The sequence below is a fragment of the Dyadobacter sp. CY347 genome (assembly GCF_021502655.1).
GTDB lineage: Bacteria > Bacteroidota > Bacteroidia > Cytophagales > Spirosomataceae > Dyadobacter.
The window spans coordinates 1,152,259-1,209,929 of sequence record NZ_JAKFFT010000004.1 but is presented as its reverse complement, the minus strand read 5'-3'; the positions used below and the strand labels follow the sequence as shown (position 1 = coordinate 1,209,929).

At 45.8% G+C, this 57,671-nt stretch carries 43 protein-coding genes (2 of these 43 only partly in view); 15 read left to right on the top strand and 28 right to left on the bottom strand.

The window, feature by feature from the left end; all coding sequences use genetic code 11:
- Window positions 1–375, top strand: the 3' portion of a protein-coding gene (locus L0659_RS13270) for a cupin domain-containing protein (RefSeq protein ID WP_235126563.1). Its footprint begins 192 nt before the window's first position; only the last 375 of its 567 coding nucleotides appear in the window; its start codon lies beyond the left edge, outside the window; it ends in the stop codon at window positions 373–375.
- 9 nt (window positions 376–384) lie between these two features.
- Here the strand turns inward: L0659_RS13270 and L0659_RS13265 are convergent, their stop codons facing one another.
- The 10 genes from L0659_RS13265 to L0659_RS13220 form a co-directional block, all read right to left on the bottom strand.
- Window positions 385–1,464, bottom strand: coding sequence for an esterase family protein (locus L0659_RS13265; RefSeq protein ID WP_235126562.1), 1,080 nt, complete (start codon window positions 1,462–1,464; stop codon window positions 385–387).
- A gap of 9 nt (window positions 1,465–1,473) precedes the next feature.
- Complete coding sequence (locus tag L0659_RS13260) at window positions 1,474–2,634, bottom strand: alpha/beta hydrolase-fold protein (RefSeq protein WP_409019027.1); 1,161 nt, start codon at window positions 2,632–2,634, stop codon at window positions 1,474–1,476.
- A gap of 91 nt (window positions 2,635–2,725) precedes the next feature.
- Window positions 2,726–4,924, bottom strand: a complete 2,199-nt coding sequence (locus L0659_RS13255; RefSeq protein ID WP_235126561.1) for an alpha-galactosidase — start codon at window positions 4,922–4,924, stop codon at window positions 2,726–2,728.
- Window positions 4,925–4,950: 26 nt separating this feature from the next.
- Window positions 4,951–7,656: a PQQ-dependent sugar dehydrogenase gene (locus tag L0659_RS13250; protein ID WP_235126560.1), complete on the bottom strand. Its 2,706-nt coding sequence runs from the start codon at window positions 7,654–7,656 to the stop codon at window positions 4,951–4,953.
- A 32-nt stretch (window positions 7,657–7,688) separates the two neighbouring features.
- Complete coding sequence (locus L0659_RS13245; protein ID WP_235126559.1) at window positions 7,689–8,999, bottom strand: serine hydrolase; 1,311 nt, start codon at window positions 8,997–8,999, stop codon at window positions 7,689–7,691.
- Window positions 9,000–9,028: 29 nt separating this feature from the next.
- Complete coding sequence (locus L0659_RS13240) at window positions 9,029–9,889, bottom strand: hypothetical protein (protein WP_235126557.1); 861 nt, start codon at window positions 9,887–9,889, stop codon at window positions 9,029–9,031.
- 18 nt (window positions 9,890–9,907) lie between these two features.
- On the bottom strand, window positions 9,908–11,068 hold the full coding sequence (locus L0659_RS13235) for a glycan-binding surface protein (protein ID WP_235126555.1): 1,161 nt from the start codon (window positions 11,066–11,068) through the stop codon (window positions 9,908–9,910).
- 29 nt (window positions 11,069–11,097) lie between these two features.
- A complete protein-coding gene (locus L0659_RS13230) occupies window positions 11,098–12,777 on the bottom strand; it encodes a RagB/SusD family nutrient uptake outer membrane protein (protein ID WP_235126554.1) in 1,680 nt (559 codons plus the stop codon).
- 11 nt (window positions 12,778–12,788) lie between these two features.
- Window positions 12,789–16,067, bottom strand: a complete 3,279-nt coding sequence (locus L0659_RS13225; protein WP_235126553.1) for a TonB-dependent receptor — start codon at window positions 16,065–16,067, stop codon at window positions 12,789–12,791.
- A 70-nt stretch (window positions 16,068–16,137) separates the two neighbouring features.
- The gene (locus L0659_RS13220; protein ID WP_235126552.1) at window positions 16,138–17,259 is read right to left on the bottom strand and encodes a glycoside hydrolase family 26 protein; all 1,122 of its coding nucleotides are present in this window, start codon (window positions 17,257–17,259) and stop codon (window positions 16,138–16,140) included.
- A 322-nt stretch (window positions 17,260–17,581) separates the two neighbouring features.
- Between L0659_RS13220 and L0659_RS13215 the strand changes: the two genes are divergently transcribed.
- The 3 genes from L0659_RS13215 (at window position 17,582) to L0659_RS13205 (ending at window position 18,681) form a co-directional block, all read left to right on the top strand.
- The gene (locus tag L0659_RS13215; RefSeq protein ID WP_235126551.1) at window positions 17,582–18,001 is read left to right on the top strand and encodes a helix-turn-helix transcriptional regulator; all 420 of its coding nucleotides are present in this window, start codon (window positions 17,582–17,584) and stop codon (window positions 17,999–18,001) included.
- Window positions 18,002–18,064: 63 nt separating this feature from the next.
- Window positions 18,065–18,343 (top strand): type II toxin-antitoxin system RelE/ParE family toxin, encoded by a 279-nt coding sequence (locus L0659_RS13210; protein WP_235126550.1) that lies wholly within the window; start codon window positions 18,065–18,067, stop codon window positions 18,341–18,343.
- Window positions 18,344–18,357: 14 nt separating this feature from the next.
- Window positions 18,358–18,681: a HigA family addiction module antitoxin gene (locus tag L0659_RS13205; RefSeq protein ID WP_235126549.1), complete on the top strand. Its 324-nt coding sequence runs from the start codon at window positions 18,358–18,360 to the stop codon at window positions 18,679–18,681.
- 614 nt (window positions 18,682–19,295) lie between these two features.
- On the opposite strand, the gene L0659_RS13200 is transcribed toward L0659_RS13205, so the two are convergent.
- Together L0659_RS13200 and L0659_RS13195 are read right to left on the bottom strand one after the other, a co-directional pair.
- Window positions 19,296–20,501 (bottom strand): SMODS domain-containing nucleotidyltransferase, encoded by a 1,206-nt coding sequence (locus L0659_RS13200; protein WP_235126548.1) that lies wholly within the window; start codon window positions 20,499–20,501, stop codon window positions 19,296–19,298.
- A gap of 10 nt (window positions 20,502–20,511) precedes the next feature.
- Window positions 20,512–21,285: an NARF domain-containing protein gene (locus tag L0659_RS13195; RefSeq protein WP_235126546.1), complete on the bottom strand. Its 774-nt coding sequence runs from the start codon at window positions 21,283–21,285 to the stop codon at window positions 20,512–20,514.
- Between the two features lie 332 nt (window positions 21,286–21,617).
- On the opposite strand from L0659_RS13195, the gene L0659_RS13190 reads away from it, so the two are divergent.
- Window positions 21,618–21,878, top strand: coding sequence for a prevent-host-death protein (locus L0659_RS13190; RefSeq protein ID WP_235126545.1), 261 nt, complete (start codon window positions 21,618–21,620; stop codon window positions 21,876–21,878).
- Complete coding sequence (locus tag L0659_RS13185; protein ID WP_235126544.1) at window positions 21,860–22,141, top strand: Txe/YoeB family addiction module toxin; 282 nt, start codon at window positions 21,860–21,862, stop codon at window positions 22,139–22,141. The genes L0659_RS13190 and L0659_RS13185 overlap by 19 nt, the downstream gene beginning before the upstream one ends.
- Before the next feature lie 11 nt (window positions 22,142–22,152).
- Here the strand turns inward: L0659_RS13185 and L0659_RS13180 are convergent, their stop codons facing one another.
- The 3 genes from L0659_RS13180 to L0659_RS13170 all read right to left on the bottom strand — a co-directional run bounded on the left by L0659_RS13180 (window position 22,153) and on the right by L0659_RS13170 (window position 25,135).
- Complete coding sequence (locus L0659_RS13180) at window positions 22,153–22,620, bottom strand: hypothetical protein (protein WP_235126543.1); 468 nt, start codon at window positions 22,618–22,620, stop codon at window positions 22,153–22,155.
- A gap of 69 nt (window positions 22,621–22,689) precedes the next feature.
- Window positions 22,690–24,327 (bottom strand): sensor histidine kinase, encoded by a 1,638-nt coding sequence (locus L0659_RS13175; RefSeq protein WP_235126542.1) that lies wholly within the window; start codon window positions 24,325–24,327, stop codon window positions 22,690–22,692.
- A 160-nt stretch (window positions 24,328–24,487) separates the two neighbouring features.
- A complete protein-coding gene (locus tag L0659_RS13170; RefSeq protein ID WP_235126541.1) occupies window positions 24,488–25,135 on the bottom strand; it encodes a response regulator transcription factor in 648 nt (215 codons plus the stop codon).
- Between the two features lie 254 nt (window positions 25,136–25,389).
- On the opposite strand from L0659_RS13170, the gene L0659_RS13165 reads away from it, so the two are divergent.
- Window positions 25,390–26,751, top strand: coding sequence for an MATE family efflux transporter (locus tag L0659_RS13165; RefSeq protein ID WP_235126540.1), 1,362 nt, complete (start codon window positions 25,390–25,392; stop codon window positions 26,749–26,751).
- Between the two features lie 108 nt (window positions 26,752–26,859).
- On the opposite strand, the gene L0659_RS13160 is transcribed toward L0659_RS13165, so the two are convergent.
- From L0659_RS13160 to L0659_RS13135, 6 genes are read right to left on the bottom strand one after another with little or no spacing between them, the layout of a single operon-like run.
- A complete protein-coding gene (locus L0659_RS13160) occupies window positions 26,860–27,480 on the bottom strand; it encodes a response regulator transcription factor (protein ID WP_235126538.1) in 621 nt (206 codons plus the stop codon).
- The gene (locus L0659_RS13155) at window positions 27,477–29,480 is read right to left on the bottom strand and encodes a sensor histidine kinase (RefSeq protein ID WP_235126536.1); all 2,004 of its coding nucleotides are present in this window, start codon (window positions 29,478–29,480) and stop codon (window positions 27,477–27,479) included. Before L0659_RS13155 ends, L0659_RS13160 begins: the two co-directional genes overlap by 4 nt.
- Before the next feature lie 42 nt (window positions 29,481–29,522).
- Window positions 29,523–30,959 (bottom strand): S41 family peptidase, encoded by a 1,437-nt coding sequence (locus tag L0659_RS13150; RefSeq protein ID WP_235126535.1) that lies wholly within the window; start codon window positions 30,957–30,959, stop codon window positions 29,523–29,525.
- Entirely contained in the window at window positions 30,956–31,714 is a 759-nt protein-coding gene (locus tag L0659_RS13145) for a MotA/TolQ/ExbB proton channel family protein (RefSeq protein WP_235126533.1), read from the bottom strand. Before L0659_RS13145 ends, L0659_RS13150 begins: the two co-directional genes overlap by 4 nt.
- A gap of 26 nt (window positions 31,715–31,740) precedes the next feature.
- Window positions 31,741–32,589, bottom strand: coding sequence for a hypothetical protein (locus tag L0659_RS13140; RefSeq protein WP_235126532.1), 849 nt, complete (start codon window positions 32,587–32,589; stop codon window positions 31,741–31,743).
- A gap of 33 nt (window positions 32,590–32,622) precedes the next feature.
- A complete protein-coding gene (locus tag L0659_RS13135) occupies window positions 32,623–33,354 on the bottom strand; it encodes an outer membrane beta-barrel protein (RefSeq protein WP_235126531.1) in 732 nt (243 codons plus the stop codon).
- Window positions 33,355–33,538: 184 nt separating this feature from the next.
- Here L0659_RS13135 and L0659_RS13130 point away from each other — a divergent pair, with 184 nt between their 5' ends.
- Window positions 33,539–33,955, top strand: coding sequence for a hypothetical protein (locus L0659_RS13130; protein ID WP_235126530.1), 417 nt, complete (start codon window positions 33,539–33,541; stop codon window positions 33,953–33,955).
- Window positions 33,956–34,062: 107 nt separating this feature from the next.
- Here L0659_RS13130 and L0659_RS13125 read toward each other — a convergent pair whose 3' ends face one another.
- From L0659_RS13125 to L0659_RS13115, 3 genes are all read right to left on the bottom strand, one after another.
- Window positions 34,063–38,532, bottom strand: a complete 4,470-nt coding sequence (locus L0659_RS13125) for a LamG-like jellyroll fold domain-containing protein (protein ID WP_235126529.1) — start codon at window positions 38,530–38,532, stop codon at window positions 34,063–34,065.
- A gap of 179 nt (window positions 38,533–38,711) precedes the next feature.
- Complete coding sequence (locus L0659_RS13120) at window positions 38,712–40,436, bottom strand: 7TM-DISM domain-containing protein (protein ID WP_235126528.1); 1,725 nt, start codon at window positions 40,434–40,436, stop codon at window positions 38,712–38,714.
- A gap of 165 nt (window positions 40,437–40,601) precedes the next feature.
- On the bottom strand, window positions 40,602–41,333 hold the full coding sequence (locus L0659_RS13115; protein ID WP_235126527.1) for an endo alpha-1,4 polygalactosaminidase: 732 nt from the start codon (window positions 41,331–41,333) through the stop codon (window positions 40,602–40,604).
- Between the two features lie 176 nt (window positions 41,334–41,509).
- Between L0659_RS13115 and L0659_RS13110 the strand changes: the two genes are divergently transcribed.
- Window positions 41,510–42,979, top strand: a complete 1,470-nt coding sequence (locus L0659_RS13110; protein WP_235126526.1) for a serine hydrolase — start codon at window positions 41,510–41,512, stop codon at window positions 42,977–42,979.
- A gap of 466 nt (window positions 42,980–43,445) precedes the next feature.
- On the opposite strand, the gene L0659_RS13105 is transcribed toward L0659_RS13110, so the two are convergent.
- On the bottom strand, window positions 43,446–44,126 hold the full coding sequence (locus L0659_RS13105) for a DUF1345 domain-containing protein (protein WP_235126525.1): 681 nt from the start codon (window positions 44,124–44,126) through the stop codon (window positions 43,446–43,448).
- Window positions 44,127–44,444: 318 nt separating this feature from the next.
- Here L0659_RS13105 and L0659_RS13100 point away from each other — a divergent pair, with 318 nt between their 5' ends.
- The 4 genes from L0659_RS13100 to L0659_RS13085 all read left to right on the top strand — a co-directional run bounded on the left by L0659_RS13100 (window position 44,445) and on the right by L0659_RS13085 (window position 52,644).
- A complete protein-coding gene (locus tag L0659_RS13100) occupies window positions 44,445–46,076 on the top strand; it encodes a murein L,D-transpeptidase (protein ID WP_235126524.1) in 1,632 nt (543 codons plus the stop codon).
- 106 nt (window positions 46,077–46,182) lie between these two features.
- Complete coding sequence (locus tag L0659_RS13095) at window positions 46,183–47,577, top strand: alkaline phosphatase (RefSeq protein WP_235126523.1); 1,395 nt, start codon at window positions 46,183–46,185, stop codon at window positions 47,575–47,577.
- 158 nt (window positions 47,578–47,735) lie between these two features.
- Window positions 47,736–51,095, top strand: coding sequence for a TonB-dependent receptor (locus L0659_RS13090; RefSeq protein ID WP_235126522.1), 3,360 nt, complete (start codon window positions 47,736–47,738; stop codon window positions 51,093–51,095).
- Between the two features lie 10 nt (window positions 51,096–51,105).
- A complete protein-coding gene (locus L0659_RS13085; RefSeq protein WP_235126521.1) occupies window positions 51,106–52,644 on the top strand; it encodes a RagB/SusD family nutrient uptake outer membrane protein in 1,539 nt (512 codons plus the stop codon).
- A gap of 147 nt (window positions 52,645–52,791) precedes the next feature.
- Here the strand turns inward: L0659_RS13085 and L0659_RS13080 are convergent, their stop codons facing one another.
- The 3 genes from L0659_RS13080 to L0659_RS13070 all read right to left on the bottom strand — a co-directional run bounded on the left by L0659_RS13080 (window position 52,792) and on the right by L0659_RS13070 (window position 56,412).
- Window positions 52,792–53,787, bottom strand: a complete 996-nt coding sequence (locus L0659_RS13080; RefSeq protein WP_235126519.1) for a hypothetical protein — start codon at window positions 53,785–53,787, stop codon at window positions 52,792–52,794.
- 37 nt (window positions 53,788–53,824) lie between these two features.
- Window positions 53,825–55,762 carry a KUP/HAK/KT family potassium transporter gene (locus L0659_RS13075; RefSeq protein ID WP_235126518.1) on the bottom strand — a complete coding sequence of 646 codons (1,938 nt, stop codon included), beginning with the start codon at window positions 55,760–55,762 and terminating at the stop codon, window positions 53,825–53,827.
- 368 nt (window positions 55,763–56,130) lie between these two features.
- Complete coding sequence (locus L0659_RS13070) at window positions 56,131–56,412, bottom strand: hypothetical protein (RefSeq protein ID WP_235126517.1); 282 nt, start codon at window positions 56,410–56,412, stop codon at window positions 56,131–56,133.
- 321 nt (window positions 56,413–56,733) lie between these two features.
- On the opposite strand from L0659_RS13070, the gene L0659_RS13065 reads away from it, so the two are divergent.
- Together L0659_RS13065 and L0659_RS13060 are read left to right on the top strand one after the other, a co-directional pair.
- A complete protein-coding gene (locus L0659_RS13065) occupies window positions 56,734–57,342 on the top strand; it encodes a dihydrofolate reductase family protein (RefSeq protein ID WP_235126516.1) in 609 nt (202 codons plus the stop codon).
- Window positions 57,343–57,383: 41 nt separating this feature from the next.
- Window positions 57,384–57,671: the 5' portion of a GNAT family N-acetyltransferase gene (locus L0659_RS13060; RefSeq protein WP_235126515.1), read on the top strand. 210 nt of this gene lie beyond the right edge of the window; only the first 288 of its 498 coding nucleotides appear in the window; it begins with the start codon at window positions 57,384–57,386; its stop codon lies beyond the right edge, outside the window.

The window sequence follows — 57,671 nt, the reverse complement described above, 5'->3', positions numbered from 1 at the left end:
AGTGATACCGATGGTGGTTTTGCGATTTTTGAGCAAACCTCACTCAGTCAGGGCCGCGGAACTCCGCTGCATGTGCACCCGGGCCAGGATGAAGTTTTTTATGTGCTCGAAGGCGCTTATGAATTCCTTGTCGATAAGGAAAGGTTTAGCCTTACGGCCGGCGAGAGTATCTTTTTGCCGCGGGCAGTCCCCCACGCCTGGACGCAGGCATCAGCCAAAGGCAAAATGCTGGTAACCTTGCAGCCGGCTGGAAAATTGGAAGAATTTTTCTTGCAAATGGCAGCGCTGACGCACGATCCATCGCCTCAGGAAATTGCCAAAATATTTGAACAGAACGGAATGAAGGTGGTAGGGCCACCCTTGAAACTGGATTAACAGTTGCAATCAATTTTTAAAGATTTCCTGCATGGTCGTAGTGAGGTATTGTTTGCAATTCATCCAGGTGTGCCCACCAGGTACGATATAACTTTTGACATGAATTTTCTTTTCCTCAAACATGGCAATGTTCTTTTTCACGCTTTCGTATAAGAAATCTTCTGTACCAACACTGATTGTGAACAACTTTAACTGGCTGTTGACTTTATTCGCATCAGGAGAATAATTCGAAAAGTTTTTCTGAAATTCTTCCGTAGCGGTATAGGGTGCGTATGAACATATGTACGCAAACTTGTCGGTGTTGGTTAAGCCAATATTAAGCGTTTGCCCACCTCCAACGGAAAACCCTGCAACGGCCCTGTGATGGCTGTCTGTAAGAACCGGGTAGTTCGATTCAACAAAAGGAATAATATCGTTGACTACATCTTTCGTAAAATCGGGCATCGGGGCAGGCCTGACATTACCATAAGGCATCACAATGATCATTGGAACTGCTTTCCCCTGCGAGATCAAATTATCCGCAATCAGATTAGCACGTCCTACTTTGGTCCAGGTTTCTTCTGTATCCGATCCTCCGTGAATTAAATAAAGTACCGGATACTTTTTTGTGCCGTTTGAGTTAAATCCGGGAGGTGTATAAACCAGCAATTGGCGGGTTGTTCCAAGTGTTTTTGATTTATAATAACGATAGCTGATTTTTCCATGCGGAACATTTTGTAAGGAGTGTTCCAATGTCGTTTTCCCAGGAATGTCGACGATACTGCGTTTAAAACGCTCGTTGGCAAAAATGTATTTGTTGTTTGGATCAGCTATTTGCACGCTATCGACTACAAAAGAATAGGGATAAATATCCGGCTCAACCGGTCCAACGGTAACGCTCCAGAGACCGGACGTATCCCTGGTCATCGCCTGTGGAGCAGTCAGGAACTCGCCGCTTACCATCACCTTTTTTGCAGTCTTGGAATAGTATTTAAATGTGACCCGGCTATCCGGATGTACGTCAGGCGAACTGATGAACGGTGGGCGTTGTGCAAAAGTGGTGATGGCGCCCAAAAAGGCGAAGACCATTGTAATAATGCTGTATTTCATCGCAGTTTGTTATTTAAAAAGCAGTTGAGCACTTTCAGTCAAATAGGTCCTTACATTGATCCAAGTATGCCCCCCTCCGGTTATCAGGCTTTTATAATGAATGTTTTTCGATGTGAGGTAATTCAAAAACGTAGCGACGTCATTGTACAGGAAATCTTCTGTCCCTACACTTACCCAAAGGAGTTTCAATTGCTTATTCGTGTTATCCGGATTGGAAACGATCGATGCATAGGTGCTTTCCAACTCTTTTGTGGGTAAGTTGGCACTATAAGCACAAATCCAGGAAAATTTGTCCATGTTCCAAAATGCAGTGCGTAAGGTTTGTCCGCCACCACGAGAAAAACCACCAATCGCACGATTGTCCCGGTTAGGAATCGTACGATATTGTTTATCGATATAGGGAATCAGATTCTTTGTCAGGTCCTGTTCAAACCGACGCATCCTGGCAATTGCGTCCGGACTGTCCCTTACCGGGTCTGCGGGCTTAGTGCCCCCTTGCTGTTCAGCTATCCTTGCTTCCATATTGCCATAAGGCATGACAACAATCATGGGCTTTGCTTTGCCTTCTGCAATCAGGTTATCGAGTATGAAGTTGGTACGGCCGACCTTGAAAAAAGTCTCTTCTGTATCTGTCGTCCCGCTTATCAAATAGAAAACCGGATATTTCTTAGACGCATCTTTGTCATAACCAGGAGGCGTGTAGACAACTACTGTACCGGTTGTGCCTTCCACAGATGAATAATATTCGTAATTCACAGAGCCATGCGGCACGTCGCGAACAGCATGTATCAATGGCGTAAAGCCAGGAACTTCAAACAGGCTTGATTTGAAACGTTCATTGGGAAAAAAATCTTCATTGGCCGGGTCCATTACACTTACACCATCTACTACAAAATTGTAAGAATAAATGTCAGGTCGTACCGGGCCAACAGTAACGCTCCATATGCCGATGCTATCCTTTACCATGGCCATGTTTGAAGCCCCCATAAGCCCACCAGCCAGCTTTACTTCTCGCGCTGACGGAGCCAGGTAGCGAAATGTAACTTTCTTATCAGCTAATACCTGAGGAGATACCACAAAAGGACCTCTGGGAGGCTGGGCCTTTCCCGCAAAGAAAAGGCAGAGCATCATCCAGGTAAACAATATTCGTGCAAGAGTTGTACGGCGCATTTTATGGAGATTATTTGAAAATTCTCTAAGTAAAAACTATAAAGCATGACGCCAGACATACATAACCGGCGAAAAACCTGCAATGCCAATTTTACATCGCCTCAATCTCCAACACCACGCTCGTTCTCCTCGCATTCACAACCGGATTAAAGCCAGCCGTCATCAGATATTCCCCTGAATAAACCTGATCTTGCTTAATCGCAGATTTCGTCCCAGGATAGAGATTCAACTCTCGTATTTTATAGTTTTTTGTTGCATCTAAATCTTCCAGGCGGATCGGTGTGTCGGAGCCGTCACCGTTTCTATTGCCGACTAAATAGGAGAATAGAATGGCTTTGGATTTGTTTTTCGCCGTGTACATCAGCGCGGCGTAATCATTCTTCTTAGGATCAACCAATCGGAAAAGATCGCCTTGGAAAATGACATCTTTCACCGCATTGTAATTGGCGACTGCCTGCTGGCTGAATTGCAGATCTTTTTCATTTAAATGACTGACCACAATGTCATAACCCAGCCGCCCCATCATCGCTACATCCGTACGGAACTTCAAAGGCTGTTTTCCCCAATCTGTTACGTGTGCGCTTTGCGCGATCGAGGGGAAAAAGTACGAATATTCCCATTGCATAAACACGCGTTCCAAAGGATCGGTGTTGTCGCTGGGCCAGAATTCTGTGAAATATTTCAGCGCTTCATAATCGACTCGGCCACCACCACCGGAGCAAAGCATCATGGGGACTTTCGGATATTTTGCTCGCAGCTTTTCCAAAACCTTGTACAATCCTTTTACGTAATCGACATAAAGCTTGCCCTGACTTTGCTTGCTTTTTTCGAGGTAAGCCGAGTAAGGGTTGAATGTGGTTGCGTTGCAGTCCCATTTAATATAAGCGATGTCTGGATTTTCAGTGAAAAGTTTATCCAGAATGCCATACACAAAGTCCTGAACTTCCGGGTTGGATAAATCCAGCGGAAGCTGGTTGCGCATATAATGTTCGGGGCGCTGCGGTTGTTTGATCACCCAGTCCGGATGTTTTTCATACAGCTCACTTTTCGGATTTACCATTTCCGGTTCAACCCAAATCCCGAATTTGATTCCCGTTTTCTGCGCTTCCTTCACCAGATAGCCAATTCCATTTGGCAATTTCTTTACATTTTCCTGCCAATCTCCTAAGCCCGCTCCGTCACTGTTTCTTGGATATTTATTAGCAAACCAACCGTCGTCCAACAAAAACAGATCAACGCCCAGCTTCTTGCCATCCTTAAAAAGCTCCGAAAGTTTGCTTTCGTTAAAATCAAAATAAGTGGCCTCCCAATTGTTCAGAAGCGTCATTCTGGTGCCTTCGCCATCGAGAATCCGATATTTACGGGCCCAGTTATGCAAGTTGCGGCTGGCTTCTCCTTTTCCGTTTTCAGAGAATGTGTAGATAAATGAAGGTGTTTTAAATTCCTGTTTTGAGGCGAGCGGATATTCTGAGGAATATGGATTTATACCCGCGATTAAGCGCAGATTATGATATGAATCAACTTCAAATTCCATTTTAAAATTGCCTGACCAGGCTAATGTTCCCAGTAAAACTTTCCCTTCCGTTTCTGTTGCCGGTTTATCAAAAGACAAGGAAAAAGTAGGTGGCTGGTAAAGATTGGCGCGTGTTCCCAGTTTGGAATCCAGCACCCGGATCCCGGCCGTCAATTGCTCTTCTTCCGGGTTCATTTCTTTGGCCCAGGTACCATTGTAATGGGTCAGGTAATAATCTTTTGCGATGAAATAAAGATTAGCGGAAGCGTATTTTTGAAGCGTTATGGGTTTCTTCTCATTGCTTTTAATCACACTCCATTGCTCCACCACATTTTCCTGAAAATAGGTTTTGTAAAAAAGTGTCACTTCCACTGCATAGACCGGATCTTTCAAAACAATGCTCGTTAGACTGACATTGTCATTTTCCTTTGCGGTGGTGTGGCTTACATAAACAAGATCCAATGATTTGTTTCCATCGCCATGCGTCAATTGCAGCGCCGGTTCGGAGACATTCCATGTTCCAGCGGGAGTATAAGCCGAGTTGTAAATCCCAGCGTTACCGTCGCGTTGCTGACTCTGCGATGGGATGAGTTTGTACTCTGCTGCCTGACTTAATTTCTTTCCGAAATAGGTTATTTCAAGATGATTGTCCTTGTCTGTTTGCAAGACCAGCACATTCTGTCTGGTTTCAATTGGGATGATGGTTGGCGCAGTCTGGGCAAAAGAGCTGGCTGCGGTTACCGCCAGAAAAACGCTGTTGAAAATATGCTTATACACAACTATGTTATTTGATATGGGCTGAATTATTCACCTGCGCCGAACCGAACTGCTTTTATTCTGATTGGAGCTCCGGTAAAGACAAAGTAAACATCTTTTACACCTGTTGATGCACCGGCAGCAATGTCAAAAATCATTTTATCACTGTATTCACCGGAAAATTTTCCCAAAAGAATGCCATCTGCACTGCCTGCATGTGCCTCGATCGTTCCCGAGGGAGGTGTCGGTGCATTCCGCCCGGACGCACGGATAATTTCAATTTGTTTAATGCCCGTCAGATCAGTCCCTTTAAGCCTGAAAGACCCACCGGGATTTTTGACAAATGCCATTGTACTGTCATTGTTGAAACTGATGTCTTTGACCTGATCAGCCAATGTTACCGGCACCACCGGATTGCGAAGGACAAGCGTTGCTTCCGACGATTGCGAGGAAGCTGTTTTGGTACCCCTATCGGCATATGCGGCGCGGAATATGAAGCTGCCTTCCGTATCGCCCTTGGGAACAACCGTTGTATAAGTGCCTTTCACAGGCAATGTTTTGGCCGGTTTCGGAGCATCCGATAAGCTCATAATGTAGCGGACGATTCCTTTCACATCGCTTTCCGCCATGGTCGGGTGCGCGGGCATGAATGCGTCTCCCCAAACGCCCGAGCCGCCATTTAATATTTTCTTGGACAAACCTGCTACCGCGGTTGGATCACCCTTGTATTTGGCAGATATAGCCGTAAAAGACGGACCTAGCACCTTTTCCTTAATGGCATGACAGGCTTTGCAATCGCCGTTATTGATCAGTGAAATCGCTGTTGCGTATTGCGCCAAAGCATCCACACTCATTTGCTTTTGCGCGATCCGGGTTAGATTAAAACCCTCTGAAAGATAGTTCGTACTGACAGAAACCTGAGAAGGCAATATTTTCTTATTTGCAAGACTGCCATCTTCCTTATCGCTTACACGCACTTCATAATCAATGCTTTTTCCTGGAAAATAGAAAGTGGAGTTTCCTTTAGTTATTTTAAATTCAACCACAGGAGGTTCATTACCAGCTTTAATTTCAACCGATTTAGTATTCTTTTCTCCGGCTTTATCTGTTACTGTCAGTGTTGCCTGATAAGTGCCTGGCGTGGTAAATGTAATGGACGGATTAGCCTCTTTCAGTGTCTTGAAAACGGCTTTGTTTTTGCTGACAACCCATTCGTATTGCAGGGCGTCGTCTTCATCAAAATCTTTGGTGCCTTCCGATGACAGCGTGACTTGCATGGGAAGTGCGCCTGCCGATTTGCTTGCTGATGCTTCCACCAATGGCTTTCTGTTTCCGCTGTTGTACTCGATCCGGATCAGTTCTGCCTCGGGGTTATCTTTGAAATAGCCATTTCCATATTCCAGCACATACAGGTCACCGTCAGGCCCGAATTTCATGTCGATCGGTCCCTTTAATTTCAAGTCAGGAAGAAAACGCCCCATGGATTTGTACTCGCCGTTTTCATCCATTTCCACTACATTGATCCAGCCCCGCACCCAGTCGGTGATAAACCACTTGCCTTCGTAATATTCAGGAAATAATCGTGATGCATTTTTGAAATCATCTTTCCTATAAACCGGGCCGCCTACTGCGCTGTTGCCGCCGCTTTCCATGAGCGGAAATTCCTGGCTTTGCGCTTTTGAGTACCAGATAAATGCAGGCTGTGCAGCCGGAAGCTCTTTTAAGCCGCTGCTGTTTGGAGAATTGTTAACCGGATGGGCAGCGTCAAAAGGTGCTCCGGAAACTTTGGTAGCGAAGTCATATTTCACGTAAGCCTTATTGTTGGCTACAAAATACGGCCATCCGTAAAATCCAGGTCCTTTGGCGCGGTTGAATTCGTCATAGGATTGCGGGCCGCGTTTTTCAAGGTCGTCGCGCGAACCATCCGGGCCTACTTCTCCCCAGTAAAGCCATCCCGTTTTCGAATCGATCGAAAGCCGCCACGGGTTTCTGTTGCCCATCGTGTAGATTTCAGGTTTGGTCTGCGGTGTTCCCACAGGAAAAAGGTTGCCTTTGGGAATGGTGTACGAGCCATCCGGTTCAGGATGGATACGCAAGATTTTTCCTCTCAAATCATTCGTATTCGGAGATGACTTCTGGGAGTCGCGGGGCGATTCTCCTGGCCTTTCATCCAGGGGCGCAAAACCGTCGGAAGCGCGGGAAAATGTATTATCACCCGTAGTCAGATACAGATTTTTATCTTTATCGAAAAGCATTCCCCCACCTACGTGACAGCATTCTTCACGCTGAACCGGCACTTCCATAACCACCTTTCGCGAGCTTTCCAGCAACTCCTTGCCATGCCACTCGTAGCGCACCAGCACGTTTTTTGCATCGTCGCCAGCCAGGGAATAGTAAATGTAAATCCAATGGTTTTTATAATAATCAGGATCCAGGATCACGCCCTGCATTCCATCTTCCCCTTCGGTGACTTCTCCCGCTTTATTTACATACTTTGTGCTGACGGCAAACTCAGCCACCATTTCCATAGTCTGCGACTTTGGATCATACACCTTCAACTTCCCTTTCCGCTCCGCATAAAGTACACGGCCGTCTTTCAGGATCTGAAACTGCATGGGCTCTTCAAGCCTTTGCGCAAGAACTACTTTGGTGAACCGGTTACTCTCGGGCTTTTTAGGTGTTTGCGCCAATGATGGGGAAATTGGCACAGAGGAGATGAACAACGAAAAAGCCACGAATAGAGGCTTTTTCAAACATTTTGTCAAGAAATCGTAAGTGTTAAACATTATTTAACCAGTTGGTAAGCTTTACTAAGAAATGGTTTATACATCGGCTCGTGCTTTGGCATGTTCAGGTAAAAAAGCACGATCATATTGTTCTCGGGATCGATAATGTAGTCTGTGCCGTACAATCCTCCCCACGCAAATGCGGTGTTGGAAACTTCTGGAACCGGCTTTTTTTCGGCATTGTATAACTCAAATCCGAGCCCAAATTGAAATCCTTTCCCGCCAGAATTCTCGGCAGGCAGGCGGTTAACCTTAGTCATTAGCTCAATTGTCTCCGGTTTGAGAATGCGTTTGCCATTGTATTCGCCTTTATTGAGCAGCATTTGACAAAATTTAGCATAATCGCCGATAGGTCCGTTTAATCCGATAGCCCCCTCCGCATAAGTTTGTACCGGACTGATTGTAGTCTCGCTATACTTGTTTGATTCGGCAACCAGCTTACCATCAATGTCGCTATAAGCCTTCACGAACCGGCTCATTTTCGAGGGCTCATAATACCAGTCTGTTTCAGTCATTCCCAATGGTTCCAAAACCGTTGATTTAACATATTCACGCAGACTTTTGCCAGAAATGAGCTCCACCATATACGCCAGCATATTGGTGCTGATGTGGTAACTCCACTCGCTGCCGGGATCAAAGCCAAGCGGATATTTGGCAAGCGCGATCATTTCGTCTTTGAGATATTTCGACGTGCCAGCTCCACCTGTCCGCTGTCCCGGGCCAGCCGCTGGCGCAGCTCCTGAGGTTACAGCGGCATTTTTCTTCTCCATTTCAGCGCGACGCGCCTTTCCTACCAGCCCGGCGCTGATTCCCGACGAATGCGACATCAGGTGTGCGAATGTCATCGGCGTTTTCACCGGCATTGTCTCAAATGTTCCATCCGCTTTGATGGCTGTCGCCACTTGATCGGAAATCTCGGGGAAATATTTAGAAACCGGATCATCAACCGAAACCAAACCCTTTTCTACCAAAGTCATAAAAGCTACGGTTGTCACCGCTTTGGTTTGAGAAAACAAGATATAATAATCATCCACAGCGGCCGGAACCTTGTTTTCAACATCTTTATAGCCGAATGCTTTGTTGTAAACGACATTCCCGCCTTTGGCAACAAAACCTACAATGCTGCTGGCTTTCTTTTGATCAATAAAACTTTGCAGCAGCGAGTCAATGCGTTTTGTTTTGTCCTCGCTTGTGCCGGTCGCTTTGAGATCAGTTTTGTAATCTAATACTTGTGGCGCAGGGGACTTTTGCTGCGCTATTGTGCTGTTGAATGCAGCTAAAAGCGCAATGCTTAAATAGATTTTTTTCATAATGATTAAAGGGTTAGGAATAGCAAAGCTTACTTCTCACCAACGAATTTTAGTGAATCAGCCGATTCCACCGGCAGGCCGGAATAGGCGATCAAACTAACTTTTCCCTTCATGGCTGCTTTGGGAATTTTCACAACCAGCTGTCCAGGGGCTTTGCTGACGAACGTGGTCACAGGCTCTGTCAAACCGGTAAAGAGCACGCCCATTGTCAAATCCAGATTGGTGCCCGTAATGGTCAGATTTTTCTCACGTTCGGCAACCGCCGGCGCGAAGCTTTTTATTGCTGGCAATGTGATGACCAGCTCCGTTTCGGATTCAATAGAAAGTGGTTCGGTGCCGCCGGCTGAAAAAATGACTGGGCCAGTTTGCGCGCCGAAAGGCACTGTTACGACCAGTTCCGTCATGGTTTGGCTTACAAATTCTGTTATCATCGTATCCTGTGCAAATGTTACCCCCTTTACCCAGTTCAGATATTTTCCTGAAATCGTGATCTTATCACCAGGTTTGGCCTGTGTTGGGATTTTGGTAATCTCTACGGGCACTTCCAGGCTGAGTATAGTTTTGGAAACAATGTCCCCTGCGGTGGTTTTCAGGGTTACAAGCCCTTCGGAAGTTTCGTTCGGCACGGTCATTACAATGCGGTCAGGTGTTTGTTTTACAAATGCAGACGCCGGAACGCTGGCGCCTGTCAGTTCAATGGAAGTTACTTTATCCAGATTCTTACCAATAAAGCTGATCGTATCACCCAGGGTCACGCCTGAAGGCCCGAAACTGAGCAATTGCACTTCGCTGCTTGTCGCCACTTCATCTTCGTTGCAGGCTATTAGTAGTCCTGCAAGCATTAGAAAAACCGCTGCGGTAAGAAACCGCAGATCATACATTTTTTTCATCCTGAATGTCTTTGAAGGTTACTTTTTGAGAATTTTTGGCACTACCCTGAAATTGTCCATTGAAATATCAGCGTCAAGATCTCCTCCGCCATGGAAAAGCAGCCGCGTGTAATAGCCATTTGGATTGACAGCCATTTTTACGCCCAGACTTTCATAACTGGCTGCTATTTCGTTAAACGGAATAACAACCGTCCTCCACTCACCCTTTGTATCGTAAGGAGGTGCCCATTGGTAGGCGTCCGTAAGGAAGTCATTTGCCAAACCGACATTGATTTTTAACAGGTTATTATTGTAAGGCTTCAAAGTATTAACCTCAAATTTCAAGTTGTAATCCGCTGGTCTCAGAATCGCATCATCAGGAATGTTTTTACTGATTGGCCCCATGTCTGCCGGCGGGCCTCCTGCAACTTCCTTCCACTGCCAGCCACTGACAACTTCTTTCACACGAATGTAATTTCCATTGATCGCCACCGGATCGCCTGCGCCTGGCTTGGTGACTACATAAGACTGGTTCCACCAGCCTGTAAAAGGATCATTACTTAAAAAAATGTTACGATTGTCGCGAAACCAGAAATCTGATTTTGTTTCGCCAAAAGCCGTTTTTACCGTCACCTGACCTGGCAGCGCGCCCTGAGGCACACGCACCTGGATGATCTGGTCGGTTACTGAAACCAACTCACCGGTTACGCCACCTGCAAAAGTGACCGTAAGTGGCGGGTAAAAATAATTTCCATTAATGGTCGCAACAGCACCTGTGGCTACGTATTCGGAGTTCATTCCGGTTAGCTCGGGTTCGCTGATCTGCACTTCGAAATCATGTTCGAGCGTCCGGCCGTTTGAAAAAATCATACGCATTTTGTTGTTGATCTCCTTCGGGACCATGGCGGGAACACTCACCAGAATGCTCTTACTGGTAATGTAAGTTGGTGTCAAAACCGCTTTCTGATCATTAAACCATATTTCGGTAACGTCCTGCAAATTTTCCCCTACTATGGCGATCAGATTACTTTGAAGGGCGCCTACCAGCAACGAATCCGAAGAGGCCGGGTTGGTTACACGAACGTAAGTAATGGAAGGTTCACCGTTGTTGTTCACGTCATCTTCCTTACAAGAAATCTGAAATGCAGCCATGAATGCCAGCAAGGCAAACAATAGGGCCGATCTATATCTGTTTTTCATTTGAATGTCAATTTTTTATAAATCCATAATTATTTGCTGTAATAATCAACAGCTGGCTTTTGCAGATTGGGCGCCTGGCTTAGTTCTGCGGACGGGATTGGCAGCAGGAAATTTCCGCTGTTCGCATTGATCGTGCGCTCGGTTGTTGACCAGGCCGTTTTGGTAAATGTCCACGATGTAGGGTTTGGAAAAACATCCGGCGCCGTGGCGAACAATCCCCTATCCTGGCTGTTCAGGATTGCATAGGCTTTCGTGGGATTGTAGTAATGCAGGCTAACCAGGTCATACCACGCCATTCCTTCCATGGCAAATTCCACCAGCCGTTCCTTGAAAATAACGTCCAAAGTCAAAGGCCCTGCGAAAACTGGTAAGCCCGCTCGCGTATGGATCGCATTGTAATATTTTAGCGCAACCGGATCGCTGGTTGAAGCATTGTTTCCCAGAACAGCCTCGGCATATATCAGATACATTTCAGCAAGCCGCATCATGTATGTATCGTGTCCGTAATTCTGCGAAGCCGACAAGCCGCCGACGTCTTTCGCCTTTCCAGTCACGTATTTTTTAATCGACACAAAGTTGTTGTCACCGCCCGGGTTGGGGACAATCAATTTCTGCTCGCCACCCGGGATCGTCTGTGTAATTTCAGAATAGGATGCGCCCGGCAGCATGAATGTCGCTTTCAGCCGCTGATCTGTGGTCCGACCCTGCATACCCGTGGCAGTTTGCTTTATACCCTCATATTGGCCCAGCATCCACCAAGTGGCACTTTTGTCTCCGCCCCAGCCGTCGCCATTTGCAATATCCGGACTAAATGCCAGGTAAGCCGGTGTCGAGTTTTGCGTACCATAAGCGCCGGGTGAATAGACCCATTGGAGCGAGAAAAGCGATTCGGAATTGTTATCATAAGGAAACAGGAACAGATCGCCATAGTTTTTGAGCAGCGATAGGCCGCTTTGCGTAATCACTCTATCAGAAAAGTATTTGGCACTATCCAAAAAAGCCTGGTTTCTGGTTCCCGATCCAGCGGACTCCACGCCTGCACGTGTCAGGTAAAAACGCGCCAACATTCCCTCTGCTGACCATCTTGTCACGCGGCCTGGACGGATGGGAGTCGCCGGCAGATCTTCCGCCACTTGACGCATTTCGCTTGTCAGAAACTTCCAGACACTTTCAGGCGTGTTTCTTGAAACAGTAGTATCGGAAAGCAGTTCCAGGTTATTTTCAATGATCGGCACAGCTCCCCAGTTCATTACAAGCGACCGGTAAGCAACGGCGCGCATAAATCTCGCCTCAGCAATCGCCATTTTCTTGATCGCCGGAGAAACCGCGTCTCCCGCGTACTGATTAATGTTACTGATCGCCAGATTGGACTGACCAACAACTATAAAAAATGAGCGCCACGCAGAACCATTCTCCGGTGTGTTTCCGGTGGTATTAAAAAGCACATTACCGCGATCGTTATAGGCAGAAAATGCCGTTCCCGCCCTGAAATCGCCCAGATTGTAGGATGCTTTGTCATTGTAGTCAAACCACACCTTGCTGTATAGCAATGCGGTCGAAGCCAAAACCTGGTCGTCAGTTTGGTAAAAACCCGCGTCTACAATTGCGTCCACCGGCGGTCTTTCCAGAAAATCTTCTGAGCAGGAAGTTACTGCAAGGAGCGAGACGAATAAGCTGCCGAGATAAAGGATATTATTTAAAATTTTCATCTGATTCGTTTTTAGAAGTCCAATCCAAGGCTAAATGTGTAAATAGGAGTCAGTGGATAACGGCCATAATCAAGTCCGATCGCCTGGTTGCCAGGACTTGAATCTCTTGATACATATGCCCCTACCTCAGGATCAAATCCGGTGTATTTGGTAAATGTGAGCACATTTTGCGCGCCAACTGAGATCCTTGCACCCCTAATTACTTTTTGTTTCAACAAGAATGCTGCCGGCACATTGTAGTTCAACGAAACGTTTTTGAGCCGGATAAATGAACCATCCTCTACCCATTTGTCTGTATGCCGGTTAAAGTTATTGTTAGGCCCATTAGATATGCGCGCCACGTCTGTTCCTGGATTGGACAGCACCACCTCGCCAGCCTCATTCGTAATTGGCTTGGCATAATCCATGGCGTGTACCAGAAGATTGCGGCTCAGGTTAATGTTACTCGCATTAGTGTTGAGCTTGCCGAGGTAATTATAAATGTCATTTCCGTAGGTGCTTGTGAAGAGCAAGCTTAGGTCGAATCCTTTGTAGGAGAATGTATTCGTGAAACCGGCAAACATTTTCGGCCAGGGATTACCAATGTTGGTCAGGTCCATTTCATTTATTTTTCCGTCGCCGTTGATGTCTTTGAATTTGACGTCGCCTACCCAGATGTTATCAATGTTAGTTGGCAGTCGGTCTCCATTGTTATCAACCGGAACCGCGCTACCGTCGATTTCAGCAACATTCTGGAATAGACCTTCTTCCATATAACCCCGAAACAACCACGGTGCTTCGCCCACTTCCGCACGTTGTGTCCAGTCCTGTAACCACCATGATGTACGGTCTACGAATGCGCTTTCAGAATAAAAGGATTTGATTTTAGTCTTAAAACTGGAAATATTCAGGTTGCTTTCCCATTTGAAACCACCCCGGTTGATGTTAATTGTATTGATCGTAAAGCCATAACCCTTATTTTGCAGCGCACCGATGTTCACCGTCGGTGAGCTCACAGCACCCGTACCATTGGTTCCCATATACCAGGGAAGTGGCTTCTCCATCAACAGATTATCGGTGTCTTTGATGTAATAATCCACCTCAAACTGGATTCTATTGTCAAACAATGCCACGTTGATACCGAAGTTGTTGGTTTTGGTTTCTTCCCATTTCAAACCGGGATTACTGTATTTGGTTGGCAAAAAACCTGTGGAAGTAGGCGTTGCCCCCGTTCCTAGCGGCGAGTAAATCCCTCCTCCACCTTGGTTCCCCGTCACACCTGTTTCAAAACGCAGTTTCAGGTCGCTGATTGCAGGTATATTAAAGAAAGACTCTTGCGAAACACGCCAGGCTGCGGACACCGATGGGAAAAAGCCCCATTTATTTTCTTTACCGAAATTGGCTGAACCATCGCGTCGCACGGTCGCCATCACAATGTAGCGATCGCCGTAATTGTAGTTCAACCTCCCCAGATACGACTCCATCGCCCATTCGCCCGAGCCGCCTGAGTTGCTGGATGTTAATGCGTCACCCGCTGCCAGATCGAGAATGTCATTGGTTAAAAATCCGGTTCTGGTTGCACCCACATTTTTATAGGTGGAAGCCTGCGCCTCATGGGTAACCATCACATTGATACTGTGCTTGCCGAGCTGCTTGTTATATTCCAGAAGCTGATTCCAGTTGTAGTAAGTGTTGGTGCCAGTTCCGTTTGTCAGCGAGGCAGTTACGTTTCTTGCCCAGCCAATGGAATAAGATGGAACATAATAAGTCGAGTTTGAAAAGCCCAGGTTTGTATTAAAAGATGAGCGGAAGTTCAGGCCCTTCATGATTTCAATGCCCAGGTTCAACCCGCCCAGAAACTGCCTTCTTGCCAGTTTGTTGGTGGTCAGATTGGCGATGGCGATTGGGTTAACGGGTGCAAATTGGTTGGCACCATTGTTCTCATCGCCCCCACCCCAGGAACCGTCCAGATTTCGAACCGGAACCTGAGGAGTAAGCTGCAAAGCACTCGCAATCACGTTTTCCTGACTTGTCGTGAGATTGTCATTGGTTTGGTTAAAACTGAGATTGGCACCGATGGTCGCCCATTTTCTTGGTTTATTATCCAGATTCAACCTGAAACCATATCTATTAAAACCCGATCCTAATGCAACTCCATCCTGTTTCAGATACTCGCCCGACAAATAGTAAGTTGTCTTGTCATTCCCGCCACTTAGGCTCAGCTGGTGCTTGTTCATGGGAGCGCTTTTGAAGAGCTCCTTTTGCCAGTCCGTTCCAGATCCAAGTAATGATGGATCCAAAAATTCACCGGGCGTATCACCGCCTGCAATGGCATGGTATTCACCCACCATCTGCGCGTATTGCTGCATGTTCATTACTTTCAGCGGCGACGGTGGCGTCTGCAAACTGTACTGGTATCCGTAAGAAATTTTAGTATCTCCCGATTTTCCTCTTTTTGTTGTCACAAGCAAAACACCATTTGTCGCTCTTGAACCGTAAATCGCCGTTGCCGAAGGACCTTGTAAAACTTCAATGGACTCAATGTCAGCCGGGTTCAGCCCCGCAAGTGGATTGGAAGAGCTCTGTGATCCGTATGAAGCCGACTGCCCCGGAATCTGCACGCCATCCACCACATATAAAGGCTCGTTGCTACCGCTGATCGAGTTAACGCCCCGGATATTTACCGAAATTCCTCCACCCGGCTGACCTGAGTTTTGCGTCACATACACACCCGCCGACCGCCCCTGAATGGCCTGTTCAATGGTCGTATTGACCGTTTTCTCAATGTCTTTGGCGGAAACCGAAGTCTGTGCGGTGGTCAGATCGGCGCGTTTCATTTCGCCATATCCTACTACCACCACTTCTTCCAGCGCCTTTGTATCGACAGCGAGGGTTACATTGATGGTGCTTTGCGTGCCTACAGTTATTTCTTTAGACAAATAACCTACAAATGAAAAGATCAGCACCGAGCTGTTTCCCGGAACTGCCAGCGCGTACTTCCCGTCTGCGCTCGTGGTTGTTCCCTGCGTTGAGCCTTTGATTACAATGCTGACACCCGGCAGCGGCTCGCCTTTGTCATCTACAACCTTGCCTGTCACCTCAATGATGGGCAGCTGATTTCCCGCGCTATTTCTGGTATTCACACCTCGAACGCTAAGGGCATATACGTCATTATTAGCCTGCATTACTGCCATCGTCAAAACACAAGCTGCCCACTTCTTCATTTCTCTGAGCTTAACGTAATTAAGCACTGGCACCAGGCGGGTGACAGCCGCGGCACAGGCGCGTCGATTTAGTAAAGCATGTTTCATACTTTCCAATTTTTGGTTTTAAGGTATAATTCGATTAATGTCAAATCCTTCGGCGGCAAATTAAAATGCGCTATTTGCCATAGATATTTTTGAGATCGTTTTCAAACAACGTGTACTTATCATTATAAAACTTTTCAAAATCCGGTACGGCTGCATGTCCGGGAAATGGGACATAATAATGGGTGGGGCTTTTGGTATCATTGCGCCAAACAAGCACATAAGCCAGATTCAACTTGTTCTTTTGAAGCACTTTAAGCAGCACATCCGTATACCAAACCGGATTCACAATGGATTCAAGACCTGTCTCAGTCATTGCGGCCAGCTTTGTGTTTTCCAGTGCAAAGTCATTCACGATTTTGAGTTTTTTAATGGCCTGTTCCAAGTTGTACTTGCCATCGCGACCCATATCTCCATAGTTGTCCATGCCCACAAGATCAACCCATTCATTTCCCGGATAGCGCTCACTGAACTCAGCGACAGTGTTGAATTTGTTATCCGGAGAAAATGCATAAATCAGATTATGAACATCCAGACTATCCCGCAGATACCCGGCAGTAAATTGCCACAATGACTTGAATTCATCCGGCGTGCAATGTGACTTGCCCCACCAAAACCAATCACCGTCAAATTCATGATAGGGTCTGAAGATAAGCGGAATTTGCTCTCCATCGGCACCTTTCAGACTTTTGAACCAGCCAGCCAAACCCTGTAAAATGAGTTTGTAATCCTCATGGTTTTTACCTCCCGGAACAATGTATTTTACTGCAGGCAATGAAATGGAATCTTTCCAGTAAAAACCACCGCCCGAAACCGGATTAGAAAAATGCCAGGAGATGGTTGTAATGCCACCACGTGCATAAGTATCGGTGACGAGTTGTCTTAAACGCTCTTCACTCTTTTTTATGGATTCTGCAGGCCTGCCTGTCAACGGCGCAATGTCCACACCAATAACTGCCGGATGCGCGCCGACGACCGATTTCACATCCGATCTTCCAGCTTCGTCTCGCCAGCCGTGCCCATAATCAGTCGCATCCTGATGTCCAAAAAGGATGTGCTTTTTGGCAAGCTTGTGCATATTCTGGTATAGTGCCGCCGTCTCTCTTGTTGCTTTCGGGTCTATCAGTTTTTGCGCCCGGGTCACAGCATTTGAGGTAAAAAAGAAAACGGTTAAAGCGATTAATATTCTAATCATTTTAAAAATTAATGTAACATGAAGATCCAACAGGATAAATAGAATTTTATCCAGCAAAAATAGGACGAATCAGCATGGACATAGAATAAGGAAAACCCTACTTTTTTAAAACTTAGGGTTTTCCCTTGGAGTCAGTTCAACTGTGCTGAGAGCAGCACAATGCTTAGCCAACCTTGTATCTACGTTTTCTGCAAAGCATGCGATCCTGAAAAACATACCCAACAATCTGCAACCGGTAACTTACATTCCCTGGCCTGTAAAATATACCTGAACTTCCCAAAGGATTTATATAAATTGCCTTTTTAACAAAAACCGTCTCTGTATGACACATGCTACCTCCAATCCAAAGATCCACGAAGGCCGCAACCTGAAAAGATTTCGAGAAATGCTCGGGATAAAACAAGATTTCCTTGCATTTGAGCTCGGCGAAGAATGGAACCAGCAAAAAATCTCATTGCTCGAACAGAAGGAAAAGATTGATGCCGATGTTTTGGAGCAGGTTTCGGCAATTCTGAAAATTCCGGCTGAGGCGATTCGGAATTTTGATGAAGAGAAGGCGGTGAACATTATATCAAATACCTTTCACGATTCGTCAGTAGCAAACGGTGTCTTTCATAATCCGATTTACCACCCAATTGACAAACTAATGCAGCTTCATGAAGAGAAGATTGCATTGTATGAGCGTATGTTGAAGGAGAAGGATGAGATGATGGCTAGGTTGGAGCGGTTGATTGGGAAATAGCAGAAAAATAGCACACTATAAAAAACCAGTGACACGTGACACGTTTCGTGTTGCATTCATGTTATGATTGTAAGTTACCGACATAAAGGCTTGGAGCTTTACGCAACCAGGGGCGACCGTTCAAAGTTACAGCAACCACATATTCCTAGAATAAAACTGAATTTGACCAGGTTAGATGCGGCCAATGCACCAGACAAAATGAACGAAGTAGGGTATCATTTTCACGCGTTGAGAGGTGATTTAAAAGGGTTTTATTCGGTCAGAGTATCAGGGAACTGGCGTATTATCTTTCGTTTTGTTGGAGAGAACGCCGCAGATGTTGATTATGTAGATTATCACTAAACAGAGGCACTATTATGGCTTTATTTGATCCGGCCCATGCAGGCGAAGTTATTCGAGAAACACTTGACGGGATTTATGAGGAAACAGGGCAAAAACTTACAGTTGAGCAGGTTGCCGCAGTATTAGGGACAACCCGCAAAACGCTGTCTGCAATTATCAATGGAAAATCTGCTGTGTCGCCAGAAATGGCAATTCGTTTAGGCGCGGCATTTCCTAACACTGACGCCGAGTTTTGGTTATCCGTACAGAAAAATTATGATCTTGCACAGGCTAGAAAGCGCGTGGATGCATCTAAAATTCGTGCAATATGGGAGCCGAAGGCGTTGCAGCCTGCGTAAACACTGCAGATATGATAACTTATAAACTAGGGAGATTGTTGATTTGACTATTTGAATGAGCGGAAGTTAAAGGATAAGGATATGATTATGGGGCGGTTTGAGCGGCTGGTTAGGAGGAGTTATGAGATTTGGTTACGCATAAATGATTCAGTTTAATGGTTTTCAAACCTTTAAATTATTCGACGTTCTATTTGTCCAGACCGGCCCTAATCATCAAAAATTGATGCATTGGAGACTCAGCCCCTTTCCACTTTTTCCCATTTATAAGCCATTGCTCATAATGACATATCCAAAGAGCAGTTAGAGGAATAAGGTCTCTGCTTACAAACAACCGTCTAAACGGTGAAATGTCTGGCGGATAATACAAACAAAGACTTGTATCAGGATACATGTGTATTGCAATACTCGGCTTAATTTTTGGATGTAAGATGAAGACCTTATGATATCCCTGAGAATAAAATTTCACCTCGACCTTATATTCATTCTTGTAATCTTCATCACGAACTTCAAAATTAGCCGTTAGCACGGTACCATCTAAACGTAACCGACACGCTGGAAAAAAGTGTTTGACTAACTCTTGCTGAACCAGTAAGTTTAACCTCGATGGCTCTTCGTCATAAATCGCTCGTAATTTCATAGTGATTTCTTTCTTTCGGAACTGACAGACCGTGAGATCCGGCCACGATTTGAATTTTGGAATTAACCGTTAATATTCCCGATTCAAGAAGTTTCGACTTTTCTTGGAGCCTTTCATTTCTAGCATCTTCCTCGGATAAGGGAGGGAATTCTTCACCAAAAAGCTCACGCCAATACTTTATTTGATCGCTCACATTTTCTGAATCAAATGCTAATCTTGCTGTCGCCGCCGCATCTTTAACATGATCATAAAAATTGATAAAGTCGGAATCCGAAACCCGCTTCCATACATTGTGAGACGTTACTCCTCGGTCAATAAGTTCTGGTGTCTTTTCCGTTAAACGGTTCCAGCGGTATGTTGCTAAAATTTTATCAAGCGTTTTGACTACTCCCTCAGCGACTGACTTTATATCATCTGGGCAACAATCTCCGATCATGTGCTCTATTGGATAGCCTTTTGGATATTTTCTATTTGTAAGCTTACCCATACGCCACCACTTTAAAGCTTTTACCACATTGACGTAATGAGAATTAGTAGCCTTGTTTTTATCCCTGGTCCAACGGATTTGCTCCAAAGGATTTGTCTCTTCCCAATCTTCTTTTTCCCGATCCGGAATGTATAAAGATTCTGCCTTCCATTCCTCAGATTTGCGCAAAGACTCAAACATCGATGAGGTCCACGCATCCCGCCTTTCCGGTGCAGTCCACTCGTAAGTCATACGCCAGTCGTTTCCCAGTTCTTCCAGGTTTCGGGTATCTGTAACGCTTTCCATTCCCAACACCTTTTGATTAACCTCGGAAGGTGCTGATGTTATCACTAAGTCCATGTCAACATCAGGAAGCGTTATACTAATCGATCTTCCTTGAAACTTATATGCACCAGGATAATGTATATCTAAAAAGGCGCGGAAATATTCTAAGGCTTGATTAGGGGTAACTTTATTTCTGTCAAAATTAGTTACCACAACAACATCCACATCAGCTCTTTTTGCATTTTTGTCCTTTAAGGCCGTTGCTCTACGATAGCTCCCTTGTAAGAATGTGGTGACAATCACATTCTTTAATTTGGGATCTTCGGCAAGACTTGACCTAAGCGTAGTATGCCCCTCAATCAGGTTCTTTTTCTGCTTCGGCGTCAGCCGAATGTTAGAAAGAAAAAGGTTAAAGTAAGATGATGTGTTCATTTGTTCATTGTTAGTGGTGAGAATACTTTAATATGTTGACCAAATTCCCAATAAACTGCGTCCGGAAATTTGCTGCTGCAAATCGATTAAGTCGTTCATTATCGAGATTTATTCTACCATTCCCGAAATAAAAGCAGTAATTGGAACATCCCATTACGAAGTTTTCTACTTCGCCGGGCTCCCAATGTCCACCGTCATTATTTATTACCAAAACATCATTCTCGTTAAATACAGCATTATTAAGCTGATTCACATTTGTCAATGCTTTTACTTGGAAACCATTTTTTTGCAACATTTCATAGTGGTAATTATCCTCGCAAGTTGGATGAGACATTAAAACTATTTGATGCTTTGACTTCATTACTTTTTCCAAATCGTAATCTTTGAGAAGGCTTAAGAAGTCGTCACGCCTATCTGTAAGTAGCTTTGCTATTTTTTCTTCAGCTTGTTCTTTAACTTTTCTCGGAACGTATTTTAAAATAAGCCAGGCCCAAACAGCCACGCTTCCGACGCCGAAACACATCAATACCCAAGCCCAATTTTCAAATGGCTTAATTTTATCCAAGTCTTCTCTAAACTCCTTATTTTCTTTTTGTAAATCTTGGATCTCACCTTTAATCTTCTGCAACTCCCCGTCATGCAATTGTACATCTTTTGCAGGTGAATTCTGCGAGATCTTACGAGTGCTATCTTGCGCGACGACATCATAACTAGTCAGCAGTATTATGGTAGAAAGCACTACCAAATGTGGCCAATCTAATATTGTCAACAGTTTTAATCTCATAGCGGTGTTAGAGTTGATAGACAAGTATACGGTATAACAATTAAACAACTTTAAATTGTTTAAAGTTTGGTTTGTTAAAATTCCTGTAAACATTTTCTATTTTTAAAAGTATTAAACTATTGATAAACAAATACATAGAGTCATAAAGTTGTAAACTTTCAAATTTTTTAATTAAATTAATTTGCCAAATGTTACAACTTGTGAAAATAAATTTTGTGAGAGCCACTAAAATTTGAGTCTATGCAATTACATAGTGGTAAGTCAGTTTCTTCAGTTGAGCTGAAAACGTAAAATAAATCTCCTTATCTTCGTGTACACAAATTCGTACACCCATGAGAATCATAACAGCCAGGGAATTTCGGGGGAAGCAGAAGGATTATCTCGATCTTGCCGAGAAGGAGCGGGTTATCATTCACCGGGGAAAGAATAAGAAGTCAGTTTTACTCACGCCAATTGATGAAAGAACTGAAACTGATGTCTTTTTTTCGGACCCGCAAGTATTAAATGCCATTAAAGAAGGTATTGAGGACGTGAAGGCTGGAAGAGTGACTTCCATTCGCGACCTTAAAAATATATGGGCAGATATTCTGTAACCTTCTCCGATAGAGCAAAAAAAGACCTTTCATTTTTACATAAATCCGGCGGCAAGTCACTCGTAAAACGTATCGAGCGCATTTTCGAAGAGCTTGGTGAAGATCCTTACAGCGGAATCGGCAAACCTGAGCAACTCAAAAATAATCTTTCCGGACTATGGTCGCGGCGCATTGATAAAAAGCATCGCCTTGTTTACCAAATCATTGAAAAAACTGTTACTGTCTTTGTAATTGCTGCGAAAGGGCATTATGACGATAAGTAGCTGGGATACGGTCAGCGTCCAGCCTGAACGATTTGAACATTCCTTACAATTGCTTCTTCTACTTTTTCCGGATTGTGGGAACAGATGTACAAACCCACAAAAAGAGGGTTCGGTAAGTCAGGCATTTTATGCGAACCAACAATCTGTAAGGCCTCCCCTTTTTTTGCAACCCGCATTGTGTACTCGTCGCCTTTTCGCTCTACCTGAATCGTCTGAATATTTTTTTCAGGACTAAAAATTTCGTCTTCGGGATCACGCATTGCCATGCCTTTCTTAACTCGCCATTGAAGCACGGTCAAGCCATCGCCGTGCGCTACGGCACTGATGTGCGCGGCATCGTCGGTCAGCGATTCGCGAACCATCCAGCCTACTTTTCGATGTGGATCAGTACCGGCTCCGACGCCAGTTGGCATGTCAGCGGTGAAGCTGATTGAAATAGCGATCGTTACCGCAAAGAGAAAAGAGCTTACTGGACGCATAGATTAAAAAGGTTTTTTTAAAACTTAGGGAAAACTCTAAATAAAGAACCAGAACTCAATTTTGGATTCTTAAGTCACAAGCACTTCTGCTTTTTGTAGCTTTTGCATGGGCAATGAAATCATAACAGATGTTCCTTTCCCGGTTTCGCCGTGCCACATGACGTGCCCGCCGAGGTAGGCAATGCGGGATTTAATGTTAGCCATGCCACTTCCGGTTGATAGCAGATTATCGAAATCAGCTCCCAGGCCATCGTCATCAACACTGATCAAGGTTGTTTCTTCATTGACCATAAGCTGAACCGTCACCACCTGGGCGTGTGCGTGTTTCAGCGCGTTGTTGAGCAACTCTTGAACTACCCGGTAAATCATCACGGCAGCTTCATCGCCCAAAGGTGGCATCTCGCCGTAGTGGTCTAATATAAGCTTTGTTTTATTTACCAGATTTAGTTTTTGAACCAGATCTTCCAGCGCCGGAACTAGGCCGAAGGTTGACAACGCATATGGTCTCAGATCATTGGAGATCAGCCGGGTTTCGGTACAGGCTTCATCCAGAAACTGGTTCAAGGGTTCCTTGACGGATACAGGCAATTCTTCCTGATGCGCTTCAATGAATAGTTTGATTCGTGAAAGTTGAATTCCCAGACCATCGTGCAAATCACGCGCAATCCGACTCCGTTCGCCTTCCTGACCTTCGATCATGGCACGTAGCGATTTAAGCTCCAATTGTCGAATCTGTTGCTGGGCGATGACCGTATGCTGATGATCGATTAGTTTCTGCTGACGCCTTAGATACGCAAGTGTAAACACGCCTATAATACTGATAAGAAAACCTATAAATAGCGCAGAATTCAATACGTTCTGATTGCGACTTTGTTCTTCAATCAGTTGCTTTTCAACCGCCAGGGTTTTGATTTGACTATCTAGTTCCTGCAAACGAATACTTTTTGTTTGTTCGGATGCGTAAAATTGGACCGTATAATCGAGCGTTTTTAATGACCAATCGTACGCTTTTTTATAGTCACCCATACGAGAATAGCTATCCGCCGTGTGCCGCGACAATTCCCGCATCATGCCCAAACTGCTTTCCGCCTTGGACAGGTTATAGCTTTTCTGGTAGGCTTCAATAGCAGCCAGACCATTATGTCTGAACTGCTCGACCAGGCCCAGGTAAAAGTGATTTAAGGCAATTAACCAGTTCACTTTTAATCGATCTGATATGATCAGACTTCGGCTTGCAAAATAGTATGCAGAATCGGGCTGCTTGGCTAGTAAGTATGTATTCGCCAGCAGACTAAGAGCATATGCCTGAGAACGAGGCTGGTTGTACTTTACGCTAAGCCGCTCGGTTTCGCGCAGGTGTGTTTTGAACCCGGCCGGCATAGGTTCTGCATGTTGAGCGATATTGTCCAAACCCAAACGAGATTCGATGACTTTGGGCATGTTATGGGTTCGCTCGAAATATTGCTGGGCCTTTTTCAGATATTTTTCAGCGTAAGTATGCATGAAATAGTCCTGCGAATAGTAGTCCCCGATCACCAGATACTGATTGAAATATCCCAGTGAGTCGCCCATCAGGCTGTAATATTTCAAGCTGCTTAAATAAGAATCCATCGTATACTTATTGTATCCGTACTGCCGATGGTATAGTTTACCCAAGGAATCGTAAGCCTTTGCAGCCTGACTGTAATGCTTATCCTGCACCAACATTTCAATCTGTCTTTTTAAGCTATCAACAGACGTCGTGTCGGTTACCGCCTTGACGGATTGAAACCCGCTTGTTAGTATAACTACGAAAAGAAAAATGATCCACCAACCAGATCGCAGAGAACAGCATTTCATGAGCATTACTTGTAATGACAAAATAAAACTAATCAATCATTTGCATCTCCATAGCCGTCTTTATCAGTAGGGCTGTGTTAGGAACACCGAACTTCATCAAGAGACTACTTCGATGAAATTCAATTGCTTTGGCGCTCACAAATAACTGGGTGGCCATCTGCTGCGTTGTTAGTCCCTGCGCAATGCGTATCAGCACTTCCGATTCGCGAGGGCTGAGGTGTGGTTTTGCCCCAGTGCCGGCCGTTGACCTTCTGGTCTTGGGACTATCGTTCAGCAGAATTTGCGTGATCGATTCATTAAAATATTGCTTCTCGTGGTGAACCGCCTGGATGGCCTGTAGCAACTCCGATTTAGTAGTATTCTTCAACAAATAGCCTTTCGCGCCTTTTTTCACGACCCGTTTAATGAGACTAGCGTCGTCGTGCATAGTCAGTGCTACCACTTTTGTTTCCGGGTATGTCCGGCCTATAAACTCACAGAGGCCGAGGCCGTCTTCAATATAGGGAAACGAAATATCAAGTAACACGACGTCAATCGCGGTCTGGCTTAATCGCTCAATAACTGACTGAACCGTGTAGCAGCGTTCAGTCACTTCAATATCAAGTGATCCCGAAATAAGCGACTCAATGCCTTCAACAAAGACATTATGGTCATCTGCGATGAGGACTCGTATCATGTATATGTATAAATTTATCCCTCGAAAGTACGATGAATCAGCCGGGAACATCAATCAAACAGTTCCCATCTTGTAAATTTTAGGGAAAACCCTAAGGACATTATTTAGAAATCAGACTTCATATATTAAGTTGCTGGTTCGGGTAAAGCAACTTACGAAAAGCAGCGGGTGACATGCCGGTTTTCTGTTCATCTGCTTCCAATCTTCCACATCAATGTCGTACTTTTGCGCGCCCAATCCCAAAACATCCCTTCATGAATGCTACTGATCAACTGGGACAAGCTCCGATTAAGACTCTATTTTTTCAAAATTACGGACCTGCTATTATTAGCTTGCTGTCCTCCATTCTGCATCAGGTGATTAATGGAATTATCCTCGGACAGCAAGTAGGAAAAGAAGGGCTGGCAGCGGTGGGGTTATACGGCCCTGTCGTGATAGTCCTGGTCGCATTGAGCTTGCCTGTTATGATTGGCGGAGGAGTGTTGATTGGCAAAAGTATAGGAGCCGGGGACTTTAAAAAAGTCCAGGAAGTCTTTCAGTTCGCAACCACCCTAGTCATTTTAATTGGTGGCTGCGTAGCCGTTAGTGCGCCGTTTCTGGCTGTTCCGCTAGGCCGGTTCCTGGCAGGCGCAGACCATGTAACCTTGGCCCAAAATACTGCTGATTATGCTTTTTGGCAACTAGTCAGCCTCCCTTTTTTCTTCCTTGGAATGATCTGGGGGAACTTTGTCAGGGCGAACAATGCGCCAAAGGTGTCACGGAATGCGTCGATTTGTGCGGCCGCAGTGAATATCGTTCTCGATTTAATATTGATCGTTGGCTTAGATCTTGGCGTAAAAGGTGCGTCCATAGCAACAGCAGTGGCCTTAGCCACCGGTGCCGCCTATCTTTTTGTATTTATTTCCAAGGGTAATACGCATCTTAGTTTTTCGGCATTTCGCTTTACTTTGATCTTTTCGCAGTGGAAAGAGTATCTAAAAATCGGGCTGCCCTCGTTCGCGTCTGAAATCGCATTTTCATCTGGCCTGCTGTTTATCAACCAGTCGTTGATCAGGCACGGTTCCACGGCTGTAGCTGCGTTTGGTTTAGTCAATTACCTTAGTTTTTTGCTCATCCGGCCGTTTACCGCTGCAATGATCGCCGCGCTTCCGATTATGTCGTTTAACATCGGCGCAAAACAACCGAAGCGGGTCTTGGAGACTTTACGTTTTTCCCTGGGCTTTACCGTTGTATTAGGGATTGTGGTGACCGCGATTGGTTTGTTCCTTTCCGACCAGCTCATTTCCTTATTTTCCGGGGATCAGAATATCGAGTACCGCGAAACTGCGAGCCAGGCAATGGGTTTATACTTTTTGTTATTTTTAGCGGCGGGGCCCAACTACTTGCTAGCAGCTTTTTTTCAAAGCACAGGCAAAACATTCCTGTCCCTCCTGGTCAACTTATTAAAAGGTTTTTTGCTCATTGTTCCAGCACTTATGATCCTTCCGGATTATTTCGGACTGCCGGGCATTTGGCTGTCCAGGTCTCTGGCCGAAATATTGACGCTTATCATCATTGCGGCATATACTATGTGGTACAAGAGTCGATATTATGCGGCCGGTGCCATTGTACGATAAAATTATAGATCTACAACACACGCAAATGCGATTTTGCAGTTGGGCGAGCCAATGCTTTTTGACTTGCCCAAATCGAACATCTGGTCTGTGCCAGTAGTTTGATATAAATCAGGTCAGACCCAGGTCTGCGGCGATCTTGATGACGGTGGCCGTATTAGGGGCACCGAATTTTTCGATCAGGTTTTTCCGGTGACTTTCGACTGTGTGGGTGCTGATAAAAAGTGCTGCTGCAATCTGCTGCGTAGTATGCCCGGTCCCGATCAGTTGCAGGATCTCTTTTTCCCGTCTGGTAAGACGGGGAATTTCCTTCTGATCGCTGGGTGGACTGCTGTTCAGAACGGCCTGCGTGCCCTGGCAAAGATAAACCTGTCCGTCCATGGCCGCGTGTAATGCAGTGATGATGTCGCTCCCGATCGCATTTTTGAGCACATAGCCGCTGGCCCCGCTTTGCAGCATGCCCATGATCACCGTCCGCTCATTGTGAACGCTTAATGCGATGATTTTAACAGCCGGAAATTTTTGCTTGATTTTCTGACATAAGCTGACCCCATTGATATCGGGCAGATTAATGTCCATCAGCATCGCATCCGGGACCGTAGTTTCCAGCGCATCCAGCACGGCTGAGCCGGTTTGGTACATGCCTGAGACCTCCATTTCTTCCCTGCTTTCGAGCAAATTTCGCAGGCCGTCGAGCACAATCGGATGATCGTCAATGATAAATACTTTCATAGCATGTCACATTCTACCGTTACAGTTGTTCCTTTTTGCGGTGCAGACTGGATTTCAAACCGCGCGTTCAGAAAATCGGCGCGTGCTTTGATGTTGGAAAGCCCCGCCCCTGCTTTCGTGTTGGTTTTATGCATGGCAAAACCCTTGCCATCGTCCTCCACAGTCACAAATAATGTATCGCCACTTTGCTGAATAATGACCAGGATCTGCGACGCCTCGGCATGTTTCAATGCATTGTTGACCAATTCCTGAATGATCCGGTAAAGTACAACTTGTTTTTCCCTGGGCATGGAATCTTTGTAATTAAAGACCTGGCAAACCAGATTAGCACCGGTTTCTTTCAGGTTTTTGCAAAATTCCTTAGTGGCTTCCGCAAGCCCGTATTTCATCAGGATCTCCGGCATGAGGCTGCGTGCAATCCTGCGGAGCTCATTAACCGCTTCATCCAGATGTGAAAGTGTGGTTTGTATCCCCGATTTCATCGGAAGAGCTGGCTTGTCAGACAACTGCGAAAGCTCTATCTTAATGCTGCTCAGCAAGCCGCCCAAGCCATCGTGCAAGTCCCGGGCCAGGCGCGTGCGCTCCTGTTCCTGCCCTTCGAGCATGGCAGAGAGCATGGAAATGCGGTGATCTTGTTTTATTTTTTGCAGTTCCAGCTCGTGCAGTTGCTGCTGCTGCGCCCACAGTCTTTTATTGTTTCGGTAAAATAATAAAACCAGCACCGTAACCACCAGCATAAACAAACAAACGATTGCCAAAAGCCAGCTTATCAGCCTGTTGTTCTTGATTGTCAATGCTGCCCGTTCATTTTTGGCCTGTAATTCATTGATCTTCTTTTCTTTCTCAACCGATTTATATTTGGCTTCCAGATCGGCAATATCAGCTTTCGTGCGTTCCTGATAGGAGCTGTCGGCGAGCTCGGTATATTTGTGAAGCCACTGGTAAGCGCCGGTCATATCGCCCACCTTCTCACTGGTCTGGGCAAGCTCGTAATAATACAGCATCCGGTCCTGGGAGCGCGTAATCGGCGGCTTACTTCGCATGATAGCCGTCATTGTCTGCAATGCTTTCTGATAATTTTCCTGCGCTTTGTAGGTAAAATAAATTTGGAGCATAATGCCGCGGCGGTCATAAGCTTTGCCAAGCTTATCTGCGAGCAAAATGCCCTTACCAAAACTTTCCATGGCATTCGCATACTGGCGCAACCGGGAGTAATACATGCCCTCCACCAGGTAAAAATCGATGAGATAAACCGAGTTTGGGTCTTCTGAAAGTATGCCGTAAGCACTGTCCAGCATTGGGCGAACCGGCGGATAATCTTTGAGGTAAATGTAATTTTTAGAGGCAAACATATATGCATCAGCCATTTCAAGAGACTCAGGCGCTATTTTCTCCAAAATGGAAATCGCCGAGCTGAGATAACTTTTGGCTTTGGTATAATCGAGCTGGTTGGAGAAAATCATACCGAGATTATGGTAATTCCGGGCCATCCGTGCGCTGTCGCCTGCCTGCTGGGAAAGCGGGATCACATGGTCCAGCAGGATGCTTGCATATTGCAGCTCGTCGTCCTGCCGCTGCTTCAAGGCGCCGTAATTGTTCCAGGCCCTGGCCCGGTAAACAAGCGCCGCCTTCCCGGCAAACCGCCTCAGCAGTTGTTCCGCGCGCAAGTAGCCTGCCTCACTCCTGGCAAAGTCCGTATCAAAATAAACGCCGGCCGTGTAGAATTGCACGAGCGCAGCTTGGAACGAGTTTTGTTTCGCATAACCAGCTGCCTTTTTCACATATTGCATCGCCACCGACGTATCCTTGTCGCTGTAATAGTCCGAGAGTAAAAACAATGTTTCAACGCGCAATGAATCACTCTGCTTGCGTTTCAGGGCATTTTGCAAACTATCGACATAACTAACACCTGTAACCGGGCTCTGCGCGTGAAGATGCACAGCTTGCAGGGCCATCAACGCCAAAAGCAAATAATTGATTATGAAGATTTTATTTCTCAAAACATTCCGGCTTCCCGGCGATAAATGATAACAATGCTGCGCTTAGCGAACGGGTAGCGGTAATGCTTCGCCATTGTCGCGGATCATGAGCCCATCCCATGCTGCGGGTGTGTCCCTGAGTGATTGGCGAACTGTTCGCTGCACCTGCCGCTTCCCAGCCATACGCGCAGGATTCCGGGTTGTGACGCCCATTTGTGTCAATGCTGCATGCAGTAATGTTTCGTTCTCATCCCCAAAAGGCAGAAAGGGCACATTGGAATCGTCAACAGCGTGTGTTGGCTTTATGCCCTCGACAGTACCGTAATCAGAGTCGCCATTGGCATTTACTGTTTGTCCCAGCATCACATAAAGTCCATATTTCCACCGCTTTTTCTCGTCCCCGATCAACGACCCGAAAAGATTTTTTCCCGCTGTGTTATCGCCAATGGTAATCACCGACATATGCGGTTTGAGTCCATTGATAATCAACTCGCTGGCAGATGCAGTTCCATTGGAAGTGAGCACGAATATTCGGTCGAGCCTGTTACCAATGTTGTTCGGTTCGTTAGCAAATTTATAGGTTAGTGCATCCGCACCGTTCTTTTCCTGCCAGTATTTAATGTATTTGTCGTTCCACTGCTCTTTATAAAAGACTTTGGAAGCACTGTAATTACTGACGATGAGCGAACCCAATGTAACCGCCGAGCTCAGATATCCTCCGCCATTCAGCCTCAGATCCAGCACCAGTTCTTGTATGCCGGCTTTACCAAAATCCGCAAAAATGTTCCGTAACTCGTTGTCATATTTAACCTTATCCGCATCCGTGCCGGGAACGAACTGCGTGTAAACCAGGTAACCGATCTTCCGGTTTTGCTTTGTAATGATTTTTGAAAAAGCAATCGGGCTTTCCGTAATCTGTCCCGTTGTCAAAGTCATTTCCTGGCCAGCACTTTCGATCACCTCACCATTCAATTTGCCCATAGTCACGCGAATTGATTCCGCACCGAGCAGGTCAGCATAGTTGGCATTGGTCAGCTGGGTTCCGTTCACTTTGACGATGATGTCGCCTCGTTGTAAACCCGCTTTCTGCGCTGGGCTTCCGTTGCTCACGTAAGAGAGAAATGCGGCAATGTTGGATTTTCCGCCATCAATAAAACCAAGCATATAATGTATCCCAAAAGCCTTGGTAACCCCATTAAACTGCTGCTGCGCGACTTCAAAATCCGGCGTGATCATGGAGAAACGGTCATGCGTTTTGCGGTTAAACACCAGGTTTTCAAAGTAGGCATCCGGCTCGGCCCGGGCATCCAGGTTGCTTTGGGCTGGCATTTCTTTATACCAGAAATAACCGTCCTGCATCGTCGCATACACCCATTCATTGACCGAGTTTTTGTCACCCAACAAATCGCCAAGTGAGTTAACATCCTTTTCACGGCAGCCGGCAATGCAAAACAATGTTAGGAAAGCCAGTTTAAAGCTGATTTTTTGAAATGTTTTCATGATTGTTGCTTATAAATTCTACTGATCAGATTATCAATGATATGCGACTTCATTTTGGAATAAAACGTGTCGATCTCTTCCAGGTAACGGTGGTAAAAGTAGCTCAGGATCAAACCCAGAAAAAGCGCAATAAATGTGGTGTCGAAGGCAATGTTCAGACTTTGGGTGATGAGCGGCATTCCTTCTTCCGTTTTGGCCAGATGGAAAAGTCCGATGGAACCGGCCAAATGTAAAATGGTGCCGATAAAACCGAGGGAAGCAATCGCGTTGATGAGGAAACGGGCGATTTCCAGCCGGCCTTCCAGCTCGGTTTTACTGTTGTCGATCTGCACATTCAGCACTTGAAGCGTTTCCGAAATGGATTGATTGTTCCGGTATTGCGTGCAGGCCCTTTTGATGAAATCGGTCAGCATGAAGCTGAATCCGTGTTTTTCAAGGTCCATGACACTTATTTTGATCCTGGCCACTTCGTCCGGTGAAAGCACAAGCTGATCCTCCACGGGAAGCACATTCAGGCCGAAGCCTTCGTTTTGCTTTCGGATAAACTTGCGGTAACTGACAATTTCGAGCACTCCGAAAATGAAAGCCGTGTAAATGATCGCATGCACGAAGCCGCCAAAAGACCCGCCAAATGCCTGAAGGAAACGGTTGATTCCGGGACTCAACGACAGGGAAGACAGCAAGATCAATGCAAACCAGATCGAAACGGCGACTATCAGACTGACAGACAAGTGATATAATCTTTTACTGTTCATGATTTAAGATAATTTTTGAAAAGATTTTAGTTTTTGATCAGTTTGAATTCCCCGTTTTCTGCCAGCGTCACCGTCGCAAGCAGCAATCGCTCCGCATTCAGCTGCAATGTCGAAGTGAATGACTCGCCCTGCTCCTGCCCGTTTTCATTTTTAGAATAAACAAGCCCCCGCAAGGCTACGGAAGCACTGCTTTTGGCACTTGCTTTGAAAACCGCGTACACTTTATATTCGCCTGGAATCACCTTATCAAACTGCCGGACGGCCTCCTGCGTAGTCCGTAGATCGCTTCCAAAGAACTTGGTTTTGGCTTTCCCGCTGTCCCATTGCCCGATATCCCGGATTTCACGTGCCCCGCCGGAGACGCATTTGGCGCCTTTGCAAACAAACAGATCCACATTGTCGCCAATATCCGCCCAACTGATCTCGAAAGAAACCTTGCAGGGCACGCCCGGCGGATCGCCCAGGTATTTGGTATTTTTAAGCTCTTCCGGTTTCGGTGGCTCCGGCTCTTTTTTTTCCGGAATGATATCGGCCTGATCTTCATTGGGCGCGACGCTTACCCGGCGGGTTTCAGCCGGAACGGGCGTTTCACATTCAGGACATTCGGGGCAATCTTTTGCGGAAGGAAGCTCCTTATAATCAGCTAGTATAACAAGTAATGTATCTCCGGGACGCTTGTGCCGCAGGCTATCGTCCACAGTGGCAAACATTTGCCTGTGCAGGGTGTCATAGGAAACAGCCAGCTGCTGCTTGTAAGATGGCGGCGAACCGCCTTTTGGCACAGCGATGAAGAGAAATATTACCGCTCCCAGCGCTCCGCAGATCACGTCCAGAAATGAGATATTGAAGATTTGAGGTTCTCTGTTCCTTGCCATAACTGTTGATTTGGCCGTGCTTGATGATACAGGTCAGTATTTATCGCCAAAAACAAAATGGTGTGTATAGGTGACATTCAGGATCGCGGAGACATTCATGACCTTTCCGCTGATGCCGCGCGCTGTTGCGTTGCGCTTGTTGACCGCATCAAATCCAAGATCAAACAACATGTTAACTGCCAGCTTTCCTTTTTCGCCGACCGGCATCAGCATGCCGGGGCCAAGCATAAAACCTGGCTGGAAGCGCTTATAGGTGTCATTAATGCCGCTGCCAAAGTTGATATCACCCGACTGACTACGTGAGCCCACGCCCGCCACTTCGAGTTCAAGCCGCGAGTTGCCGCCCACTGCGACATTGAATGAAGGCCCGGCAGATGCGATCAGTCCGATCTTTTCACCCAAAATACGGTAACGAAAAAGCAGCGGAATGCTAATGAATGAGGTGTTTTCCCTTGCTTTTACAAAACCCACATAATCATTTTCGATCTTGTAATTGTCCGTCTCGGCCTTGGATCCTTTCTGAATGAAGTTAACACCGGACACGATGGCCATTTTCCCGAACTCCACACCGAATACGAAGCCACCGTTCAGTCCAGGTTTGGCGCTTGCAGAGGTCCAGGTGTTCGCGTAATCGGCTGTGAAAGAATAGGTAGACAGGTTGCCGCCACCGCCACCGCCGATGAAGATTGACATGTCATTCTGAGCACTTGCAGCAAGTTGAAAAAATGCAAAGAATAAGGCTGTTAAAATGAGTTGTTTTTTCATGTTTGAAAAGGTCTAATGTTGAAGATGAATGGTTCGCAGGAGGTTTTGCAAAGTTGAAAGGAAGATTTTTCGCAAACCATCCCTGAAAACAGCCATTTTCAACAACCATAATTATGGCTGATTTCAGGGATGGTTTTTGGTTTGAGAACTGCGGAGATTTGCAGCGGATCAAATTTTAAACACGATGAAATCAATCATTTTAACATTACTAATGCTGCCTGCCACCCTCGCATTCGCTCAGGAGGAGGTTTTAAAAAAAGGCAACACCGTATATGTGGAAGCCAATAAAACGGATGTGGGAAAAAGTGCTGCGCAGGAGCTTAAAGTGGCCCTGCAAGATTGGGACTACTGGAAAGTAGCATCCTCCAAAGCCGAAGCTGACTTTGTGCTTAAACTTGAAACCAAAATTTCTGGCGGTGTCACCTGGACATCTTGGGGCGGAAAAGGCGTGGCGCTGAGTGCTTCGCTGCAATCAAAGAATAATGATGAAATATGGCAGTCAGAGTTTTATAAGGCCAGTCCCAACGGCATGAATGGCTTCGACTCCCAATCAGCTGCGGTAAAAAAGCTGGTTAAAGGGCTCAGAAAGAAGTTTGATTGAGGCAATAAAATCGAAACTCAATAAATGAAAAGACATTCAATAGTATACAAATACCAATGAATGTCTTAATCATAGATTGAACAGGCCAATCAATTTCTTCAGGTTCGTTACGGTCTGATCAGCTTTCTTACAAATTCCCTGTTATCCTGTTTGAATCTGACAATGTTAACACCATTGCGAAGATCAGAAGTATTGATTTGAACTTTGGTTTGGCCGGAAAGCACTTTCACATCCATGATCGCTCGCTCAATTCCCAGCATGTCGATGACCGACACCCGATATGTTCCGGCGGCGGCGGCAAGCACATCTACTGACACTTTTTCTGCAACCACAGGATTAGGATAAAATTCGCCTACAAAATCCGCTTCGTTGTCACCCGTCAGCGATATGATTTTGGAATAACTGAATTTCCCATCGTTATCCATCAATTTAAGTCTGTAATATCCCACAGATTCAGCAGCATATTTATCAACAAAGCTGTAACTGGTCAGATAACTGTCTTTCAGGCTTTTACTTGCTACATTCCCGATCCTTTCGAAGGATTTTGCATCAACACTTTTTTGTATTTCAAAACCGGCAAAGTCTTGCTCATCAGCGGTGGTCCAGGTAAGCAATGCTTTTTTAGTATCCGTTTTCTTGCCTGAAAATGAAACCAGTTTGACAGGCAAAGAGGTACTTTGTGATTTGAGGAAAAATCCGCTGAATCCATTTACATTAAAATTCACTTCCCAAAGCGCCGTTTCCTGGTTCCACCGCACAAAAAGCTCGCTGCGATCTATCGTCATACTGGTTCCCAAGTATGACGACGGCCGACCGGTTCCATCGCTGGAAACACCACTGATCTTGTCAACAAAAATGTTGGCATAATTCATTTCATCGCCATACCAGGTAGGGAATTTTACACTGTTTACGGCATTGTAATCGTCAAAGTCCTGCTGGGTGTAGTACAAAGTAAGCCGACCGGTGGCATTGGAAGCGTTTGTACCCGGCGTGATCTCGTAGTGACGTTTGAGATAATTTGCAGGCTGCACGCTTTCAATCCAAACCTTGCCTTGTACTGTTCCTGCCACTGGCGACTCTTCACCAACCGATTCCAGCCTTGCGATCAGTTCGCAGTCGGCAGTTACAATGTATTCGCTTTCATTTCTTGCAATTTCCGAGGATACCGAAGTAAGACCGCTTGTAGGAACTGAGCCGGAAAACGAAATACTGACCGGATCGGAATAATTGGAACAACCTTGTGCATCAGTTACATACACTACATATTCTCCTTCGCCAGCAACAATGTCAGAGGTGGTTTGACCGGAATTCCATGAATACGTATTGTTGCCGTCAGCAGGTTTAGGTGAAGTTCTTGTCGTCCAGTCAATGCTTTTAGAAAACCGGGCTTCCTGATTTTGGTCCGCTTGATTTACGGTCCAGTCACCTTGTCCTTCTTCGAATCGGAAATAGTTTACCAGAGAAGGAGTGCCCTCAGGAAGTACTTTATCCATATCATCCAGGATTTCCATTCCGGTTCTCTCGCGGTTCCAGACTCTCAATTCATCAATGCTAGCCCGTAAGCCGCCACCTCCGGAGGCCAAGCCTGCGACCCGGAGAAAAGTCGGGGTACCCAGTGCATAGGGATTGTTCCCGATAGCGGCAGCTTCTTCAACTCCATTGATGAAAATTCTGACAATCTTGGTCGACATGGAACGGGTAACAGCAATGTGGTTCCATACGCCGGTATTGATATCACTCGTCGATTGAATGGTATGATCTGCTTGGGTATACCCACCGCCTATTCCAAAGGCTAGTTTTGATCCAAGAAGGCTGGTGCCAAAATCCATGTTGACGCCGCCCACATCTCCATCTACGATGCCTTTTCCATTAAACCATTGTGATCCTTCATTACCTCTGTCGGTCGTTTTCAACCAATATTCGATCGTGAAATCCTCGGATATTTGTCGGTTAAAATCCATCTGAGCATCATTTCCATCGAAATACACCGCCGGATTACTCAGCAGACCATTGGCGGTAAGCAATACAGTACTTCCAAAGCAAAGTTCGGTTGGGCCATTTGCGGTAATCTGGGGTTTAGGCGTTTGTGTTACATTCACCGTAATGGTTTTCGTGTTCGTGCAGCCATTGCCGTCGTAAGTTGTGACGCTGTAAGTAGTGGTCTGGCCTGGACTTGCGATTACATCCTGTCCCGAATTGGTATTTAATCCGTCACTCGGGGACCAGTCGTAAAATGTAGTTCCGCGGGCAGAGAGCGTTGTGCTGCCTCCTGCGCAGATCATATCGTTGTTTGTACTGACAGTAAAAAAAGGAGGAAGGTTTACGGTAATTTCTATGTTATTGCTGGCTACGCACCCGTTTGCATCTGTTCCCACTACCCGGTAAACGGCAGATGTAACCGGCGTTGCCACCACGCTTGATCCGCTGGTCGAGCTCAGTTCACTGGATGCATCCCATTTGTAGCTGCTCGCACCGGTTGCACTAATGGTCGTAAAGCTTCCTGCGCAAACCTGTTCAGGTGTAGCGCTCAGCCCGATCTCAGGCAAGGCATTTACAACTACGGAAAAAGATTTTTCGGCAATGCATCCATTTACATCCGTCCCGGTGACAGAATAAACGGTGTTAGTCAAAGGCGTTGCCGTGACCGTAGCACCTGTCAGTTGATCAAGAGTTGAATTGGACTCCCACACATAACTGTCGGCACCACTTGCTGTGATACTGGTATTGTTACCGATACAAATACTATTGGAACCGGCCAGTATGACAGTCGGGCTGTGCGCATTCACAGTTACCGATTGGCTTTGCGTACATCCGTTGGCATCGGTACCAGTTACACGATAGGTGGTTGTACTTAACGGCGTGGCAATGACAACTTCGCCATTGTCCGCACTAAGCGTTTGATTCGAATCCCAAATGTAACTGGTACCTCCGCCTGCCGTAAGCGTAGCACTTTCGCCGGCGCAAACGTCCGGATCAGAGGTATTCACGGTAATGGCCGGATGGTTAACGTTGAGAATAATACTAGATGTGCCGGTACAACCCCGCTCATTTCGTCCTGAAACGGTGTATTCGGCTGTTTCAGAAGGACTGGCTGTTATGCTGCTGCCATTCCGCGAACTGATTGACGGGCCGCTCCAAGTAAATTGTACCGCACCCTCAGCGGTCAGTGTTGACGTTACGCCCGCGCAAAATTCAGTATCGGATGCAGATAAGGTAATAACCGGCGTGTCGACGACAATGGTTTGGGAACCGCGGCCGACACAGCCAAGTTCCGAAGTGTTGGTAACCGTATACGTAGTTGTAACCAAAGGAGATACGCGCGCCAGGCTAGTCGTTTCGGTGATGCCGTTATCCCATATGTAAGGCGTTGTTCCTGAACCTTGCAAAGCCTGTATGGAAATACTTTGACCCGCGCAAGTTTCCGGTGAACTCGCCCAAACGACCATTCTCAGTTCATGTCGCTGGATCCCCACCCACTCCGATGCTGTGTTGGTGCACCCGTAAGCATCAGTACCCGTAACGTTATAGACCGCTTCGCGATCACCTTCCGGGTCTGTGGGCGTTGCAGTAACCAGGGAGCCCGTGGTTTCACCCAAACCGTCACCTGCCTCCCACGTATAACTCACTGCGCCTTCCGCGGAAAGTTCAAATGGTACATCAGCACAAGCCTCGTCCGGAGCGTTGATCGTGACTTCAGGAAGCTCCTTCACGGTAATAGGCACATCTATGGTACTTCTGCACCCAAATTCACTTATACCGGTCAGCCGATAAGTTACTGCTCCGATGGGCTTCACACGTACGGTCTCATTGTTGATGAACTCATGAGGCAGGCCATATGGATCGTACCATGAATATGCCACAGCGCCATTGATACCAATGTCAATGGATTCGCCTCTGCATGAGAATGTCGGACTGTTGGCAGTTACTGCGATAACCGGTTTGGGTTTCACATCAATCGTGACGGAAACTGCGGCAGTACAGCCGAGATATTCGGTTGCGGTTATCTGGTAGGTCGTTGTAGTTTCCGGTTTGACCGGTAAGGACTGATTAAAAAACTCAACACCATTGCAATAGTAATTCCGAAAACCACCCGCAACTCTGATGTAATTCTGCGAACCTGCGCATTCATCATTAAAACTTGTGGTAACATTCAAAACCCTCTTTTCGGCTACAACAACGCTGATTTGCTGCGTGGTAACCTCACAACCATCCGCATCAAATCCTTTCACATAATGCTCCCAGCGTCCGACGGGCGGGGTAACCGTGACAGATTGCGTGGTTGGAGTGCCGAAATTGGGGTCGGTGCTGGTCCAACTGAAGGAGACGGCGCCGCTTTGACTTGACGCCTCAAGGGTTTTTGAAAGCCCGTTACAAAGTTCGAAATAGCCTGACCCTATCTGGATTCTTCTGGGACATACGAATTCGGCAGTTTTATCTGCGAGACTGTCGGTGGACAATGCAATGGTAGCAAGTGAATCTGTATCTGCCGCGAGCGCACCGACGTGAAACAGGAGCGCTGAGATAAAGGTGAACAGGATTTTAATACACTTGGAATCTGGTGCGTAGAGTTGGGGCATATAGGGTTGGTTAAGGGTATTAAGAGGTAGAAATACTTTGCAGTAGCGAAGCCGGTTCAAATCAGTAAATTTTATTTCCCCTCACCAAAAACAGAGCGTGGACAAAGCGTAGACAGCTTGTATAATATGCTGAAATACAGTGAGATAAATTTTAGTAAAAAGTGAATTTTTCGTCTCGGCTACCGGGTCTGGTCCACCTGATCCGTTTCGGGGATTGCCATTTTCTTGAACAGCCTGGTCTTGGACCGGCGGACACTGGCCGGGTCGATGTTGAGTAGGGTAGCTATTTCCTTGTGCGATAGCTTCATGTGCAGGTAAGCGTACAGTCTGGTTTCCTTCGTGGTAAGCTGCGGATGGTTGGTTTTCAATTCTTCAAAAAAATGAGGATGGATCTGGTCAAAATGCAACTTGAATTTTTGCCAGTCCGTGTCGAGGTGCGTACTTCTGTCGATGAGCGAGCTCATTGCGCGCATGCCCTGCGCTGTGCCGGGGTTAGGCTTGCTGAGCAGTTGCATCTGGGATTTTAGGTAATTCAGCAGTTCGTTCTTCTGGACCATATGCAAGGTAGAAGTCGCCAGTTCGCGCTGGTTTGTTTCCAACCGTTCCTTCAAAAACTCATTTTTGATCTTTTCAGAATCAATATCAGCATTCACTTTGGCGATTTCCAGCTGGTTGACCTGAACCAGGTAATCTGCCTCTTTAAGGCTGAACTCCAATTTCTGGTTGTTCATTTCAGCAGCCGACAAAGCGCCTTGTACCGCCCTGGTCCGGGCTACCAGCGCGATGGACAACGCCAGTGTCTGGGTTAGCACCACCAGTTCGGGAATCCAGAGATTTTCTTCATTCGTCAAAGAAATGACCAGGTGGGAAAGTGGAATGGCCAGCATGAACAGAAGCGGAATTCCATTGGCAAGCATAAATGGTCTCGCATAGGGTAGTTTTCGGCGATAGGCTTCGGTACCGGTCAGCAAAATGAGCAGGATGATAATGATGCAGAATACATTGGCGAACGGCAACGTATAATGTTCCATACTGTAACCCGTCAGGTTGATGATCATGATACAGATCGTCATAATAGCATAAATGCTGTTGCTTCTGCGCAGAAGCTTGTCGAGCCGGGGAAGTGTGTTTTTTGTGTTCAAAAACATGCGTGTAATACCCGTAAATCCGGACAACGTGAGCACAACCGCCAAATGAATAATGATCTTGTTCAGATCGTAATAGGTGATAATTTCATGCACATCAATGTTAAAAACCCGGATCGGTAAAACCGGCACCAAAATCCATCTGTAAGCTGTAATGTAAATGATACCGCCCAGCTGCGTGATCAGGTAATACAGGACGGTTCTGTCGCGGAAAGTAAAATACAGGTAGACATAATTGAGCATGAAAATAAGCAGTACAACCAGGCAGCAAACCCAGGCAATGCGGATGTTCTGCTCGTGCGCGGTGGCCGCTTTTTCCGGCTGAAAAGAGACAATTAGCTTCAACTTCTGGCCCTTCTGCCCGAAACCTGTCAGGTCGACCTTTACAAAATTGGTGGTAGTTCGTTGTCCTGCGAAGCTGACCGGATGCCGGCCCAGCAATCTTGATCCGGTGTTGTTTAATGCATCCGTGCGGCTTTCAAGCCATTTCTGCTGGTCGGGATCGAAGTAGTAAAGGACATTTTTCAGCTGCGGGAAAACCTTCAGGACGTAATTTTCAGGCGACCAGTTCGGGTTTTGAGCCATTATTTTCAGCCAGTAAATACTGCCGACAGCTATTGAATCCGGGCATTGCTGAAAGCTGACGGTCGTGTCGCGGGAAAGGTTTTCAACGCTGTACCCTCGATCTGGTAGAATACCGAGCTCCACAGGGAATGCTTTCCCGTTTTCATGAGGCAAAGTAACTACGGGCTGGCACATTGCCCTGCACGCAAATAGGAACACAATTAAACAAAAAACTAATCTGCCCACGCACAAAAACTTTTATCGTCAATATAAAAGTAATTATACTAAATGGTTAAAAAGTCAAACTAGTTACGTCTTTTTTTGTAAAACTATTCACGGTCCAGAAAAGTCAGATTTGGGTTAGTTCTCAAAATATTCGAAAGCATCAATAATGTCCAGGTAAACGCCATCGAATTTTGATGCCAGGATTTTTTGAAGGTAGGAGTCCTGACTTTTGTAAATCAGGCCCTGCCATTCTTCATCCCAGTATTTAACCTTATAATTGCCAGGCCAATCAGGGTTTTCGCCAGCTATCCAGCTAGGCCTGTTCTTTGTCCAACTTTCCTGCCAATAGTAGCGGTAATCTTCCGCCTCGCCTATTGACATATAGCAAACGACCATTCGCCTTCCACCATTGGCCTTTACACGCAGTTGTTCCACCTCTGCTGCTTTAAAAAGTTCATCATTTAAAAACAAATCCATGACAACGGCATCGTAGTTAGTGGCTCTTATCGCCTGAATAAAAGCAGCTTTGGAACTGTATCCTTGTGGATTAATTAGGTACAAAAAATTCTTTGCCTGGTTAAGTGTCGCAATATCTGCCGCATTGACATTGTTGGGGGACGTGGCTGGAATGATATCCAGACTACGATTTGGGGCTGCATAAGAAACATAACCGGCAGCAGCACTTTTCCGGTAAGAGTCAGCCATTTTTGAGGTTGTCGAAGTATAATCCGTAACCAATATGGTCTTCCCGGCATTTTTAGGAACAGCTAAGAACCTTTGCAAATAGGCTGAATTCTCAATATACGTTGCTGTATAAAAAGTATTGTGCGCGACACTGAAACACATCAACAGTGCTTGGGGTGTCATCGTTTCGCTGGTTTGTTGCTTCACTTTTTAGAGTGCGGATTAAGGGGTCCAATTATAACATAATGATGAATTTACGGCGAACAAAGGCTTATCCGGAGTTTGTATAGAAGCTGTATATTGTCAATCTTACATTGGTATTACCGACAACTAAAATCACCTAAGTCTGGGAATTCATTATGCTAAGCAGGATATTAAGATATTGCATAGGTCTGGCACTCTTCGTAAATGTTCTGGCCTGTTCTACTAATGAACAAAAAATAGTTGGAATCTGGCATACGGAATTTGAGGCTGTGCCGCAACTAAAAAGCGCATTCGATGTTGAGCTGCGTCATGATCTTTTCTCTGATTCGTGGAGTGGCAGGTTTGAAATTCCGGAATCAATGGCGGAAGGAAAATTGTCTGGAATGAACATAACAGATTCAAAAATATTCCTGGACCTGGGGCAAGGAGCGACATTCACTGGTAATCTTTCGAAGAATAAAACAGAAATCGGAGGATTGCTCAATATACCCGATCGCAAACCTGAAACGCTTACTTTGACGAAAACAGATCGTTGGACGTCACAGCGGCCGGCAAGGTTCGATAAGGAAAATCGCGCGCTGCTAAAATGGAGCTATCAAGCACCGCCTGTGAACAGTGATGGCTGGAAAGTGGGCGCTATGAATATTCAGACTGCGAACTCCAAGTTATTACACAATCTTTTCGAGAACATATTAAAGGGCAAATATCATGGACTGGACGCAGTGCTTGTTGCCCAAAATGGAAAATTGTTACTTGACGAATACTTTTATCTCGGTGATCGGGAACGAATCCATAGTTTACAATCCTGTACAAAAAGTGTGACGTCGCTCCTGATTGGCATCGCACGCGATGATGGTCTGATCCCAAATCTGGATGCTCCATTAACCGCTTTTTTCCCCTCTTACAAAAACTCTATGAAAGAAGGATCCTCTCAACCGACGCTGCGTAATGCATTAACCATGTCGGCCGGACTGGATTGGCATGAGGACATTCCTTACACTGACCCAAAAAACGATGCTGTTTTAATGAACCAAAGCAAGGATATGTATCAGTATGTCCTGGATAAAAATTTGGATAAAAAGGACAAGCAGGGTAAGAAATTTGAATACAACAGCGGCCTTTCGATCTTGCTGGGTGGTATTTTATCCCATGTAACGGGAAAGCCTGCTGACAAATATGCAGAGCAATCCTTGTTTAAAGGCTTGGGGATTGAAAACTATGCCTGGACTTCAATAAATAATCGAGTCCACACAGGAGGCGGATTATTTCTCAGGCCCCGGGATATGTTGAAAATTGGCCAGCTGATATTGGACAAGGGAAAGTGGAATGACAAGCAAATCGTGTCCACATCCTGGATCACCGAATCTACTGCATTTGTTTTACCATTAAATGAGTCCAGTTCGGATTGGGGATATGGATATCAATGGTGGAGAGGTGTATTTCGGGTTAAAGAGAAGGCGTTTCCTGTAATCTATGCAGCTGGTTACGGAGGTCAGGTGTTATATATCGTTCCCGATTTAAACCTGTCAATCCTTACATTACATCACAATGCTTCGGATGTAACTGGCAGCCACTCCCTGACCTGGAAAGATATCGAGAAGTCTATTCTTCCTGCTTTTATCTGACTTAGAAGTATCTAGGAAATGTGCCCAAAAACAGCAGAATCTGGCTACATTTCTCCCTCCTATGGTCTACTGCTCAATCGTTGCGGTTGAAAAATGGGGTAATTCTGATAGATACCGAACTTCTGCAAGACCCTTATTTCATGTTCCTACTTTGAGCGACCAGGTATGAGATTAACACGACCATATTAATCGGAATGAAACAAGCTATAATGACGATAATTGTTTGATTTGAGAGGTTTACAACTGCATATCCGAATAATACGAAACAGATGCCTATTAAAATTAAATAGCTTCCGCCTAGACGCGCTGCCTTGTCTTTATCAACGATCCGTGCTCCGCTAGGGACATTGTTTAACAAGCCAACCTTCTTGAATCGCCATATATAGCCTCCAAACCCAATGATAATGATGCCTATTAAGAGTAAGAACCAGTCCATTGTGCGATTTAATTATATTTGGCGTTGTTTTTACTTCTGGATCAGCCCCGAAACGACATTAATTGTTAGCGCTACGAGCAGGGTGTTAAAGGCAAAAGATAAAATCCCGTGTACGAGCGCTAGCCGCCTGATTTCCCTGGATGAAATGGTGACATCCGAAACCTGGAATGTCATCCCCAGCACGAAGGAAAAGTATGTAAAATCAAGATAGTCGGGTTCCGGCTCGTTTGGGAATTCGAGGCCCCGAAACTGTTTTGATTGATCTTCTTTATTGCGTCGCGTATGCCCGTAGAACATGTGGGCATATCGCAATGTAAAGACCGTGTGGACCAAAACCCAGGAACAAATGATGCAAAAAAAAGAGAGGATCACATGAACCGTAAGATTATCCCAGGATGAAGTGCTTCTCGCTCCCTGCAGGAGGAACAGAATCGCAAATAAGCTCACAAATGAAGCAACGACGACAAACAGGATGCTCAACACCCGGCTCGGATCCTGGCCGCTGACTTCCCTTCGTACCTCCGCAGGGTGCGAACTAAGAATGGTGACCCACATAAGGCCTATGTGCACGCTGCTATAAATAAGCCAGCCTATCATCCAGTTGATCGGTCTTTCGATTATGGAAGAACTGAGTATAACCGCTGCTGCCCCAAAAAGCAGGGATATCCCCAGTTTGTGATGGGCATCCAGCCGATTGATTATTTTTTTCATATGAAATATCGTAAGCTAAATAATCGACAGAATTTCAGAATTATTTATGTTTTAACAATAACGCATTTTACTTTATTTTAATAATTAATATCTATCCCAATGGCATTATCAGCAATTGTGTAGACAGCTTCATTTGTCGAAGGTAGTCATCGATATATTTTTGTGATGTAGCCTGGAAGATCATATTTCTGTCCAGCATAGTTGCAAATTAGGCTCCACGGGCAGGAAGTTTTGACCTGCCTATTTTTGGGTTGTGATGGAAATAGGAACAGCAAGCCCTTAAACGATAAAAACTAACTGAACAACGGTAGAAATAATATGTGGGATCAAATTTCAGCACGTTTAGGAAGTGGCATACATGCTTCGCTCATTTGTGCGATGATGATAATGATGCTTGCTTCCTGTGAGACAAAGCAGGAGAAAAAGCGGCCGGAAGTTGCCAAAAGGGACACTTCCATCAAGATCGAGAATTCATTTACGCAACTTTTCATTGATACTACTGCGTTGGCCCGTTTTGTGCAATCACATACCGCTGACGATAGCCTGGTCAATAAATTACAAAACTTTTACAACCGCCGAAACCATCAATTTGCCTGGTTTTTCCCGGATGGAATGGCCGAGTTTGTGCCTACATTCCTGGCCCTGCAAAATGACTATATCTACGTTTCAGGGGATAGCTCCCTCTATGACCCGGCGCTTTTGGCAAACATTGATACACTGGCATTACGAAATCGCATCATCCCAACAGATACGCTTGTAGTCAAGACGGAACTCGCATTAACCGAACATTTTTTCAGATATACCCAAAAAGCTTATTCAGGCGACAGAAGTATCAACATTCAGGAACTTGACTGGTTTATTCCCCGTAAAAAGGTCAATGCCGCTGAATTCTTGGATTCACTGCTGAAAAATAAAGGGGCAAACCTTGCTTCCTATGAGCCGGTGAACCGCCAATATAACATGCTCAAAGAGCAGCTTAAAATCTATCATCCGCTCGTCAACGAAGAGTGGAAAGAATTGAATTCAGTTAAAACGCTGAAATTAGGCGATTCATCCGCCGTTATTCCTGAAATCAAGAGACGGCTGGCATTGCTCCAAGACCTGACAGCAGCAGATTCAACCAATCATTTCGATTCCACTCTTTTCAATGGCGTACGTTCGTTTCAGAACCGTTTTGGCCTTAAAGCAACCGGACAGATTGGCGCAGCTTTTTACAAGGAACTGAATGTGCCCGTGCGTGAAAGGATCCGCCAAATGCTGATTAACATGGAACGGATCAGATGGGTGCCGGCCGCTCCTGCAACAGATTATATCCTGGTGAATATTCCGGAATACCGGCTGCATATGTATGAAAAAGGGCAGCTGGCATTTAGTATGAATGCGGTGGTAGGCTCGCAGGTTCATAGCACGGTAATCTTTTCTGGCAAGCTAAACCAGATCGTATTTAGTCCCTACTGGAATGTGCCACCCAGCATTTTGAAAAAAGAGATTTTGCCTGGTATTAAACGAAACAGAAATTATTTGGCCCGGCACAATATGGAGTGGAACGGCAGCAGTGTACGACAAAAGCCTGGTAACTCCAATTCCTTAGGGCTAGTCAAGTTTCTCTTTCCCAACAGTTACAATATTTATTTGCATGACACTCCCTCAAAAAGCTTGTTTTCAGAATCACAGCGTGCATTCAGCCACGGATGCATCCGGCTTTCAGAGCCTAAAAAATTGGCGGAGTTTTTGCTTCGCAGGGATTCAACCTGGACAACCGATAAGATAACCGCGGCAATGAATAGCGGCAAAGAAAAATATGTGCGCCTTCGCGGCAGCAACGAAATACCTGTTTTCATCGGTTACTTCACCGCCTGGGTAGACCACACCGGCAAACTTAATTTCAGAAAGGACATTTATGGCCATGACCAGAAAATGGCCGAAAGGTTATTCGCCTCACAGGAATAGAGCGTAATAACAGTTTCTTCACATCCGCACCAACACCTTAACCTGGCGTTAATATAAGCTCGATTAGTTTTGCAGAGTGTTTAAAATGGTAACTATTGAGCCTCTAATGAACAGAAGGGACTTTTTTACAAATGGCTCGGCCGGGCTTCTTGCCGGGCATATGACGCTTTTTGGAGAGCGGCGTGATGTGCAAGCGTTTTCCAAAGGAAAGCCAAGTGCTAAAAATATCATTTTCATGGTCAGCGACGGGATGAGTACCGGGACTTTGAATATGGCGGACCTGCTGAGCAATCGAAAGGAAGGACGCATGAGCAGCTGGATGAAGCTATACGCAGAACAAACTGGTCGCCGGGCATTCATGGAAACTTCCTCCTCCAATGCACTCGTAACCGACTCGGCAGCAGGAAGTTCGGCGTGGGGAGGCGGCAAAAAAGTGCCTAACGGGAATCTGAATGTGAATACGGACGGGAGTTTTAATAAACCTATATTACAAAAATTCAAAGAGGCTGGAAAATCCGTTGGCTGCGTCACCTCCGTAACGATCACACATGCCACACCTGCCGGGTTTTGCATCAATAATAAATCCCGGGGTGATGAATCAGAAATTGCTTCTCAATATCTGGATTTAAAATTCGACGTCATGATGGGTGGTGGCGCCGAGTTCTTTCTGGCTGAAAAGCGCAAAGACAAAACGAACCTTTTTGCCGCCTTCGAACAGGCTGGCTACACAGTAGCCCGCAGTCGTGATGCAATGCTCGGATTGACGAATCAACAAAATCCCATACTGGGTGTTTACTGTGAAGGAGCGCTTCCCTACGCACTGGATACATTACAAAATCCCAACCTTCAAAAAGCAGTTCCAACGCTCGCGGAAATGACGCGCAAGACACTGGATCTGTTATCCAAAAACCCAAGAGGGTTCGCCGTTCAGATCGAGGGAGGAAAAGTCGATTGGGCTGCACATTCAAACGATGCGGGCGGATTGCTGTATGACCAGATGGCATTTGATGAGGCAGTTGAGGCAGCATTGGATTTTGCTGCAAAGGACAAGGAAACGCTTGTTCTCATTACGACGGATCACGGCAACGCAAATCCCGGACTTTTTGGAAGTGATAAACAATTTGACTTGCTGCAAACATTCAAGCATACCAACAACTGGATCCTGGGCGAGCTGGATACAAAGCCTACAACGGCACAACTGATCGAGCGAGTCGAATTTGCACAAGGTTATGCGATCAAACAATCCGAAGCCGAAAAAATCCTGAGCCGGTTTGGAGACAAGAACGAAGCTGGCCTTTACGTGGCCAATAAGCCGCTCTTCCGGGAATTGGCCGGGATTCAAACGCATTATACGGGAATCGGCTGGGCCGGCATGGATCATTCGGCAGACTATGTGGAACTGGCAATGTTTGGGCCTGGAAGTGAAAACCTTAAACCGTTTGTTAAGAACACGGAGCTGCACAATTTTATGCTTGATGCGACAGGAGTAGCGAAGGCCTGATCCCTCACTCTTGTAAAATTCACATTACCTTAACACTTATCGCGTAGTGACTTAACACTGCGAAACTAATTTGCGCCCTTAATGGGCGCTTTTTTTATGTTTAAAGTGAAGCGAAGCCAAAGCGCTCATCTTGTAAAAATTAAATTTATAATTACTTTATGAAAAAACTACTTTTACCCATTCTTCCTGTGGTAATTGCTGGTTCTTTGGTTTTCAGTGCGTTCAGCCCGGCATGGGCGGCACGGCCAAAGCACCGTGTGTCGATTAGTCACACCGGGACGCTGGCACCAAAAATCCGGGTGACGGGCCGTGTGCTTGACGACAACGGAGATCCGTTACTGGGTGTCACGGTCATTGAAAAGGGGAACAACAGCCGCGGCGCTGTGACAGATGTGAACGGGGAGTTCACTATCGAGGCGGACGCAGGGTCTACGCTCGTATTTTCTTTCGTGGGTTTTCTTGCGCACGAGGTGGTGATTTCGGACGAGAAACCATTGAATATTCAGTTGAAGCAAGATGCAATGATGCTCGACGAAGTAGTTGCTGTGGGTTACCAGACACTTAGAAAAAGCGATCTGACAGGCGCAGTATCAAGTGTAAAAGCAAAAGAACTGAACCTGACAACCCCGACTGTGGGCCAGGCTTTGGTTGGAAAAGTAGCAGGCGTACAGATTTCACAAGTGAGCGGTGCGCCTTATGTTGGGACAAAAATCCGTGTTCGCGGTGTTGGCTCTATCAATGCCAGCTCTGATCCGCTTTATGTCATTGATGGCTATCCTGCTGGTAATGATGTATTTATCAATCCAAATGACATTGAGTCAATTGATATATTGAAAGATGCTGCCTCTGCGGCCATTTACGGTTCGCGTGCAGCAGGCGGTGTGGTCTTGATTACCACAAAACGCGGTAAGGAAGGCAAAGGGAAACTGGAATACGACTACCAGTTCGGCGTGCATCAGCTGGCCAAAAAGGTGGATATGCTCAACTCGTCGGAATTCGCACAATTGCTGATCGATGGCCGCAATAACACGTACCGCGACCTGATGGTGAGCGGTGGTAAGCCATGGAACGATGCAATGTTTTCGGACGACAATGCGACCCGCATCAAAAACCTGGGCGGCAGCGCGGGTTCGGTGAGCATTCCTACGGACATTTACGATTTTGCCAATCAGCGGCTGATCACACCCAAATACAACACCGACTGGCAGGACGAGCTTTACCGCAATGCACCGGTGAGCCGTCATAATATCAGTTTCAGCGGCGGACAAAAAGGCCTTCGCTATGCCATCAGCGGCGGGCATCTTACCCAGCAAGGCATTATTCTGAGCACCAGGCAAGAACGTACAAACTTCCGGGCAAACATTGATGCGGATGTGAACAAGAAGTTGAAAGTCGGTGCAAATCTGGCCTACACTTATAATACGAACCGCGAGGTGCAGGAAGGCCGTTTTAACCAGGGGCCCATTCTGGGAGCGCTGGTGTATATGCCAATCTTCAAAGCTTATAATGAAGATGGCTCGCTTGCCAAAAATGAAGCCGCAGCATTGAGCGCTGGTTTTGGTTTGCAATCCATCGAAAACCCCGTTGCACTGGCCACAGAAACGCATATCAACAGATCAGGTCAGCGCGGGACTTACATTGGATTTGCCACATTTGAGATCATTAAGGACTTGAATTTCAAAGTGAACGTCGGTTTACAGACTTATAATGAGAAGTACGAATACTATTTGCCAACCAGCCTGAGCAGCGGCGCTAACCCGCCGGGATCACCGCAGGCCATTGCGGCGGCAAATTCAGTGGCGCGGAACGTGAGTTTTATGGACAAGCTGGCAGAATTTACCCTGAATTACAAAAAGACATGGGGCAAGCACAACTTCGACGGATTGCTGGGTTATACGGCGCAGCAAAACAACCGGGACGTCATTTCGGTTACAGCGCGCGGGTTCCAGAATGACCGGATCGAAGAGATCACCGGAAAAGGCGCCGATGCTATTTACTTTGGTCTTAACACAGGTAATCCGGAAAATGACGGAACGGGCAAGACCAACTGGACATTACTCTCCTACCTGGCCCGCGCAGTTTACAATTTTGACAATAAATATTATTTGACCGCCTCTTTCCGCACGGATGGATCATCGCGTTTCGGGCCGAATAATCGCTGGGGAAGCTTCCCCTCCGTTTCGGCAGGCTGGAACATTTCGAATGAGCCGTTCTACAATGATCTCCTGGGTAAAGCTTCCACAATGAAATTGCGTGCGAGCTGGGGACTGAGCGGGAATAACAACATTGGTAACTATAACTTTTTGCAAACAATGGCTGCCCCTGGCGGCGTGGTTTTTGGAAACGGAACGGTAAACACAGCATTGTGGGCCGAGGGGATTAAGGATCAAAATTTGGGTTGGGAATCCACTTCGCAATATAATGTGGGACTGGATCTGGGATTGTTTGAAGACAGGCTTTCCATCATTGCCAACTATTATCTGAGCCGTTCTTATAATTTGCTTTTCAACCAGCCACTTTCAGCGATTTCAGGCTCCTCGACCATCCTGACGAACTTAAAAAACTCGAAAGTGCAGAACACCGGTTTTGATATCCAGGCCGATGCAAGGGTGATCTCGAAACGCGATTTCAACCTGAACATTAGTGGTAATTTCTCGCTTAACCGCAACAAAGTGCTGGATATGGGTGGTGCCAACACAATCCTTTCTACGGGTGCGGAACGCTCTTACATTACGCACATTACGCACGAGGGGCAGCCGATCGGGATGTTTTATGGATTCAAGGTGAAAGGCATGGTTCGTGAATCGGATATGGAGAACCTTGCAGCAGATAATGTGGCCTACAACGCATCGACGCAGAAATTTCCAGCCGGTTATGTGTTAAAAGGCCCGGCACGTTCAACCGCTTCAACAAATCCGTTGCGTCCTGGTGACCTTTATTTTGAGGATATCAATGGTGACGGCGTAGTGAATGACACGGATAAGCAGGTGATCGGAACGCCGCATCCAAAGTTCACTTATGGATTTGCGATTTCAGCGAGTTACAAGAATCTGGATTTCAGTTCTTCGTTCAACGGAATTTACGGCAACCAGGTGCTGGATGGTCAGGATTATTACATTTATAATATGGAGGGCTCGGGCAACCAGTATTCCAAAGTGCTGAACCGTTACCGCTCCGAAGCTGAGCCTGGTGATGGTAAAATATATCGCGCTGCACGCGGAGGCACGCAAAGCAACAGTACGCGTCTGTCGACATTCTATCTGCAAGACGGCTCGTTCCTGAGATGTACCAACCTGACCTTGGCCTATAACTTCCCTCAGATTGCCCAGATCAGCAAGAATGCGATCAGTAACCTGCGGATTTATGTAGGCGTTGACAATGCATTTACATTGACCAAATATCTTGGCTATAACCCGGAAGTGGACTACAACAACGGTTCCAACCTGACGGCGGGTGTTGATTATGGTAAATATCCACTGGCCCGCGCCTATAACATTGGCGCACGCATCACCTTTTAATTAAGCAGCTATGTTTGACAAAAAATATAAATTAACCCATATCATTACTGCGTTCGCACTCTGTGTGCTCAGCTCGTGCTCTACTGATTTTATTGATCTGGAAGACCCGAATGCAGTTTCCAATGCCTCTTTTTACCAATCGCCAGGCGAAGTGGAAGCGGCCGTAAATGGCATTTACCAGTCGCTGCGCAATGGCAACGGAATCGGCGAAACGAGCGCGCTTTACAGCGAAGAGCGTTCAGACAACACAGGCAGGAACGACAACCAGTCCAATGCCGGCGAGCCGTTTCAGTTCAATGACTTTTCGCTTTTGCCCAGTAACACTTACCTGAAAAGCCACTGGCTGGCATTATATCAGACCATTACGCGCTCCAACCAAGTTCTTGAAGGAATTGAGAAGGTGAGCTTCACAGACAATGAGCTGAAAGAGAAATACAAGGCCGAAGCCAAATTCATGCGTGCACTCATCTACTTTCATCTTGTGCGGAGATGGGGCGACGTGCCATTGATTACCAGGCCATTGACTTTTGCGGAAGTGCAGGAAAACACGTTTCGGGAAAAGCAGGATGTGGTTTACCAGCAAATCGTCACCGATCTGACCGAAGCCGTGAACAGCCCGCTGCCAAATGTGCAAACGACCGCATTAAAAGGGAAAGTGACCAAAGCCGCCGCAAATGCATTGCTCGGACAAGTTTACCTGACAATGGCCACCACGCTGGATCAGACAAACCGGACGGAGAATCTGACGCAGGCCAAAAATTATCTGACCGCCTGTTACGACCTGCGCACATTCGGGACATTGAAAGAGATCCCGTATGCCGATGTTTTTGATGTATCTAAAAAGTCTACGGTTCCGGAAATCATTTTCCAGGTTGTTAACAAGCAGGGAGACATTAACTTTTCGTCGGCCATTGCACGGAACAACCAGGCTAAAGGTGAAACGATCAACTCGCTCATAACTTCAACAGGCGCGGGCGGCAATGTTACGCCCGACCTTGTGCTGGATTATGAAGAAGCTGACGTCAGAAAGGATTTTAACATTAAGTTCGCTAATGACATTATCGTACGCGATTATTTTATTACCAAATTCCGCGATGCGAGCCCTGCGGCAACAAACCAGGGTTTTGGGGGAAATGATTGGATATTGATCCGCTATGCCGACGTAATTTTAATGTTGGCCGAAGTCAATATGTATCTTGGAAATGAACCGGCAGCCATCGGTTTTCTGGACCAGGTAAGGGAACGCGCCGGTCTGCCTTTGTATGCAGCATCGATCCGCAATACAACTTACCGGACCAAATACCCGACACTGAAACTAGCGATTCTGCACGAGCGTCGCGCGGAACTTGCGTTTGAAAACCACCGGTGGTTTGATCTGTTGCGTTTCTTCACAACCGATGAGCTTGTTGCGTATTTTAAGGCAAAAAGCCAGGATAATTTTGGCCTCGCTAAGCTTTCAAACTTTGGCCCCAAGGACCGCTACTACCCTATTCCGTTCGATGAATATAAATTGGATCCCACTAAAATGTACCAAAATCCGGGATATTGATCTAAATTATTGACTATCATACTGGAACGTTCAGTTAGCCGGGCAGCAATGTCCGGCTACTTAATTTTTGTCAGAGTCCTTCTAACGGCCCACATGAATCAATACTGGTAGCCTTAATCATTTACGGCTTTCATCTTTCTTAATTGCCTATTTTCCGCCAATAGGTTGTGCATGTTTGTAGTGGGATTGAAGTAAAAACTCCTTGGAGTTTTCATCTGATAGATTTAGTTCAATCATTTGTGCCAAGGCTTGCTTTTTATCCTTGGCTTTATCGTAAAAACTCTTACAAATCTTGTAACCAACAAAGTAGCCCAGATCTCGGCAGTTCTTTCCGGCAATTTCCTTTTCTGCATAAAGCCATCCTTTCGAGTTGCCGATGTCTTGATACATATCTTTTTGGAATTCTTGCCATATTTCTGCTTCATGCTTTTCACCAAAAGCGTTGTGTCCGTCGGGAAACCGTTCAGCCAAGCGCTGGCCTAGTACCAGCTCCGATACAAAATCAGCCATTCCTTCAACAAGACATTGACTTAAGAGACTTTTATGAGATGCCATGTATGCCTGGGCGGCTTGCTCGTCTTTCATGAGATTGTTAATATTTCGCTGTACCCATTGCTGAGTATGAACAAATTCATGAAGAACAAGAGGAACAGCCCAGTCCGGGCTTTGGTTTGCCGCAACTTCTGTCCCGATGTAAACAGTGTCATCTTGGATTGTTCCACCAGAGTTGTTAATGCCAACACAAAAGTAGATGTCACCGTCCCGAAAATTAGGATAGACAACTTTAAACTTTTCGATTTTTTCCAATATCCTGGATTCCTGATCAATAGCGGACAAAATAAACGGCCTTTTTTTCAAGAGAGTGGACCTGTCGGTGGTCATAAATTTGAGCCATTTCTGCGTGTTGCCACCCCGCAATTCCATAAATTCTCTTAATCCCTTACTGGCCTTATCGACATACAGTTGTTGAACAAATGATGCCTGTTTCACTGTGTCGGACGTAGTCATGACGCTATCCAGCGCCTGGTAGAATCGGGGAAGGTCTTCTGTATGCAACTTGATCTGTGCATAAGTGTGGCGGGATGCAAAAAGAAGACATGAAAAACAGAGTGATAGGGCAATTTTTAAAATTTTCGATTTCATGATTATGGATTTGGGCCTGCTAAAATGTAGATGCCATCTATGAATAAACCCTTCTCATTTTAACATGGTTACTGGTGTTTATTACCAATGGTACCTTTTCTATCTTGACTGAGCTATTATCCAGACCAAACCACTGTGCCTCCGAATTGGTAATGCTTTTTATAGCGAAATAAAACTTCATGACAAACTCTTCATGCCATGGCAGGTCATTTTCAACTGACAGGTATCGTTCCAATACCACAAAACGAAAATCGCCGGTAATATTTTGGCGGTTAAGTGACTCATAACGGCTGGTAATATCCACCTCGTTATTTCGCACCATATCTTCAACCACATTCCTTAGAAACATGTTGATGCGCTGCTCAACACGGAAACCCAATATGAAATTAATTTTAATCACATCATCCACGGCCCTTACATCCACATGATAGTCCATTGTGTAAGGCTCGTCTGTCGTCTCAACATGCACAAACCAATAAATATCCGCCCGTTTTGGTCTCTTTTGGAAAATAGAATAAATGATCTTGTTCTCAATCTGGTTATCTTCTGCCGCATTGGACATAAAGATCAGGTGTGTTGCATACTTAGGAATACTGATATCGTTACTGAGCTCTTTGAGTGCAGGAATATGCTTATCAAGGTCTTCAAACTCAGTTAACCTAAGCTTAATCACATTCGCTCGTAACCAAACAGCCATCAACGCAATAATGATGGTTGCCAACAGTAACGAGACCCAGCCCCCGTGCATAAATTTTAAGAGGTTAGCCGCCAGAAACGAGCCCTCCAGTGCCAGGTATACTGCAATAAATGCACCGATCCATAATTTATTGATCTTATGAACAAACAAATAGTAAGAGAATAAGAGTGTGGTCATGATCATTGTCATTGTAATGGCCAGACCGTAAGCCGCTTCCATATTGGATGACTCTTTGAAATAGAGCACAACGCCAATGCAGCCTGCCAATAAGAGCCAGTTGACACTGGGTACATAGAGCTGTCCTTTTTGATCGCTTGGATAGATCAGGCGGACTTTTGGCCAAAGATTCAACCTGATCGCTTCTGAGACAAGGGTAAATGAGCCACTAATCAGCGCCTGGCTTGCTATGATAGCTGCCATGGTCGCTACGCAAATTCCCGGAAGCAGCCACCAGTCTGGCATGATCTCATAAAACGGTTTACGGCCGTTCAGCACTTCCCCTACATGCATCGCAAGCCAGGCCCCTTGGCCAAAGTAATTGATCACAAGACAGGTCTTTACATAAATCCAGCTAATCCGGATATTTCCCCTGCCGCAGTGGCCCAAGTCGGAATAGAGGGCCTCCGCCCCAGTTGTACATAGAAAAACGGACCCTAAAAGCCAGAATCCACCTGGATGCTCTGCCAGCAGCTGGTAGGCATAATATGGATTGAAGGCTTTAAAAATTTCCGGATGATAGATTACCTGCGAAAGCCCAAGCACAAGCAGCATTAAAAACCAGACAAGCATCACCGGTCCAAATGCCCGGCCCACGATCGTTGTCCCAAATACCTGTATGACAAACAGCAATGTCAGGATACCTATAACGATGGGGATAGTTTGTATGTGGGGATAAAGTATGCGAAGACCTTCGACGGCCGATGAAACCGAAATAGGTGGCGTAATGATACCGTCAGCAAGCAGCGTGCTAGCCCCTATGATTGCGGGGATCGTCAACCACTTTGCATTTCGTCGGACCAGGGCGTATAAAGCAAGTATGCCCCCTTCACCATTATTGTCGGCGCGCAGGATCAGTATTACGTACTTAACAGTCGTTTGAAGTGTCAATGTCCAAAAAATGCAAGATACCGATCCGTAAACAACGTCCAGGGCGATCGGCGCATTACCAATAATGGCTTGCATGGCATACAAAGGTGACGTTCCAATATCACCGAAAATAATCCCTAGTGCAACTAAAAGCCCCGCAGCAGAAGCCTTTTCTGTATGTTTTGAACTCATTCTTGTCTGATTAATAATTTACTTATTCGGCCAACGCTATAATTTCGCAATGATAAAACATTATAATGTGATCTGCTGCCGGTGTGAACTTAAATTGTAATAACAAATTAACGACATGCCTGCCTAAATTAAACAAAGAAAAAGGAGCGTTCAGCTGCATTTAGCCGAACGCTCCTTTTTAATGTTGCGTAATAACAAAATTTATTGCACCTGTTTTAACGTACCTACGATTACAAGTGCGAAAATGAAGCAAATACACAGGTTCATAAATGAGGCCATAACCGCCATTGCCTCTCCTCTGTTATTACGGAATGGAATGACCCGCAGGTAAATGCAAATGAGCGAAATCACCAGGTAACTGGCCACCATCAGGTACAAATCGTCCCAGAAAATGCTTTTGCTGACAAATGCTCGGTTTCTATTTCAATCTCTTCGTCTATTTCTTCGCCGGGGTCAAAAAGCATCGCCGTACAAAAACAGTTTTTATATGCCTTGCCTGCCAGCGTCTGGTAGTTTACGATGGCTGCGGCCACACCGCAATTCGCAATTGCAATAATCGCTTTGCCTTCGATCATTTTAGCCTCAATGTCGGCTGGGCTACGCTTCGGGGTTGCTTTTTGAAATCTTACAGCTTTATGTTCAGCGATCATTTTATTGTTTCAAATGTTTTCAAGAGACATTATAAAAGGCTGTTCCAGAGTTATCCAATCTTAAAATATAAATGCAACCAGCTATAAGACAGCTAGTTGCATTTATATATTTTTTACAACATGTACTTTTACCTATATCATTTTGATAGGCATTATCAGATTGATATTATGCTTTGGCAAGTTTGGCCATCTGTAATCCATCTTGTAAAGTGAATTTTGACGAGCATTGTCGTATTACCCCCTCTTAATAGTCGCTTTAGTACCCAACTTGCTGCAAGTGCTTTCCGTAATATTGTTCCGTAAAATTGTTTAAAAAATCAAATGAGAAAAATCATTACAAACACCTTCATGACCTTGGATGGTGTCATGCAGGCTCCGGGCGGCCCGGATGAAGATACTGAAAGTGGATTTGAATATGGTGGCTGGTCGGTAACTCAATGGGATCAGCTCATGAACGAGGCAATGATTGAAGCTATGAAGAAACCATATGATCTCTTATTAGGTCGTGTTACCTACGAAATTTTTGCGGCTCACTGGCCAACGTTAAAAGATGACCCCACAGCTGACTTGTTTAACCGAATCAACAAATATGTTGCAACAAATTCACTGACTGATACAGCCTGGGAAAATACGGTGCTACTCAATCAAGATACAATTGAGCAGATAAAAAACCTCAAGTTAACCGAAGGCATTGATTTACAAGTACATGGCAGCGGCAACCTGATTCAATCTTTGCTGCGCCATGGACTTATTGATCAAATGAATATTTGGATCTATCCCCTTGTTATTGGAAAAGGCAAAAGACTTTTTGGGGAGGGGACAGTCCCAGCAAACTTCAAACTGGTCAAACACATAGTCTCAACTACCGGTGTCATCATTACGTCCTTTGAGCAGAATGGGAAAGTACCAATCGGCTCATTCGCTTCTTAGTTATCATTTTGGACCATAGACATATCAAAACTACCTGCCTAATGGCTATTACTATCCGCAGCCTCATTGCATCGGACTGGCCGGCAATCAAAGATATCTACCAGCAAGGCATTGACACCGGCGATGCAACCTATGAAACGCAAGCACCCGAGACCGAAGTGTTGAAAGGCAAGTTTCTAAGTGAACCGCAGCTTGTAGCGGTGGATAATGGTCAAATCATTGGATGGGCAATGCTATCGGCTGTTTCCAGTCGTTGCGTGTATGGCGGGGTGGCTGAAACGAGCATTTATGTTCATTCCGGATTTCATGGGCGCGGTGTCGGCCGCGCG

Bases quoted from the DNA above. Each gene is read 5' to 3' on its own strand.
- L0659_RS13265 (WP_235126562.1), bottom strand. From the start codon at position 1,464: ATGAAATACAGCATTATTACAATGGTCTTCGCCTTTTTGGGCGCCATC.
- L0659_RS13260 (WP_409019027.1), bottom strand. From the start codon at position 2,634: ATGCGCCGTACAACTCTTGCACGAATATTGTTTACCTGGATGATGCTC.
- L0659_RS13245 (WP_235126559.1), bottom strand. From the start codon at position 8,999: ATGAAAAAAATCTATTTAAGCATTGCGCTTTTAGCTGCATTCAACAGC.
- L0659_RS13240 (WP_235126557.1), bottom strand. From the start codon at position 9,889: ATGAAAAAAATGTATGATCTGCGGTTTCTTACCGCAGCGGTTTTTCTA.
- L0659_RS13235 (WP_235126555.1), bottom strand. From the start codon at position 11,068: ATGAAAAACAGATATAGATCGGCCCTATTGTTTGCCTTGCTGGCATTC.
- L0659_RS13230 (WP_235126554.1), bottom strand. From the start codon at position 12,777: ATGAAAATTTTAAATAATATCCTTTATCTCGGCAGCTTATTCGTCTCG.
- L0659_RS13225 (WP_235126553.1), bottom strand. From the start codon at position 16,067: ATGAAACATGCTTTACTAAATCGACGCGCCTGTGCCGCGGCTGTCACC.
- L0659_RS13220 (WP_235126552.1), bottom strand. From the start codon at position 17,259: ATGATTAGAATATTAATCGCTTTAACCGTTTTCTTTTTTACCTCAAAT.
- L0659_RS13215 (WP_235126551.1), top strand. From the start codon at position 17,582: ATGACACATGCTACCTCCAATCCAAAGATCCACGAAGGCCGCAACCTG.
- L0659_RS13210 (WP_235126550.1), top strand. From the start codon at position 18,065: ATGATTGTAAGTTACCGACATAAAGGCTTGGAGCTTTACGCAACCAGG.
- L0659_RS13205 (WP_235126549.1), top strand. From the start codon at position 18,358: ATGGCTTTATTTGATCCGGCCCATGCAGGCGAAGTTATTCGAGAAACA.
- L0659_RS13200 (WP_235126548.1), bottom strand. From the start codon at position 20,501: ATGAACACATCATCTTACTTTAACCTTTTTCTTTCTAACATTCGGCTG.
- L0659_RS13195 (WP_235126546.1), bottom strand. From the start codon at position 21,285: ATGAGATTAAAACTGTTGACAATATTAGATTGGCCACATTTGGTAGTG.
- L0659_RS13190 (WP_235126545.1), top strand. From the start codon at position 21,618: ATGAGAATCATAACAGCCAGGGAATTTCGGGGGAAGCAGAAGGATTAT.
- L0659_RS13185 (WP_235126544.1), top strand. From the start codon at position 21,860: ATGGGCAGATATTCTGTAACCTTCTCCGATAGAGCAAAAAAAGACCTT.
- L0659_RS13180 (WP_235126543.1), bottom strand. From the start codon at position 22,620: ATGCGTCCAGTAAGCTCTTTTCTCTTTGCGGTAACGATCGCTATTTCA.
- L0659_RS13175 (WP_235126542.1), bottom strand. From the start codon at position 24,327: ATGTTGGTGCAGGATAAGCATTACAGTCAGGCTGCAAAGGCTTACGAT.
- L0659_RS13170 (WP_235126541.1), bottom strand. From the start codon at position 25,135: ATGATACGAGTCCTCATCGCAGATGACCATAATGTCTTTGTTGAAGGC.
- L0659_RS13165 (WP_235126540.1), top strand. From the start codon at position 25,390: ATGAATGCTACTGATCAACTGGGACAAGCTCCGATTAAGACTCTATTT.
- L0659_RS13160 (WP_235126538.1), bottom strand. From the start codon at position 27,480: ATGAAAGTATTTATCATTGACGATCATCCGATTGTGCTCGACGGCCTG.
- L0659_RS13150 (WP_235126535.1), bottom strand. From the start codon at position 30,959: ATGAAAACATTTCAAAAAATCAGCTTTAAACTGGCTTTCCTAACATTG.
- L0659_RS13145 (WP_235126533.1), bottom strand. From the start codon at position 31,714: ATGAACAGTAAAAGATTATATCACTTGTCTGTCAGTCTGATAGTCGCC.
- L0659_RS13140 (WP_235126532.1), bottom strand. From the start codon at position 32,589: ATGGCAAGGAACAGAGAACCTCAAATCTTCAATATCTCATTTCTGGAC.
- L0659_RS13135 (WP_235126531.1), bottom strand. From the start codon at position 33,354: ATGAAAAAACAACTCATTTTAACAGCCTTATTCTTTGCATTTTTTCAA.
- L0659_RS13130 (WP_235126530.1), top strand. From the start codon at position 33,539: ATGAAATCAATCATTTTAACATTACTAATGCTGCCTGCCACCCTCGCA.
- L0659_RS13125 (WP_235126529.1), bottom strand. From the start codon at position 38,532: ATGCCCCAACTCTACGCACCAGATTCCAAGTGTATTAAAATCCTGTTC.
- L0659_RS13120 (WP_235126528.1), bottom strand. From the start codon at position 40,436: ATGTGCCAGCCCGTAGTTACTTTGCCTCATGAAAACGGGAAAGCATTC.
- L0659_RS13115 (WP_235126527.1), bottom strand. From the start codon at position 41,333: ATGACACCCCAAGCACTGTTGATGTGTTTCAGTGTCGCGCACAATACT.
- L0659_RS13110 (WP_235126526.1), top strand. From the start codon at position 41,510: ATGCTAAGCAGGATATTAAGATATTGCATAGGTCTGGCACTCTTCGTA.
- L0659_RS13105 (WP_235126525.1), bottom strand. From the start codon at position 44,126: ATGAAAAAAATAATCAATCGGCTGGATGCCCATCACAAACTGGGGATA.
- L0659_RS13100 (WP_235126524.1), top strand. From the start codon at position 44,445: ATGTGGGATCAAATTTCAGCACGTTTAGGAAGTGGCATACATGCTTCG.
- L0659_RS13095 (WP_235126523.1), top strand. From the start codon at position 46,183: ATGAACAGAAGGGACTTTTTTACAAATGGCTCGGCCGGGCTTCTTGCC.
- L0659_RS13090 (WP_235126522.1), top strand. From the start codon at position 47,736: ATGAAAAAACTACTTTTACCCATTCTTCCTGTGGTAATTGCTGGTTCT.
- L0659_RS13085 (WP_235126521.1), top strand. From the start codon at position 51,106: ATGTTTGACAAAAAATATAAATTAACCCATATCATTACTGCGTTCGCA.
- L0659_RS13080 (WP_235126519.1), bottom strand. From the start codon at position 53,787: ATGAAATCGAAAATTTTAAAAATTGCCCTATCACTCTGTTTTTCATGT.
- L0659_RS13075 (WP_235126518.1), bottom strand. From the start codon at position 55,762: ATGAGTTCAAAACATACAGAAAAGGCTTCTGCTGCGGGGCTTTTAGTT.
- L0659_RS13070 (WP_235126517.1), bottom strand. From the start codon at position 56,412: ATGATCGCTGAACATAAAGCTGTAAGATTTCAAAAAGCAACCCCGAAG.
- L0659_RS13065 (WP_235126516.1), top strand. From the start codon at position 56,734: ATGAGAAAAATCATTACAAACACCTTCATGACCTTGGATGGTGTCATG.